General features: G+C 67.9%; 59 protein-coding genes and 1 pseudogene (1 of these 60 cut by a window edge). 34 read left to right on the top strand and 26 right to left on the bottom strand.

Annotated elements, in window-relative coordinates; all coding sequences use genetic code 11:
• Positions 1-3475 (top strand): multifunctional oxoglutarate decarboxylase/oxoglutarate dehydrogenase thiamine pyrophosphate-binding subunit/dihydrolipoyllysine-residue succinyltransferase subunit (locus ON33_RS22835; protein ID WP_051152665.1); only part of this gene is annotated, 3475 nt, incomplete at its 5' end.
• Between the two features lie 349 nt (positions 3476-3824).
• Here ON33_RS22835 and ON33_RS44060 read toward each other — a convergent pair.
• Positions 3825-3950, bottom strand: a complete 126-nt coding sequence (locus ON33_RS44060) for a hypothetical protein (RefSeq protein WP_281033231.1) — start codon at positions 3948-3950, stop codon at positions 3825-3827.
• A gap of 252 nt (positions 3951-4202) precedes the next feature.
• Between ON33_RS44060 and ON33_RS22845 the strand changes: the two genes are divergently transcribed.
• Positions 4203-4889 (top strand): PadR family transcriptional regulator, encoded by a 687-nt coding sequence (locus ON33_RS22845; protein WP_051152666.1) that lies wholly within the window; start codon positions 4203-4205, stop codon positions 4887-4889.
• Positions 4890-4902: 13 nt separating this feature from the next.
• Positions 4903-6402: a DHA2 family efflux MFS transporter permease subunit gene (locus ON33_RS22850; protein WP_040861109.1), complete on the top strand. Its 1500-nt coding sequence runs from the start codon at positions 4903-4905 to the stop codon at positions 6400-6402.
• 69 nt (positions 6403-6471) lie between these two features.
• Here the strand turns inward: ON33_RS22850 and ON33_RS22855 are convergent, their stop codons facing one another.
• The 3 genes from ON33_RS22855 to ON33_RS22865 form a co-directional block, all read right to left on the bottom strand.
• Positions 6472-8040, bottom strand: a complete 1569-nt coding sequence (locus tag ON33_RS22855) for a molybdopterin-dependent oxidoreductase (protein ID WP_040861110.1) — start codon at positions 8038-8040, stop codon at positions 6472-6474.
• A 239-nt stretch (positions 8041-8279) separates the two neighbouring features.
• Entirely contained in the window at positions 8280-8708 is a 429-nt protein-coding gene (locus ON33_RS22860) for a VOC family protein (RefSeq protein ID WP_040861111.1), read from the bottom strand.
• A gap of 124 nt (positions 8709-8832) precedes the next feature.
• Complete coding sequence (locus ON33_RS22865) at positions 8833-9393, bottom strand: CGNR zinc finger domain-containing protein (RefSeq protein ID WP_040861112.1); 561 nt, start codon at positions 9391-9393, stop codon at positions 8833-8835.
• Positions 9394-9481: 88 nt separating this feature from the next.
• Here ON33_RS22865 and ON33_RS22870 point away from each other — a divergent pair, with 88 nt between their 5' ends.
• Positions 9482-10384 carry an alpha/beta fold hydrolase gene (locus ON33_RS22870; protein ID WP_245550670.1) on the top strand — a complete coding sequence of 301 codons (903 nt, stop codon included), beginning with the start codon at positions 9482-9484 and terminating at the stop codon, positions 10382-10384.
• A gap of 99 nt (positions 10385-10483) precedes the next feature.
• Here ON33_RS22870 and ON33_RS22875 read toward each other — a convergent pair whose 3' ends face one another.
• The 4 genes from ON33_RS22875 to ON33_RS22890 all read right to left on the bottom strand — a co-directional run bounded on the left by ON33_RS22875 (position 10484) and on the right by ON33_RS22890 (position 15713).
• Complete coding sequence (locus ON33_RS22875; protein ID WP_040861113.1) at positions 10484-12280, bottom strand: AMP-dependent synthetase/ligase; 1797 nt, start codon at positions 12278-12280, stop codon at positions 10484-10486.
• Positions 12281-12392: 112 nt separating this feature from the next.
• Positions 12393-13307, bottom strand: coding sequence for an alpha/beta hydrolase (locus ON33_RS22880; RefSeq protein ID WP_040861114.1), 915 nt, complete (start codon positions 13305-13307; stop codon positions 12393-12395).
• A gap of 27 nt (positions 13308-13334) precedes the next feature.
• Entirely contained in the window at positions 13335-14165 is an 831-nt protein-coding gene (locus ON33_RS22885) for an SDR family NAD(P)-dependent oxidoreductase (RefSeq protein ID WP_040861115.1), read from the bottom strand.
• A gap of 27 nt (positions 14166-14192) precedes the next feature.
• Entirely contained in the window at positions 14193-15713 is a 1521-nt protein-coding gene (locus tag ON33_RS22890; protein ID WP_040861116.1) for a flavin-containing monooxygenase, read from the bottom strand.
• Between the two features lie 107 nt (positions 15714-15820).
• Here ON33_RS22890 and ON33_RS22895 point away from each other — a divergent pair, with 107 nt between their 5' ends.
• The gene (locus ON33_RS22895; RefSeq protein ID WP_040861204.1) at positions 15821-16447 is read left to right on the top strand and encodes a TetR/AcrR family transcriptional regulator; all 627 of its coding nucleotides are present in this window, start codon (positions 15821-15823) and stop codon (positions 16445-16447) included.
• Positions 16448-16470: 23 nt separating this feature from the next.
• Here the strand turns inward: ON33_RS22895 and ON33_RS41510 are convergent, their stop codons facing one another.
• The 3 genes from ON33_RS41510 to ON33_RS22905 all read right to left on the bottom strand — a co-directional run bounded on the left by ON33_RS41510 (position 16471) and on the right by ON33_RS22905 (position 18599).
• Positions 16471-16623, bottom strand: a complete 153-nt coding sequence (locus ON33_RS41510) for a hypothetical protein (RefSeq protein ID WP_157184679.1) — start codon at positions 16621-16623, stop codon at positions 16471-16473.
• A gap of 120 nt (positions 16624-16743) precedes the next feature.
• Positions 16744-17403, bottom strand: coding sequence for a Crp/Fnr family transcriptional regulator (locus ON33_RS22900; protein ID WP_051152668.1), 660 nt, complete (start codon positions 17401-17403; stop codon positions 16744-16746).
• Between the two features lie 227 nt (positions 17404-17630).
• Positions 17631-18599 (bottom strand): glycine betaine ABC transporter substrate-binding protein, encoded by a 969-nt coding sequence (locus ON33_RS22905; protein WP_245550671.1) that lies wholly within the window; start codon positions 18597-18599, stop codon positions 17631-17633.
• Positions 18600-18852: 253 nt separating this feature from the next.
• On the opposite strand from ON33_RS22905, the gene ON33_RS22910 reads away from it, so the two are divergent.
• The 8 genes from ON33_RS22910 to ON33_RS38445 all read left to right on the top strand — a co-directional run bounded on the left by ON33_RS22910 (position 18853) and on the right by ON33_RS38445 (position 25393).
• Positions 18853-19842 carry an ABC transporter substrate-binding protein gene (locus ON33_RS22910; RefSeq protein ID WP_444543764.1) on the top strand — a complete coding sequence of 330 codons (990 nt, stop codon included), beginning with the start codon at positions 18853-18855 and terminating at the stop codon, positions 19840-19842.
• Between the two features lie 15 nt (positions 19843-19857).
• Positions 19858-21003 (top strand): ABC transporter ATP-binding protein, encoded by a 1146-nt coding sequence (locus ON33_RS22915; RefSeq protein WP_040861117.1) that lies wholly within the window; start codon positions 19858-19860, stop codon positions 21001-21003.
• Positions 21000-21641, top strand: coding sequence for an ABC transporter permease (locus ON33_RS22920; RefSeq protein ID WP_040861118.1), 642 nt, complete (start codon positions 21000-21002; stop codon positions 21639-21641). Before ON33_RS22915 ends, ON33_RS22920 begins: the two co-directional genes overlap by 4 nt.
• On the top strand, positions 21638-22354 hold the full coding sequence (locus ON33_RS22925) for an ABC transporter permease (protein ID WP_040861119.1): 717 nt from the start codon (positions 21638-21640) through the stop codon (positions 22352-22354). The genes ON33_RS22920 and ON33_RS22925 overlap by 4 nt, the downstream gene beginning before the upstream one ends.
• Positions 22355-22416: 62 nt before the next feature.
• The gene (locus tag ON33_RS22930) at positions 22417-22839 is read left to right on the top strand and encodes a CBS domain-containing protein (protein WP_245550672.1); all 423 of its coding nucleotides are present in this window, start codon (positions 22417-22419) and stop codon (positions 22837-22839) included.
• Positions 22840-22896: 57 nt separating this feature from the next.
• Positions 22897-23568, top strand: a complete 672-nt coding sequence (locus ON33_RS22935) for a response regulator transcription factor (RefSeq protein WP_040861120.1) — start codon at positions 22897-22899, stop codon at positions 23566-23568.
• Complete coding sequence (locus ON33_RS22940; protein ID WP_040861121.1) at positions 23565-24944, top strand: sensor histidine kinase; 1380 nt, start codon at positions 23565-23567, stop codon at positions 24942-24944. Before ON33_RS22935 ends, ON33_RS22940 begins: the two co-directional genes overlap by 4 nt.
• 116 nt (positions 24945-25060) lie before the next feature.
• Positions 25061-25393, top strand: coding sequence for a hemophore-related protein (locus tag ON33_RS38445; RefSeq protein WP_051152670.1), 333 nt, complete (start codon positions 25061-25063; stop codon positions 25391-25393).
• A 500-nt stretch (positions 25394-25893) separates the two neighbouring features.
• On the opposite strand, the gene ON33_RS22950 is transcribed toward ON33_RS38445, so the two are convergent.
• Complete coding sequence (locus ON33_RS22950) at positions 25894-26106, bottom strand: DUF397 domain-containing protein (RefSeq protein ID WP_040861122.1); 213 nt, start codon at positions 26104-26106, stop codon at positions 25894-25896.
• The gene (locus tag ON33_RS22955; RefSeq protein WP_040861123.1) at positions 26103-26981 is read right to left on the bottom strand and encodes a helix-turn-helix domain-containing protein; all 879 of its coding nucleotides are present in this window, start codon (positions 26979-26981) and stop codon (positions 26103-26105) included. Before ON33_RS22955 ends, ON33_RS22950 begins: the two co-directional genes overlap by 4 nt.
• On the opposite strand from ON33_RS22955, the gene ON33_RS41515 reads away from it, so the two are divergent.
• From ON33_RS41515 to ON33_RS22990, 7 genes are all read left to right on the top strand, one after another.
• Entirely contained in the window at positions 26980-27384 is a 405-nt protein-coding gene (locus tag ON33_RS41515; RefSeq protein WP_157184680.1) for a hypothetical protein, read from the top strand. The genes ON33_RS22955 and ON33_RS41515 overlap by 2 nt on opposite strands.
• A 643-nt stretch (positions 27385-28027) precedes the next feature.
• Positions 28028-28228, top strand: a complete 201-nt coding sequence (locus tag ON33_RS22965; RefSeq protein ID WP_040861125.1) for a hypothetical protein — start codon at positions 28028-28030, stop codon at positions 28226-28228.
• Between the two features lie 223 nt (positions 28229-28451).
• On the top strand, positions 28452-28742 hold the full coding sequence (locus ON33_RS22970; protein WP_040861126.1) for a chorismate mutase: 291 nt from the start codon (positions 28452-28454) through the stop codon (positions 28740-28742).
• Between the two features lie 156 nt (positions 28743-28898).
• On the top strand, positions 28899-29441 hold the full coding sequence (locus ON33_RS22975) for a YceI family protein (protein WP_040861210.1): 543 nt from the start codon (positions 28899-28901) through the stop codon (positions 29439-29441).
• A 45-nt stretch (positions 29442-29486) separates the two neighbouring features.
• Positions 29487-30422: an alpha/beta fold hydrolase gene (locus ON33_RS22980; RefSeq protein WP_083869214.1), complete on the top strand. Its 936-nt coding sequence runs from the start codon at positions 29487-29489 to the stop codon at positions 30420-30422.
• A 72-nt stretch (positions 30423-30494) separates the two neighbouring features.
• Positions 30495-31433, top strand: a complete 939-nt coding sequence (gene sigJ / locus ON33_RS22985; RefSeq protein ID WP_040861128.1) for an RNA polymerase sigma factor SigJ — start codon at positions 30495-30497, stop codon at positions 31431-31433.
• 217 nt (positions 31434-31650) lie between these two features.
• The gene (locus tag ON33_RS22990) at positions 31651-32490 is read left to right on the top strand and encodes an alpha/beta fold hydrolase (protein WP_040861129.1); all 840 of its coding nucleotides are present in this window, start codon (positions 31651-31653) and stop codon (positions 32488-32490) included.
• Here the strand turns inward: ON33_RS22990 and ON33_RS42535 are convergent.
• The 3 genes from ON33_RS42535 to ON33_RS23005 all read right to left on the bottom strand — a co-directional run bounded on the left by ON33_RS42535 (position 32487) and on the right by ON33_RS23005 (position 34092).
• Positions 32487-32732, bottom strand: a complete 246-nt coding sequence (locus ON33_RS42535) for a hypothetical protein (protein WP_040861130.1) — start codon at positions 32730-32732, stop codon at positions 32487-32489. The genes ON33_RS22990 and ON33_RS42535 overlap by 4 nt on opposite strands.
• A 235-nt stretch (positions 32733-32967) precedes the next feature.
• Positions 32968-33189, bottom strand: a complete 222-nt coding sequence (locus ON33_RS23000) for an EF-hand domain-containing protein (RefSeq protein WP_040861131.1) — start codon at positions 33187-33189, stop codon at positions 32968-32970.
• 504 nt (positions 33190-33693) lie between these two features.
• Complete coding sequence (locus ON33_RS23005) at positions 33694-34092, bottom strand: VOC family protein (protein WP_040861132.1); 399 nt, start codon at positions 34090-34092, stop codon at positions 33694-33696.
• 95 nt (positions 34093-34187) lie between these two features.
• Here ON33_RS23005 and ON33_RS23010 point away from each other — a divergent pair, with 95 nt between their 5' ends.
• Positions 34188-35174, top strand: a complete 987-nt coding sequence (locus tag ON33_RS23010) for a helix-turn-helix transcriptional regulator (RefSeq protein ID WP_040861211.1) — start codon at positions 34188-34190, stop codon at positions 35172-35174.
• A 360-nt stretch (positions 35175-35534) separates the two neighbouring features.
• Here ON33_RS23010 and ON33_RS23015 read toward each other — a convergent pair whose 3' ends face one another.
• Both ON33_RS23015 and ON33_RS41525 read right to left on the bottom strand, forming a co-directional pair.
• Positions 35535-36014 carry an HIT family protein gene (locus tag ON33_RS23015; protein WP_218001496.1) on the bottom strand — a complete coding sequence of 160 codons (480 nt, stop codon included), beginning with the start codon at positions 36012-36014 and terminating at the stop codon, positions 35535-35537.
• 105 nt (positions 36015-36119) lie between these two features.
• Positions 36120-36263, bottom strand: a complete 144-nt coding sequence (locus ON33_RS41525; protein WP_157184681.1) for a hypothetical protein — start codon at positions 36261-36263, stop codon at positions 36120-36122.
• A 98-nt stretch (positions 36264-36361) separates the two neighbouring features.
• On the opposite strand from ON33_RS41525, the gene ON33_RS23020 reads away from it, so the two are divergent.
• Both ON33_RS23020 and ON33_RS43510 read left to right on the top strand, forming a co-directional pair.
• Positions 36362-36796, top strand: coding sequence for a VOC family protein (locus ON33_RS23020; RefSeq protein WP_040861134.1), 435 nt, complete (start codon positions 36362-36364; stop codon positions 36794-36796).
• A gap of 146 nt (positions 36797-36942) precedes the next feature.
• Positions 36943-37125: pseudogene (locus ON33_RS43510) on the top strand (type 1 glutamine amidotransferase domain-containing protein); the annotation flags it as partial.
• 41 nt (positions 37126-37166) lie between these two features.
• On the opposite strand, the gene ON33_RS23025 reads toward ON33_RS43510, so the two are convergent.
• Together ON33_RS23025 and ON33_RS23030 are read right to left on the bottom strand one after the other, a co-directional pair.
• Positions 37167-37826, bottom strand: coding sequence for a response regulator (locus ON33_RS23025; RefSeq protein ID WP_040861135.1), 660 nt, complete (start codon positions 37824-37826; stop codon positions 37167-37169).
• Positions 37823-38983: a sensor histidine kinase gene (locus ON33_RS23030; protein WP_040861136.1), complete on the bottom strand. Its 1161-nt coding sequence runs from the start codon at positions 38981-38983 to the stop codon at positions 37823-37825. The genes ON33_RS23025 and ON33_RS23030 overlap by 4 nt, the downstream gene beginning before the upstream one ends.
• Positions 38984-39123: 140 nt before the next feature.
• Here ON33_RS23030 and ON33_RS23035 point away from each other — a divergent pair, with 140 nt between their 5' ends.
• Positions 39124-40005, top strand: a complete 882-nt coding sequence (locus tag ON33_RS23035; protein ID WP_245550673.1) for a sterol desaturase family protein — start codon at positions 39124-39126, stop codon at positions 40003-40005.
• Positions 40006-40066: 61 nt separating this feature from the next.
• Here ON33_RS23035 and ON33_RS23040 read toward each other — a convergent pair whose 3' ends face one another.
• From ON33_RS23040 to ON33_RS23050, 3 genes are all read right to left on the bottom strand, one after another.
• Positions 40067-41284, bottom strand: coding sequence for an NAD(P)-dependent malic enzyme (locus ON33_RS23040; RefSeq protein ID WP_040861137.1), 1218 nt, complete (start codon positions 41282-41284; stop codon positions 40067-40069).
• Positions 41285-41801: 517 nt separating this feature from the next.
• Positions 41802-43358 (bottom strand): FAD-dependent oxidoreductase, encoded by a 1557-nt coding sequence (locus tag ON33_RS23045; protein WP_040861138.1) that lies wholly within the window; start codon positions 43356-43358, stop codon positions 41802-41804.
• Positions 43359-43672: 314 nt separating this feature from the next.
• Entirely contained in the window at positions 43673-44527 is an 855-nt protein-coding gene (locus ON33_RS23050; RefSeq protein ID WP_040861213.1) for a PHP domain-containing protein, read from the bottom strand.
• A 71-nt stretch (positions 44528-44598) separates the two neighbouring features.
• Between ON33_RS23050 and corA the strand changes: the two genes are divergently transcribed.
• Complete coding sequence (corA, locus tag ON33_RS23055; protein WP_040861214.1) at positions 44599-45666, top strand: magnesium/cobalt transporter CorA; 1068 nt, start codon at positions 44599-44601, stop codon at positions 45664-45666.
• 159 nt (positions 45667-45825) lie between these two features.
• On the top strand, positions 45826-47397 hold the full coding sequence (locus ON33_RS23060; RefSeq protein ID WP_245550674.1) for an alpha/beta fold hydrolase: 1572 nt from the start codon (positions 45826-45828) through the stop codon (positions 47395-47397).
• Here the strand turns inward: ON33_RS23060 and ON33_RS23065 are convergent.
• From ON33_RS23065 to ON33_RS23075, 3 genes are read right to left on the bottom strand one after another with little or no spacing between them, the layout of a single operon-like run.
• Positions 47394-47969, bottom strand: coding sequence for a suppressor of fused domain protein (locus ON33_RS23065; RefSeq protein ID WP_040861139.1), 576 nt, complete (start codon positions 47967-47969; stop codon positions 47394-47396). The genes ON33_RS23060 and ON33_RS23065 overlap by 4 nt on opposite strands.
• A 4-nt stretch (positions 47970-47973) precedes the next feature.
• Positions 47974-48465: a YflT domain-containing protein gene (locus ON33_RS23070; protein WP_040861140.1), complete on the bottom strand. Its 492-nt coding sequence runs from the start codon at positions 48463-48465 to the stop codon at positions 47974-47976.
• A 12-nt stretch (positions 48466-48477) separates the two neighbouring features.
• Positions 48478-49434, bottom strand: coding sequence for an HpcH/HpaI aldolase/citrate lyase family protein (locus tag ON33_RS23075; protein ID WP_040861141.1), 957 nt, complete (start codon positions 49432-49434; stop codon positions 48478-48480).
• A gap of 61 nt (positions 49435-49495) precedes the next feature.
• On the opposite strand from ON33_RS23075, the gene ON33_RS23080 reads away from it, so the two are divergent.
• The 8 genes from ON33_RS23080 to ON33_RS39895 form a co-directional block, all read left to right on the top strand.
• Complete coding sequence (locus ON33_RS23080; protein WP_040861142.1) at positions 49496-50821, top strand: magnesium transporter MgtE N-terminal domain-containing protein; 1326 nt, start codon at positions 49496-49498, stop codon at positions 50819-50821.
• Positions 50818-51405 carry a DUF1003 domain-containing protein gene (locus tag ON33_RS23085; protein ID WP_040861143.1) on the top strand — a complete coding sequence of 196 codons (588 nt, stop codon included), beginning with the start codon at positions 50818-50820 and terminating at the stop codon, positions 51403-51405. The genes ON33_RS23080 and ON33_RS23085 overlap by 4 nt, the downstream gene beginning before the upstream one ends.
• Before the next feature lie 131 nt (positions 51406-51536).
• Positions 51537-53021, top strand: a complete 1485-nt coding sequence (locus ON33_RS23090; protein WP_040861144.1) for a lytic transglycosylase domain-containing protein — start codon at positions 51537-51539, stop codon at positions 53019-53021.
• 176 nt (positions 53022-53197) lie between these two features.
• Complete coding sequence (locus ON33_RS23095; protein ID WP_040861216.1) at positions 53198-54070, top strand: lytic transglycosylase domain-containing protein; 873 nt, start codon at positions 53198-53200, stop codon at positions 54068-54070.
• Positions 54071-54161: 91 nt separating this feature from the next.
• The gene (locus ON33_RS23100) at positions 54162-55298 is read left to right on the top strand and encodes an Mrp/NBP35 family ATP-binding protein (protein ID WP_040861145.1); all 1137 of its coding nucleotides are present in this window, start codon (positions 54162-54164) and stop codon (positions 55296-55298) included.
• A 158-nt stretch (positions 55299-55456) separates the two neighbouring features.
• Positions 55457-55909, top strand: a complete 453-nt coding sequence (locus tag ON33_RS39890; protein ID WP_083869217.1) for a DivIVA domain-containing protein — start codon at positions 55457-55459, stop codon at positions 55907-55909.
• Positions 55906-56490, top strand: coding sequence for a DNA-3-methyladenine glycosylase I (locus ON33_RS23110; protein WP_281033232.1), 585 nt, complete (start codon positions 55906-55908; stop codon positions 56488-56490). Before ON33_RS39890 ends, ON33_RS23110 begins: the two co-directional genes overlap by 4 nt.
• A gap of 165 nt (positions 56491-56655) precedes the next feature.
• On the top strand, positions 56656-56680 hold the beginning of the coding sequence (locus tag ON33_RS39895) for a DUF3117 domain-containing protein (RefSeq protein ID WP_083869218.1). Its footprint extends 143 nt past the window's final position; 25 of the gene's 168 nt are visible here — the first part of the coding sequence; the start codon lies at positions 56656-56658; its stop codon lies off the right edge, out of view.

The following is a 56680-nucleotide window of genomic DNA, read 5'->3' on the forward strand; positions in this document are numbered from 1 at the left end:
ACAGGTGCGCGCCCCGCAGACCACCCCGGCCCCGACCTCGAACGCGGCCCCGACCTCCGGTGGCGCCAAGCCGTCCGCCGAGGACGAGACCAAGGTGCTGCGCGGACCCGCCGCGGCGGTCGTGAAGAACATGTCGGCCTCGCTGGCCGTCCCCACCGCTACCTCGGTGCGCGCCATCCCGGCGAAGCTGATGATCGACAACCGGCTGGTCATCAACAACCACCTGGCCCGCACCCGCGGTGGCAAGATCTCCTTCACCCACCTGCTGGGTTACGCCATCGTGCAGGGCATCAAGGCCTTCCCGAACATGAACCGGCACTTCGCCGAGGTCGACGGGAAGCCGAACGCGGTCACCCCCGCGCACACCAATCTCGGTCTGGCCATCGACCTTCCGGGCAAGGACGGCAGCCGTGCGCTGGCGGTCGCGGCCATCAAGAACGCCGAGGGCATGACCTTCGCGCAGTTCCACAGCGCGTACGAGGACGTCGTGCGCCGCGCCCGTGACGGCAAGCTGACCAACGACGACTTCGCCGGTGTCACCATCTCGCTGACCAACCCCGGCACCATCGGCACCAATCACTCGGTGCCGCGACTCATGCAGGGGCAGGGCGCGATCATCGGCGCCGGCGCCATGGAGTACCCGGCCGAGTTCCAGGGCATGAGCGATCAGCAACTCGCCGAAATGGGTATCGGCAAGCTGATGACGCTGACCTCCACCTACGACCACCGCATCATCCAGGGCGCGGAGTCCGGCGACTTCCTGCGGACCGTCCACAACCTGCTGATCTCCGACGAGTTCTACGACGAGATCTTCCACGGCATGGGTGTCCCCTATGAGCCGGTCCGCTGGCGCAAGGACATTCAGGAACGCGGCATCGACAAGTCGACCCGCGTGCAGGAGATGATCAACGCCTACCGCAGCCGCGGCCACCTGATGGCCGACACCGACCCGCTGCGGCTGGTGAAGGACAAGTTCCGCTCGCATCCCGACCTGGATGTCACCCAGCACGGCCTGACCCTGTGGGACCTGGACCGCGAATTCAATGTCGCGGGCTTCCACGGGCAGGAGCGCATGAAGCTGCGCGACGTGCTGTCCATCCTGCGCGACGCCTACGCCCGCCACGTGGGTGTGGAGTACACCCACATCCTGGATCCCGAGCAGCTCAAGTGGATTCAGGAGCGCGTGGAGCAGAAGCACGCGAAACCCACTGTGGCCGAGCAGAAGTACATCATGTCCCGGCTCAACGCGGCCGAGGCGTTCGAGACCTTCCTGCAGACCAAGTACGTGGGCCAGAAGCGGTTCTCGCTGGAAGGCGCCGAGTCGGTCATCCCGATGATGGACGCCGTCATCGACCAGTGCGCCGAGTACGCCCTCGACGAGGTCATCATCGGTATGCCGCACCGCGGCCGCCTGAACGTGCTGGCCAATATCGTCGGCAAGCCCTACTCGAAGATCTTCACCGAGTTCGAGGGCAACATGAACCCGGCCGCCACCCACGGCTCCGGCGACGTGAAGTACCACCTCGGCGCGCGCGGCACCTACCTGCAGATGTTCGGCGACAACGAGATCGAGGTCTCGCTGACCGCCAACCCCTCGCACCTCGAGGCCGTCGACCCGGTGCTGGAGGGTCTGGTCCGCGCCAAGCAGGACCTGCTCACCAAGGAAGACATCGTCACCAAGGGAGAAGAGGCGCGGTCGTTCTCGGTCGTGCCGCTCATGCTGCACGGTGACGCGGCCTTCGCCGGCCAGGGTGTCGTGGCCGAGACCCTGAACCTGTCGGGTCTGCGCGGCTACCGCACCGGCGGCACCGTGCACATCGTGGTGAACAACCAGATCGGCTTCACCACCGCGCCCGAGTACTCACGCTCCACCGAATACTCCACCGACATCGCGAAGTTCATCGGCGCCCCGATCTTCCACGTGAACGGCGACGACCCGGAAGCCTGCGTGTGGGTGGCCAAGCTGGCCGTCGACTACCGGCAGAAGTTCCAGCGCGATGTCGTGATCGACATGATCTGCTACCGCCGGCGCGGCCACAACGAGGGCGACGACCCGTCGATGACCCAGCCGGGCATGTACGACGTGATCGACACCAAGCGCTCGGTCCGCAAGGCGTACACCGAGAGCCTGATCGGCCGTGGCGACATCTCCATGAAGGAAGCCGAAGACGCCCTGCGGGACTACCAGGGTCAGCTGGAGCGGATCTTCAACGAGGTGCGCGAGCTGGAGAAGTTCCCGCCGGAGCCGTCGGAGTCGGTCGAGGACGAGCAGCAGCTGCCGCCGAACCTCGTGACCTCCGTGGACAAGACGGTGCTGCAGCGCATCGGCGACGCGTTCGTGAACGTGCCCGAGGGCTTCAGCGTGCACCCCCGTGTCAAGCCGGTGCTGGAGAAGCGCCGCGAGATGGCCTACGAGGGCAAGATCGACTGGGCCATGGCCGAGCTGCTGGCCTTCGGCACGCTCATCGACGAGGGCAAGGCCGTCCGCCTGACCGGTCAGGACTCCCGCCGCGGCACCTTCTCGCAGCGGCACTCGGTGATCATCGACCGCAAGAACGGCGACGAGTACACCCCGCTGCACAACATCGGGTCCAAGAACCCGGGCTGGTTCGCGGTGCACGACTCGGCGCTGTCGGAGTACGCGGCGGTCGGCTTCGAGTACGGCTACTCGCTGGGCAACCCGGACGCACTCGTGTTGTGGGAGGCGCAGTTCGGTGACTTCGTCAACGGCGCGCAGTCCATCATCGACGAGTTCATCTCCTCCGGTGAGGCCAAGTGGGGTCAGCTTTCCGAGGTCGTGCTGCTGCTGCCGCACGGTCACGAGGGCCAGGGCCCGGACCACACCTCGGGTCGTATCGAGCGCTTCCTGCAGCTGTGCGCCGAGGGTTCGATGACGGTGGCCGTCCCGTCCACCCCGTCGAACTACTTCCACCTGCTGCGCCGCCACGCCCTGGACGGCATCCGCCGCCCGCTGGTGGTCTTCACCCCGAAGTCCATGCTGCGCAACAAGGCCGTGATCTCCGAGGTCGAGGACTTCACGGACAACAAGTTCCGTACCGTGCTCGAGGAGCCCACCTACGAGTCGGGCAACGGCGACCGCTCCAAGGTCAAGCGTGTGCTGCTCACCTCCGGCAAGATCTACTACGAGCTGGTGGCCGAGAAGAACAAGCACAGCCGCGACGACGTGGCCATCGTGCGCGTCGAGCAGCTGTACCCGATTCCGAAGTTCCGCCTCAATGAGGCGCTGGAGCAGTACCCGAACGCCAGTGACCTGGCGTGGGTGCAGGAGGAGCCGGCCAACCAGGGTGCGTGGCCGTTCTTCGGCCTGAACCTGCCGGAGATCCTGCCCGCCCGCTTCGGCAAGCTGCGCCGCATCTCGCGTCGCGCCATGTCGGCCCCGTCCTCGGGTTCGTCCAAGGTGCACGCCGTGGAGCAGCAGGAGATCATCGACGAGGCGTTCTCCCCGACCGCCTGATCATCGAATCCCAGTGCGGGGCCGGAACTCTCACGAGTTCCGGCCCCGCGCCGTTTCCGGGCCTTCGCGGCAGGCAGTATTACAGAACCCGAGTGTCGCGGGCGCTGAACCGGGCTTCGTCCATTGTGACCATGGACGAGCAGAGCACGCCGATCACCGCCAGTTCATCAACCTTGCGTCGTATCTCCGGCCGAGTCCAATAGTGGGACATGACCGACTGGTCGAGCAGGTAGTGCGGGCGATCGCTGACGGGCGTCATCGGTGCTGCGCGTCAGCGGCTTCGGCGAGTTCCTCGTCGGTTAGGCATGGGTTGTTGTGGTCCATGTGCTTCAGGCGCACACGGGCGGGACTACTTCTCCTGCGCCTCCGCGTCGGACTTGGCGTCGGCCGCCCCCTTCAGGTCCCAGACCGCCATCATGGCGGCGATACCCTCGGCGGCGGTGGTGTCCTGGTTGGCGGAATCCTGATCGGACATGGCGGGTACCTCTTTCTGCTACTTCCCGAGCGAAAGTTGATGCTACCGGCCGGAATTGCTGGCCGCCTGCCGGGAAATGGCCTGCGACAAGGCATTTCACCGCAGTCGTGATGGTCGTCACAGCGCGAGGTCACCCGTGGGTCGGGGTTGCCCCGGGCATGTTCCGAGCCGTATATTCCACGTGGAATATTTGGTGCGGATCATGTCTGTGGCCGGTGTCAGTATCGAACGGTCAGGAGAACGGAGGCCCGGGTGGCGAAGAAGCAGCCGATACCAGCGCTGACGCCTTTGGCGATCGCGGTGCTCGCGCTGCTCGAAGAACGGCCGATGCACCCGTACGAGATGTATCAACTCCTGATCAACCGCCACGAGGACGAGCTGGTGAAGATCAAGCCGGGCTCGCTGTACCACACCGTCGCCCGGCTGGCCGAGCAGGAACTGGTCCTGGCCGAGGGCACCGATCGTGCCGGTAACCGGCCCGAACGCACCACCTACCGGATCCGGACCGCCGGCCGCGCGGCGCTGCGGGCTCGCATCGCGGAGATCCTGCGGCAGCCCGTGAAGGAGTATCCGATCTTTCCGGTGGCGCTGGCCGAAGCGCACAATCTGCCCGTGGCCGAAGTCGCGGCCCTGCTGCGCGAACGCATCGCCTGGATCGACGGCCGGATCACCGAACTCGAGGCACTGCGCGAGTGGGCGACCAACCGGCAGGTGCCCCGGCGGTACTGGGTCGCCATCGACTATGTGCACGACCTCGCCGTGACCGAGGCCCGCTGGCTGCGCGGCTTCATCGACGACCTGGATAGCGGCGCGCTGGAGTGGGAGAGCTTCGACCCCGAAGGCGAACGCTGCGTCCCCGAGGAAACCAGGGGCCCCGACTGGGGCGCGGGCCTCACCGCCGAGGACCTGGCCGCAGTCCGCACCAACCACCCGAGATAGGAACTCGAATCCCATGTCCACTCAACGTAATCCGTGGCTCGCGCTATACGCGCTGGTCGTCGGGTTCTTCATGATCCTGCTGGACATGACCATCGTCGCGGTGGCCAATCCGGCGATCATGAAGGACCTGAACGCCGATGTGTCCCAGGTCATCTGGGTCACCTCCGCCTACCTGCTGGCCTACGCGGTACCGCTGCTGGTCACCGGACGGCTCGGGGACCGCTTCGGCCCCAAGAACATCTACCTCGGCGGTCTCGCCGTGTTCACCCTGGCCTCGCTGTGGTGCGCCGAATCGACCAGCATCAACATGCTGATCGCGGCCCGCGCCGTGCAGGGCCTGGGCGCGGCGCTCATGACGCCGCAGACCATGGCGGTCATCACCCGTACCTTCCCGCCGGACAAGCGCGGCGCGGCCATGGGCCTGTGGGGCGGCGTGGCCGGTTTGGCCACCCTGGTCGGCCCGATCCTGGGCGGCGTTCTGGTGGACTGGCAGGGCTGGCAGTGGATCTTCTACGTGAACGTGCCGATCGGCATCGTCGCCTTCGCGCTGGCCTTCTGGCTGGTGCCGGCGCTGCCCACGCACCAGCACAAGTTCGACCTGGTCGGCGTGGTGCTCTCGGGCATCGGCATGTTCCTGCTGGTGTTCGGCATCCAGGAGGGCAACTCCCATCACTGGGACGCCTGGATCTGGGCCATGATCATCGCCGGTCTGGCGGTGCTGGGTCTGTTCATCGTGAACCAGGCCCGCAACACCGGTGAGCCGCTGGTCCCGCTGAGCCTGTTCAAGGACCGCAACTTCGCGCTGTCCAACCTGGCCATCGCGTCCATGGGTGCGACGGTGACGGGCGTGTTCGTGCCCGCCTACTTCTACCTGCAGCAGGTGCACGGCATGACGCCGACCCGCTCGGCACTGGTGTTCGCTCCGATGGCCATTCTGACCGGTGTGTTCGCGCCGATCATCGGCAAGATCTCGGACAAGGTCGCGCCGCGCGTCATCCCGACGATCGGTTTCGCGGCGTTCTCGGCGACCCTGTTCGCTTTCGCCGTCCTGATGAAGCCGGACGGGTCGATCCCGATCTTCATGATCGTGGGCGGTGTCGCGGGTATCGCGAACGCCTGCATCTGGGCGCCGCTGGCCACCACCGCAACCCACAATCTGCCGGTGCAGCAGGCCGGTGCGGGCGCGGGCGTCTACAACACCACCCGGCAGGTCGGTTCGGTGCTGGGCTCGGCCGCGATCAGCGCCCTGCTGTCGGCGCGGATCGCGGCGCAGGGTCTGCAGAGCGGGCCGATCGGTGAGGGCGGCGGCGGCAAGAGCCTGCGCGATCTGCCGGCCGTGATCCGCGATCCGCTGCTGGAGAAGATCAGCACCGCGCTGAGCCAGTCCATGTACCTGCCCGCCCTGATCCTGCTGATCGGTGTGGCCGCGTCGGCCCTGTTCATCGGGCACGGCAAGGCGGCGGGTGGCCGGAGCGACGACGATATGGCGAAGGCCGACATCGGGGCGCACTGATCCGCTGGCTATCGAAAAGCGCTGTCCGCCGGGGATTTTCCGGTGGGCAGCGCTTTTTGCGCTGCGAACTCAGCCGATGCGCACGGTGAGCGAGGGATATCCGGTCGCGCCGTCGGGCACGACATCCTGTTCCCGGTCGGTCTGGGTCTCCCCCGTGCCGTCGATGGCGCGCGCCCACACCGTGTGCACCCCGCTGCTGCCGGTGGCGTCCCAGTCGTAGGCCCACTGCACCCAGGTGTCGATGGACGGGGCCACCGCCAGCCGCGCGGGCCGCCAATCCCCTTGGTCGATACGGACTTCCACGCCGCGAATGCCGCGATGCTGCGCCCAGGCCACCCCGGCGACAGTGACCTTCCCCGGGGCGATGGTGCCGCGCCGAGGCGTGTCGATGCGGCATTCGGTCTTGATCGGGCCCTTGGCCGACCAGCCGCGCTTGGTCCAGAACGCCTCGGCGCGATCGAATCTGGTGATCTCCAGCTCGGTCACCCACTTGGTGGCCGACACGTAGCCGTAGAGGCCGGGCACCACCAGTCGCGCGGGATAGCCGTGCGCGGTGGGCAGCGGTTCGCCGTTCATGCCGACGGCCAGCATGGCGTCGCGGCCGTCCATCAGCACGGCGAGCGGGCTGCCCGCGGTGAAGCCGTCGATGCTGCGCGAGAGCACCATGTCGGCATCGGGATGCGGTCCGGCCGCGGCGATCAGCTCGTCGAGCCGGTAGCCGAGCCAGCGGGCATTGCCGATCAGATCACCGCCGACCGGATTGGACACGCAGGCCAGCGTGACCAGGCGTTCGATGGGGGTCTTGGCGGCGAGATCGGCGTAGCTCAAACGGATCTCGCGATCGACCATGCCGTGGATGCGCAGCGACCAGTCGTCCTTGCTGACCTGCGGCACGGTGAGCGCGGTGTCGATGCGATAGAAGTCGGCGTTCGGGGTGAGATACGAAGTAAGCCCGGGAATCTGGAGATCCGCGCCCGGTTCGACCGACGGCGTCGTGGTCGGCGAGGGCAGCTGGACGTCCGCCCGCTCGGCCGACACGTCGCGCGACCGCAGGCCGATGATCCGGCCCGCGACGCCACCGACCGCCGCCGCCGCTCCCGCGATCGCGATTCCGCGCACCACCTGCCGCCGCTCTACCGCCAGCTCAGCGGGTGAAAGCCGCTGCGGCTCGGCGGTTTCCGCGGCCGCGGCCGTCTCCGCGAATTCATCCAACCGGGTGATCCGCCCGATCAGGCTGCGCAGCACCAGAATTCCGGCGATCATGCCGAGAATCGATGGGAGGGCCCAGGTCCAGGCCGCATTGGGGCGGCCGAGCGCGGCAATGGTGGACAGCAGCCCGAAGATCGCGAACAGGATCGACCCGAGCGGCAGCTGCTCCCGCTCCACGATCCCGGCGACGGCGGCCAGCACCACGGCGGCCACCCCCATGCACACGAACAGCAGCACTTTGTCATTGGTGCCGACCAGGCCGATGATCCACTCGCGGAATCCGTCCGGCGTGTGGTCGACGATCCAGGCCCCGACCGCCTGCAGGGGCGTGCTGTCCGGGCTGACCAGGACGGACACCAGCTCCGCCAGGCCCAGGGTGACTCCGCCGGCGGCGATACCGCCGGCCGTCCGTAATGCGCGATCCGCCACGAAACCGACCCTACTGCGCGAGTCGGGTCGTGGACCGGGTCGGAGGATTACGGAAGCGTGACGCCGGTCCTCAGCCGGCCCGCGCCCGCAGTGCCACGGCGGCGATCCCGGCCATGACCAGCAGGCTGCCGCCCGCGACGGCGAAGGCGTGGTGCAGGCCGGTCACGCTCAGGCCGACGAAGGCGAAGAACGCGACCGCACCGGCGGCGAAACCGCGATGGCCGAATAGCGCGAGTGAATCACATCTGGGCGTTGCCGGTGTAGTTGACCATCCACGGCACCGAGAACTTGTCGGTGAGCATGCCGAACGCCTCGGCCCACTGGACCGGGCCGAAGGGCATCTCCACCTTGCCGCCCTTCGCGAGCTCGTTGAACAGGCGCTCGGCGTCGGCGGCGGAGTCGGTCTCGATTTGAACCGTGAAGCCGGGCTTGGAGTTGTCGATCTCGCTGCCGGGCGGGCAGTCGGAGACCATGAGGATATTGGTCGCGCTCAGCGGCAGCTGGGCGTTGGCGACCCGGTTCCGCACGTCCTCGGGCATGTCGGCCGGGGTCTCGCCCATATCGCTGAAGCGGGTGATGGCCGCCTCGCCACCGAAGACGGACTGGTAGAACGTGATGGCCTCTTCGGCATCGCCGTTGAACAGCAGGTACGGGTTCAAAGCGGGCATGGAGTTCCTCCTCGATCGTTTCGGGCGGGTGCGGCGGCACCCGGACAGTAGGACCGGGGAGCCACGCGAAAATCATCGGTCCCCCCGCCGGAATCTCGGGTGAACCGACGAGGAATTCGTCGAATCAGTCGGTGGCCCGGTGGCGCTGGTAGTAGCGGGCGACCCGGACCCGGTTGCCGCAGCGCTCGGGCGAGCACCACTGGCGGCGCGGATGGGCGGGCAGGAAGAGCATGACGCAGTCCTCCGCACCGCACTGCCGCAGCCGATCGATGGCCGGATCGGTGAGCAGGGTCGCGGCGGCGTCGGCCAGGTGCGCGGCCAGCCGAGCGCCCGGATCACCGAGGCGTGCCACGGTTTCGGTGACGGCATCACCGTTCCAGTCCAGGCGGCGGATGGCCGGTGCGGCCGACTGCGCTTGGGCGAGGCCGCGCAGCGCGGCGGCCGGTGGGCGGTGGCCGTGCAGCATCGCGTCGAGCGCGGCCGCGGTGTGCTCGCGGACGGCGTGAACGGCGGCCAGGTCGGCGCCGGTGAGGCGCTGCGGCGGCGGCTCGGGTAGCCGATCGGCCTCCAGGCGTAGCCAATCCGCCAGCCGTTGAGGGGTTTCCAGCAGGTCGGCGCCGGTGGGCCGGGTGTTCACCAGGTCCAGGGCGAGGGGTTCACCGATCAGCGGTTCGAGATCAGCCATGCCGCTAATGCTACCTCGAGCCGTTGACACATTAGGTCGGATCGGCGTAGAACTAATGCAACATCGCCGACAGAAAGCATGTGACACCGTGAGTACACTCCCCCGGGTCCTGAACCCGCTCCCCACCGTCCGGCACGGCCACCTCGAGGTCGAGGGCGTCGAGGTCTTCTACCGGGAGTCGGCGCCCGCCCGTGCGGACGCCCCGGTCCTGTTGCTACTGCACGGTTTTCCCACCGCGTCCCACCAGTTCCGCCGTCTCATCGACGCCCTCGGGGATCGCTACCGCCTCATCGCCCCCGACTATCCGGGATTCGGAAACACCGTCGTTCCCCCGGATTTCGACTACAGCTTCGACCGGCTGGCCGACATCACCGAGGGTTTCGTCCAGGGACTGGGCCTGACCAGCTTCGCCCTGTACATCTTCGACTTCGGCGCGCCCATCGGCCTGCGGCTGGCCACCCGGCATCCGGAGTGGATCACCGGCCTCGTCATCCAGAACGGCAATGCCTACGAGGCCGGATTGTCCGAGGCCGCACAGGGTTTCGTCGCCCTGCGCCCCGACCACGAGGGCGACGAGGACGTCATCCGCGGCCTGCTCACCCTCGAGGGCACGCGCGGCCAATACGAAACGGGCGTCCCGGACCCCGCCGTGCTCGATCCCGATGCCTGGACCCTGGACCAGCACTACCTCGATCTCCCCGGCCGCAAGGAGGCCCAGGTGGCCCTGGCCTTCGACTACAAGTCGAATGTGGCCCGCTATCCCGAATGGCAGTCGTGGCTGCGGACATTCGCCCCGCCGGCCCTCATTACGTGGGGCGCGAACGACCCCTTCTTCCCGGCCCCCGGCGCGCACGCCTACCTGACCGACCTGCCCGAGGCCGAACTCCACCTGTTCGATACGGGCCACTTCGCCCTGGAGACCCACCTATCCGGCATCGCCCCACTCATCGCCGATTTCCTCGACCGCCTACCCCTGACGCTCGGTCGCTGAGACGAGACCCCACGACGACAGACCTCACGCGGGTGCACAAAGGCAAGGGCCCGCGGAAATCCGCGGGCCCCTTGCCTTTTCGAGTTCTGATGACGCCGCTCAGGAGTTGTAGATCGCGTCCACGTCGGCCGCGTACTGCTTCATCACGACCGCGCGCTTCAGGGAGAGCTTCGGGGTGAGCTCGCCGCCCTCCTGGGTCCAGTCGACCGGGAGAATACGGACCTTCTTGATCGCCTCGGCGTGCGAGACCAGCTTGTTGGTGGCCGCGACCGCGTCATTGATCTCGCCGACCAGGGCCGGGTTCTCGATGAGGTGCTCGATCGGGGTGTCGGCCGGAATGCCGTTGCGCGCCTTCCACGCCGGCAGAGCTTCCGGGTCGAGGGTGACGAGCGCGCCGATGAAGGGCTGACCGTCACCGACCACCATGACCTGGCTGATCAGCGCGTTCTGCCGCAGCGAGTCCTCGAGCATGGCCGGGGAGACGTTCTTGCCGCCGGCGGTGACCAGGATCTCCTTCTTGCGACCGGTGATCGCGATGAAGCCCTGCTCGTCGATGGCGCCGAGGTCGCCGGTCTTGAACCAGCCGTCCGCGTCGAAGGCCTCGGCGCTGGCCTCGGGGTTGTTCCAGTAGCCGCCGAACACGACCGGGCCGCGGATGAGCAGCTCGCCGTCCTCGGCGACCTTGGCGCCGTGGCCGGGCAGCGGGCGGCCGACCGAACCGACCTTGATGAACTTGGGGGTGTTCACCGAGACGGCGGCGGTGGACTCGGTGAGGCCGTAGCCCTCGTAGATGGTGACGCCGGCGCCGCGGAAGTAGTGGCCCAGGCGCGAACCCAGCGGACCGCCACCGGAGACGGCGGACTCGCACTGACCGCCCATGGCCTCGCGCAGCTTGGAGTACACCAGCTTGTCGAACAGCATGTGCTGCAGCTTGAGCACGATGTTCGGGCCGCCGTTCTGCAGCGACTGGCTGTACTGGATGGCGATCTCGGTGGCGTAGTCGAAGATCTTGCCCTTGCCGCCGTCGTGCGCCTTCTGCTTGGCGCCGTTGAACACCTTCTCGAAGACGCGCGGCACCGAGAGGATGAAGTTCGGCTGGTACTGCCCGAACTGTTCGACCAGGGTGGACCAGTCGGCGGTGTGGGCGACGGTGACACCGGCGTCGAAGGCGGCCAGCGCGACCGCGCGGGCGAAGACGTGGGCCAGCGGCAGGAACAGCAGCGACTTGCGGCCGGGCCGCAGGAACTCGCTCATGGCGGAGCGGTCGGCGGCCGACTCGGCGAACAGGTTCGCGTGCGAGAGCATGACGCCCTTGGGCCGGCCGGTGGTGCCGGAGGTGTAGATGAGCGTAGCCGGGGAGGCGGCCTCCACCTGGGCGCGGCGCTCGTGCACCACGGCGTCGTCGAGTTCGGCGCCGCGGGCGACGAGTTCGGCGATGGCGCCCTTGTCGATCTGCAGCACCTCGCGCAGGCTGTCGAGACCGCCTTCGATCTCGGCGATGGTGGCGCGATGCTTGTCGTTCTGGACGACGGTGAGCTTGGTGGCCGAGTCCTCGAGGATCCAGCGCGCCTGCTCGGCGGAGGAGGAGTCGTAGATGGCGACGGTACAGCCGCCGGCCGCCCAGATGGCGAAGTCGAGCACGACCCACTCGTAGCTGGTCTGAGCCATGATGGCGACGCGGTCACCGAGCTCGATGCCGGCGGCAACAAGTCCCTTGGCCACGTCGGTCACGGTTTTGGCGAACTCCGCCGCCGTGACGTCGTTCCAGCCGCCCTTGCCATCCGGAATGTTGAAGACGACCAGGTTGGGGGTCTTCTCGGCATGCCGGAACGCACCGTCCGACATGTTGGCGTTCTCCGGAATGGTGTAGGTAGCCGGGACTTCGAACTCTCGCATCGCTGCCCTTCCACAGTGGGTTTACTGGCGGGTAATTTACGCCACCTTTACAGGTAACTCCCGGCGGACCGCCCGAACCTGTTCTCGGACGGTCCTTCGATAGCTTTCGCCTCTATCCTATTGACCGGGTTTGCGCAGGCCGAAGCGCCTTCCGCAGAAACTCACCGAGCTCCTGTGTCACCTGTGCGGCCGGGGCGACCAGACCCGCCTGCAACTGGGATACGTGCCAGAGTCCGCGGGTCTCGGTGAACTCGGTCGGCACGCCCGCCGCGCGCAGTTGGGCGACCAGCCGCGTGCACTGTTCGTGCAGCATTTCGTCCACATCGGCCTGGACATAGGTGGGCGGCAGCCCGCGCAGTTCGCCGAGCAGCGGCGCGTAGCCGGCGTCGGCGCCGTCGCCACCGCCCAGGTAGGCGGCCGCGCACGCCCGCGACCACGGCTTGTTGATGACCAGGTCGCGGTCGCGCGCAGGCACTTCGTTGGGGTTGCCCCACGGCGCGATCAGCCCCAGCGCCGCCGGGCTCATGGCGTGCCGGTCGCGCAGCCGTGTGGCCAGTGCGAGCGAGAGCCCGCCACCGGCCGAATCACCGGCCACCGCGATGCGGTCCGGCCGATACCCGAAGGCCACCAGTTCCAGGAAGGCCGCCTCGGCGTCCTCGAGCGCCGCCGGGAACGGATGCTCGGGGGCCAGGCGGTAGTCCAGAACCTTGACGGCGCAACCGGTTTCACGCGCCAGGAAGCCCGCCAGCCCTCGGTGGGTGGCCGGCGAGCCGACGGTGTAGCCGCCGCCGTGCAGGTACAGCACGGTGGCGCTGTCGGAGACCGGCCCGACCGTCACGTGTTCGGCCGGGCGGCCGCCGAGCTCGACACGCTCGATTTGGGTGCCTCGCGGCCCGCGCTGCGCCACCGCGCCCCAATCCATCAGCGCCCGTTGGACACTGAACGGGAGCCGGTGGTGGAGCATGATCCGGAAGACCGGATTCAGGGCTGCGCGGACGACGGGCAGGGGCAGTCTCACATCGGGCATGTCCGGATGTCCTCCACAGTCACTCTGTTACGGCAGGAAGCGCTTCTGCACCACCGCGGAGATGCGCTGGTAGTACGAGGCGGTGGTGCGCACGAACAGGTCGAGGGCCTTGGCCTCCCAGCCGATGAGCACCCGGCCGTGGCCCTTGCGGACCGCCTCGGTGATGGTCTGCGCGGCCATCTCCGGGGTGTGCAGCGCCAGCTTGCTGTCGAAGAGGCTGGCCAGGTTCTTCTGGTCGAGCCCCTCGGCGACGGTGGCGTTGCGGGCCACGGCGGTCTTGATGCCGCCGGGGTGCACGCAGGTGACCTTGACCGGGGTGCCGTTCATGAGCATTTCCTGGCGCAGCGCCTCGGTGAAGCCGCGGACCGCGAATTTGGCCGAGTTGTAGGCGCTCTGGCCGGGGATCGCGATCAGGCCGAACAGGCTGGACACGTTCACGACGTGGCCGTCACCGGATTCGATGAGGTACGGCAGGAACGCCTTGGTGCCGTTGACGACGCCCCAGAAGTCGACGTCCATGATGCGCTCGATGTCCTTGAAGGCAGTGTCGAGCACATCGCCGTGGTGGGCGATGCCGGCGTTGTTGTAGATCTGGTTGACCTTGCCGAAGTGCTTCTTCACCTCGTCGGCGTAGTGCAGTACGGCTTCGCGCTCGGCCACGTTGAGCCGGTCGGATTTGACCTGGACGCCGTACTTCTCGCAGCGTCGCACGGTTTCGGCGAGACCCTCGGCGTCGATGTCGGACAGCGCCAGGCGCGCGCCGCGCCGGGCCAGGTTCTCGGCCAGTGCCCGGCCGATGCCGGATCCCGCGCCGGTGATCACGCAGACCTTGTCCTTGAAGTAAGCATCGTTGCTCACGATTACCGCTTTCGGTTGTTGGATGGACTAGACGGCCGCTGCGACAGGCTCGGTGGTCGTGTCGTAGGCCGAGACATCGAAGTGCTCGAGCAGGCTGCGGAACCGGAAGGTGAAGTCCGGCCACAGTGTGGTGTTGTTGCCGTGCTTGTCGAGATACCAGGAGGCGCAGCCGCCGGTGCTCCACACCGCACCTTCCAGTTTGCGCTGCAGGCCGGCGTTGTATTCATCCTGGATGTCCTTGCGGACCTCGACGGTGCGCAGGCCCAGCTTGTCGAACTGCGCGATGGCGTCGGAGATGTAGTTGATCTGCGATTCCAGCATGTACACCATCGAGGTGTGCCCCAGGCCCACGTTCGGGCCGAGCATGAAGAACATGTTGGGGTAGTTGTTGATGGCCGAGCCCTTGTAACCCTGCTGGCCGATGTCGTCGAAGACCTCGGAGAGCGAGCGGCCGTCGCGGCCGGCGACGACGTCGTAGACCGGCGAGTCGGTGACGTGGAAGCCGGTGGCCACGATGATGGCGTCGACCTCGCGCTCGGTGCCGTCCTTGGTGACGATGGAGCCCGGGCGGATCTCCTTGATCCCGTCGGTCACCACGTCGACATTGTCGCGACTCAGCGCCGGGTAGTACTCGTTGGAGATCAGCATGCGCTTGCAGCCGATGCGGAAGTTCGGGGTGACCTTGCGGCGCAGCTCCGGATCGCGCACCTCGGCGAACAGCTTGGCGCGGGCGATGGCCTCGAGGCCGAGCATGGCGGGCGGGAACTTGGCCAGCCCGACCACCTGGGTCTCGCGGGCGGCGTAGATGCCCGCGCGGTACAGCGAGCGCAGCGCCGGAATGTGCTTGAGCGCGAACTTCTCCGGGGCCAGGTATTCGCGGTCGACGCGGGGCAGCAGCCAGGGCGCGGTGCGCTGGTACACGTCGAGGTGCGCGACCTTGCCGGCGATGCTGGGGACGATCTGGATGGCGGAGGCGCCGGTGCCGATGACGGCGACGCGCTTGCCGGTCAGGTCGGAGTCGTGGTTCCAGCGGGCGGAGTGGAAGATCTCGCCCTGGAAGTCGTTGATGCCCTTGATGTCCGGCAGGTTGGGCTCGCAGAGCGCGCCGACGGCGGAGACCAGGATGTCGGCGGTGAAGGGGCCCTGGCTGGTCTGGATCTCCCAGCGGGCGTCCTCGTTGTTCCAGCGGGCGCCGGTCATCTCGCAGTCGAAGATGTGATTGTCGCGCACGCCGTACTTGTCGGCGACGCCCTGGATGTAGCGCTGGATCTCGGGCTGCTTGGAGAACGAGCGCGACCACTCCGGGTTCAGTGCGAAGGAGTAGGAGTACAGCTGCGACGGCACGTCGCAGGCGGCGCCCGGGTAGGTGTTGTCGCGCCAGGTGCCGCCGACATCGCTGCCGCGCTCCAGCACGAGGTAGTCGGTGCGTCCCTGTTGGCTCAGCCGGATGGCCAGGCCCAGGCCCGAGAACCCGCTGCCGACGATGATCACGCGGGAGTGCCGGACCGGCCGGTTGCCGACAGCTTTGTCTGTAACCTTGCGACTCATGTATCCGAGCGTAGGGTCTTATTGAGCAGGAGTCAACAGTATTGACTCACGTTCAGTAAGCCATGGCAAGATGACCTAAGGTTGGACCAATGACCAAGGAGCGCGCCGTGAGCAGCAGACCGGACAGCCGGGGCAAACGCGTGCGCCTGAGCCCGGCCGAACGCCGCGAGCAGTTGATCACGCTCGGCGCCCGCATGCTGCGCGAACGCGCCCTGGAGGACATCTCCATCGGGGAGATCGCCGAACAGGCCGGCATCTCACGCGGGCTGCTGTTCCACTACTTCCCCACCAAGCAGGATTTCCACCTGGAGATCGTCCGGCACGCCAATGCCGAACTGCTGGAACGCACCTCGCCCGATCCGAGCCTGGGCCTGTTCGACATGCTGCGCGACGCGGTCGAGCGCTACATCGACTACGTCACCGAGAACCGCACGTCCTACCTGGCCCTGCTGCGCGGTCCGGCCAGTGCCAGCCCCGAACTGGTCACCCTGGTCAACGCCACCCGCATGGCCCTGGTGGACCGCATCCTCGCCGAGGCCCCCCTGCCGATCGAGGACCCCGACCGGCCCCGCCTGGGCCTGGCCGTCCGGGGCTGGATCGCCTTCGTCGAGGAGACCACCCTGACCTGGCTCCGCGAGGAACCCATCACTCGCGACGATCTGGTCGACATGCTCGTCGCCTCCCTCCCGGCCCTGGCCCTCAGCGCGGACCTGACTGCGGCACTGCAGGAATGACGCGCGCGAGCTGAAGGACGGAGCTACGGGGTTCGGTACAGCTCGTCCCGGTCCGGCCACCTCCCCGTCACGGCGGCGACCATGAGCGCGGCCGCCACCGGACTGTGGACGCGGGTCAGCGTGCAGTAGAGCTCGTCGACCGGTGTACATCCGGACGGTATTTCGGGTGCCGACATCGGTCACACCTCCCGAGGGTTTTGCCCCAGATTCACGATGGGGAGACTTTTCGAGGGTGACACGGCGCTGCTGTAAGAACGCCTGAAAAATCAGGTCTCTCAGCAGGATTTCGCGAATCCCTAATCCAATTCCGCGAATCGGCGCAGCTTTTCGAGATCGCGGATATGGACGTGCCGGTTGTAGAGGCACACCAGGCCGGCGTCCTTCATCTCCCGCATCGCCAGTCCGACCGCGTCCACCCCGGCCCCGACGAGATTGCCCAGCTCCTCGTAGGACAGTCGCACGGTGATCTCCCATCCCGCTTCGGTCCGCCGCCCGCAGGATTCGACGAACTCGACCAGCAGCCGCGCGAGCCGGATCTGCACGTGGCAGCCGCCGAAGTCCAGGCGGCGCTGGTCGGACCAGGCCAGGCGATCCGCGAGCGAGCGGCACAGCACCAGCGAGCCGTCCTGATGGGATTCCAGAAATGTCATGAATATCGATCCCGGAATCCGGTGCGCGATGGTGGCCGTGCACACCGTCGCGGTGTTGGATCGCCGCGATTCCGGCACCAGCGCGCCGAGTTCGCCGATCACGTCGCCGCTGACCCGGATCGCGAACAGCTTGCCGTCGGCCGCGGTGATCTTCACGCATGCCGACAGCGTGCGATCCCGCGAGCGCAGCAGGTACACGGTGCTGCCGGGGTCGCCCTGGCGCATGAGCACCGTGCCCGGCGGGCAGTAGGTCTGCACACCGAGTTGGAGCAGGTCCTGGCGGCTGCGCGCGCACAGCCGTTCCATGAAAGTCCCCGTGGGCCAGGGCCAATCGCCCAGATGGCCGCCGTGTGGTGGGTTCACAGTCGTGTCCGGTTCCCGTACCGCTATGGAAAAGCTGCCCCGATCCATCCACGGTAGGCGAGCGAAACCGGTTGCGACGCAGTGGACGCCGAGGTGTTACGGATTCACGACCGGACCCCGCATCGGCGGCCGGGTGCGCGGCGGGGTCGGACGGCCGGTGCGCGCGCCGGTCAGAGCGAGTGGGCGTCGAGCCAGTCGCGGGCGACGGCGGAGGGGACGGCGCCCTGGTCGCGGACCATGTGGATCATGTCGGCGAGGTCGGTGGTGCCGAGTTCGCCGGCGACGTAGTTGAGTTTGCGGAGTTGCTGGTCGGTCAGGGCGGATTTGCGGATGACGGGGAGGACCATGGCGGCGCGGAAGGCGTAGTCGGGGTCGGCCAGCGGGGCGAGGTCGGCGCCGCCGTCGGTGCGGAAGGCGGGCGGGCCGGGCAGGACGGCCAGCTGGATCTCCCCGTCGGAGAGGGCTTTTCGCAGGTCCGTGTCGTTGGCGAAGGTGACGGAGTGGGTGATCGCGCAGTGGTAGACGGTGCGCAATGGGTCCAGGACGTCGCGCTGCGGGTCGAGCGGCGCGCGCTGGGCGTCCAGGGGCGCGCCGGTGTCGATGCCGAGAGTGAGCTCGGCACAGCGTGCGCCCAGGTCCGTCAGCGAGGACGGCATGCCGTCGGGACGCGAGACGGCGGCGACCACGGTGGGCCGCAGGTCGGTGCCGTCGGCGGGATCGGAGTCGACGACGCCTTCCGGAAGCGCCTTGGACAGTGCGGCATTCACCGCGTCCGGCTTGGTGGCGGTCGCGGTGGAGTCCAGGGCGGTCAGCAGATCTCCGCTGACATCGCCGAAGAGCGCGATCCGGTCGGCGTCGAGGGCCGCGAGCAGATCCGCGCGCTGCCCGATCCGACCCTCGACGCGGGTGCGCAGTCCGGTGCGGGCCAACGCGCCCGCGTAGATCTCGGCGATCATCATCGATTCCGCCGAATCCCCCGCGCCCACGGTCAATACCGACCCGGCGTCCGAGCTGCCGCAGGCCACCGCGGCCGCCGCGACCGCGACGACCAGCAGCGCCGGCCCGAACCGGGACCGCCGTGCGAGGCGAGGCCGGGTGGCGCGACGGTCGCGCGGTGCGGAGGAGTCTGTGCCGAACACGCGCAACAGTCTGCCGCCCCACCCCTCCCCCGCGCGCAACCGACCCGCGCGTGTGAATTTCGCGCAGCTCGAGCCGGGGGTTCCGGCGCCGGAAACGCCCCGGCAGGACGGCCCGACCCTATCCGCCAAATGCGCGAAACCAACCACGGGTAGGCAACGTTCGCGGGAAGACCCGGGCAATATGGACAGTTAGGTCTGTTTCAGGGGTGGCTGCCACCCCGCCCGCGCAGGCATCCCGCTCGGAAGGACGACAGTGCACTCGCTCATCTCCACGCGCGCCGACGGCAGGCGCACCGCCCGAACCGTACTCCGAATTCTGGCCGCGTCGGTGGCGCTGGCCGCGGCCATGGCGCTGTCCGCCTGTGGCGGCTCCACGTCCAATCCGCTCGGCGGTGGCGGCGACTGCGGTGGCGACGCCACCAAGCTGACCGTCGGCTCGGCCAACTTCCCGGAATCCGAGACGGTGGCCGACGTGTACGCGGAAGCGCTGCGCGCCAATGGTTTCAGCATCGACACCAAGCTCAATATCGGCAGCCGCGAAGCCTACGTCCCGGCGCTGAAGCAGTGCGCCATCGAGCTCATCCCCGACTACACCGGCAATCTGCTGCAGTACCTGGACAAGTCGAGCACCGCCACCACTCCCGACGAGGTGAACGCCGCGCTGACCAAGGCACTCGGCGATCAGCTCGCGATCGGCGCCCCCGCACCCGGTGAGGACTCGGACGCGGTCGTGGTCACCAAGGCCACCGCCGAGAGGTGGAATCTGACCAGCATCGCCGATCTGGCCGCGCACTCGGCCGAGGTGAAACTGGCCGCGCCCGCGGAGTTCTCCGAGCGTCCCGGCGGCCTGCCCGGTCTGAAGAAGAACTACGGCCTGGACATCGCGGCCGCGAACTTCGTGCCGATCGCCGACGGCGGCGGCCCCGCGACCGTGAAGGCCCTCACCGACGGCCAGGTCATCGCCGCCGACATCTTCACCACCTCCCCCGCCATCGCCGCCGACAACCTGGTGGTGCTGACCGACCCGAAGCACAACTTCCCGCCGCAGAACGTGGTGCCGCTCTACAACACGGCCAAGAAGAGCGACAAGCTGACGAAGGTGCTTAACGCGGTCTCGGCGAAACTGACCACGGCCGAGCTCATCTCGCTCAATACCGCGGTCTCCGGCAGCAGCAAGACCGAACCGGCCGCCGCCGCCAAGCAGTGGGTGGCCGCGCAGGGGCTCGACAAGCCGATCGTCTAGGAAGGCCCGAACACGGTGTCCGACATCGAATTCACCGGCGTCAGCAAGACGTACCCGGACGGCACCACCGCCGTCCACAGCCTCGACCTGCGTATCGAATCCGGGTCGTTCACCGTGTTCGTCGGGCCGTCCGGCTGCGGCAAGACCACCTCCATGCGCATGATCAACCGTATGATCGGCCCCAGCTCGGGGACGATCACCGTTGGCGGGCAGGACATCTCGCGCGTAGACGCGGTCGAGCTGCGACTCGGCATCGGCTACGTGATCCAGAACGCGGGCCTGCTCCCGCACCGCACCGTGGTCGACAATGTGGCGACCGTGCCGGTGCTGCGCGGGCAGTCCCGCCGCGCGGCCCGCAAGGCGGCGCTCGAGGTGATGGACCGGGTCGGCCTGGATCGCGGGCTGGCGCAACGCTATCCGGCGCAATTGTCCGGCGGGCAGCAGCAGCGCGTGGGCGTGGCCCGGGCGCTGGCCGCGGACCCGCCGATCCTGCTGATGGACGAGCCGTTCAGCGCCGTCGACCCGGTGGTGCGCACCGAACTGCAGAACGAGATGCTGCGCCTGCAGGCCGAACTGCACAAGACCATCGTCTTCGTCACCCACGACATCGACGAGGCCATCAAGCTCGGCGACCACCTCGCCGTCTTCGGGCCGGGCGGCTACCTCCAGCAGCACGATGTGCCCCGGACCGTACTCGCCCAGCCCGCCACCGATTTCGTGGCCGGCTTCGTGGGCCGCGATCGCGGCTACCGGGAACTGTCCTTCCGGGCCGCCGGCGCCGTTCCGCTGCACGAACTTTCGACGATCACCCCGGAGGAGGTCCCGGACATCCGCCTGGGGAAGGGCGAATGGCGGCTGGTCATCGACCGGGCCAAGCGCCCCATGGGCTGGATCGACACCACCGGCGTGGAGGGCGTGCGCGCCGGGCACGCGCTCGCCGACAGCATGGCCGCGGGCGGCTCGCTGTTCCCGGAGGGCGGCGACCTGCGCCAGGCCCTCGACTCCGCCATCTCCTCGCCTTCGGAAATCGGTGTGGCCATTGATGCTTCCGGCGCGGCGGTGGGCGCGATCTTCGCCCGCGACGTGCTCGAGCAGCTGCACCACCAGCGCACCGCCGAGGACGCCGAACGCAACCGGGTCTTCTTCGAGGAGACCAGGTGAGATACCTGATCGATAATTTCGACGAGATCGCCGGATACGCCCGCACCCATCTGTATCTGGCGCTGCTGCCGCTGTTGCTGGGCCTGGTGATCGCGATCCCGGCGGGCGCACTGGCGCATCGGGCGCGCTGGCTGCGGCGGGTCACCACCACTGCGGCCAGCGTCGCGTACACGATTCCGTCGCTGGCGCTGTTCGTCATCATTCCGCCGCTGCTGGGCATCGGGGTGATCGATCCGCTGAATGTGGTGATCGCCCTGACCATCTACTCGGTAGCGCTGCTGATCACCGCGGTCCCGGCCGCCCTGGATTCGGTGCCCGCCGACACCCTCGACGCCGCGGACGCCATCGGCTACCCGCGCTGGCGTCGGCTGCTCACCGTCGACTTCCCGCTCGCCCTACCGGTTTTCATGGCCAACCTGCGGGTCGTGGCCGTCACCAATATCTCCATGGTGACCGTCGGCGCGCTGATCGGCGTGGGCGGGCTCGGCAAGCTGTTCACCCAGGGCTATCAGCGCGACTACCCGGACGAGATCGTCGCGGGCGTCATCGTCGTGCTGGTGCTGGCGCTGATCGTGGACCGCGCGCTGTACCTGGTGGGCCGGGTGGCGACGCCGTGGCTGAAAGGACGTGCGGCGTGAACCTTTTCGTCGATGCCTGGCATTTCCTCACCACCGGCGCGAACTGGTCCGGCCCGGCCGGCATCGGGCGGCGCATCCTCGAGCATCTCTGGTACAGCCTGCTGGCCGTGGGCCTGTCGGCGGTGATCGCGGTGCCGATCGGCCTGCTGATCGGGCACACCCGGCGCGGCTCGGCGCTCATCGTCGGCTTCGCCAATTCCATGCGCGCACTGCCGACGCTGGGCGTGCTCACCTTCGTGGTGCTGCTCATGGGCCTGGGCTTGGCCCCGCCGCTGCTGGCGTTGCTGACGGTGGGCATTCCGCCGCTGCTGGCCGGCGCGTACGCGGGTATCGCGAACGTGGACCCGATCGTGGTGGACGCCTCGCGGGCCATGGGCATGAGCGAACCCCGGGTGCTGCTGCGGGTCGAGCTGCCCAACGCCCTGCCGGTCCTGCTCAGCGGCCTGCGCGCGGCCACCCTGCAGGTGGTGGCGACCGCGACCATCGCCGCCTACGTGAATCTGGGCGGGCTGGGCCGCTACATCTTCGACGGCATCAGCCTCTACCGCTACGACAAGGTGCTGGTGGGCGCGATCCTGGTGGCCGCGCTGGCGCTGACGCTGGATGGCCTGCTGGCGTTCGTGGTGTGGCTGAGCGTGCCGGGCACGGGCCGCCTGCGCCGTCTCACGGGCCGCTTCCAGAGCTCAGACCAAGGCCAGCCAGTCCGATATTGACCTCCGGTGTGATCGGGGTCACGATGTCTCGTGGCACACCCATCCCGAGACAGGAGGTTGCAGTGAAGGCTCGCGACATCATGCACCGGAGTGCGGAATGCATCCCCGCTGATGAAACCCTGGATCGCGCCGCACAGCTGATGCGCAACATGGACGTCGGCGCACTTCCCATCTGCGACGGTGACGCGTTGATCGGAATGCTCACCGACCGCGACATCGTCGTGCACTGCATCGCCATGGGCCACGACCCGAGCCGGGTCCGGGCCGGTGATCTGGCTCAGGGCCGCGTGTGGTCGGTGGACGTCGACACCGATCTGAGCACCGTCCTCGACGTCATGGAACAGAACCAGATCAAGCGCATGCCGGTGCTCAATATGCGCAAGGGCAACCAGCTGGTCGGCATGATCTGTGAATCCGACCTGGCCAAGAACATCGACGACAAGCAGCTGGCCGAATTCATCACTGCCATCGCGATCCCGCACTGACCCCGGAAGCGTCCCGGTTCGCAGCGGATTCACAGCCACAGGCCGGAGAATTGCCGCGTGCAACCGGGACGCATTCTTGTCATCGAAGACGCCGAGGCCATTCGGGCCGCGGTGGGAGCCGGTCTGTCCGCCGGCGGGCACGAAGTGCTCACCCGCGCGGACGGCCGCCTGCTGGAACAGGACCTGGCCCAGTTCCGGCCCGATGTGGTCGTCCTCGACGTGATGCTGCCCGGCCGCGACGGTTTCGCCCTGCTGGAATCGGTGCGGGCGCGCTCGGCGGCGGGCGTGGTCATGCTCACCGCCCGCGACGGCGTCGAGGACCGGGTACGCGGGCTGCGCGCCGGATCCGACGACTACGTGGTGAAGCCGTTCGACCTCATCGAATTGGTGGCGCGGGTGGACGCGCTGCTGCGGCGGATGGGAAAACTCCAGAGCCGCATCATGATCGGCGACCTCGAGGTGGATGTGGACGCCGGGAGCGCGCGGCGGGCCGGGAGCGAACTCACCCTCACCGCCACCGAGTTCAAGCTGCTGGCGTACCTGGCCGCACAGCGGGACCGGGTGGTCACCAAGACCCAGATCCTCACCGCCGTCTGGGGATACGAGGACTACGACCCCAATCTGGTCGAGGTGCACGTGAGCGCGCTGCGCCGCAAGCTCGAGGAACACGGTGAACGGGTGGTGCACACCGTGCGCGGGCTCGGCTACACGCTGCGGGTGCCGCGGTGAGAACGGTCTCGCTGCGTGTCCGCGTAACCCTCACGGCCGCACTGGTTTCCGGCATCGTGCTGGTCCTGGTCGCGTTGAGCGTGCACACGCTGTTCGGGCTGGTGGTGACCCGCAGCGAGAACACGGTGCTCACCGACCGCGCCCAGCTGGCCAGACAGCTCGCGCAGGAGGGGGTTTCGCCGGAGAACCTGATCGCCCGGGTCGACACGCATTCGGTGCGGGTCCGGCTGGTGCTGCCCGACGGGCACACCTACGGCAGCCTCGACCACCGGCTCGCGGAGGACAGCACCACCAAGACCCGCGTCATCAAACTCGCCGGGCCGGGCACCCTCAACGACGGCCGGCTCATCCTCCAGGTGGACACCCCACTGATCGCCCGGGTGCAGTCCCGGCTGGGATTTCTGCTGATCCTGGCCACCACCGGCGCCATCGCGGTGATCTCCCTCGGACTCTGGTTCGGGGTGCGGCGGGCGCTCGCGCCGCTGGACGCCATGACGCGGCTGGCCCGCGATATCGCACACGGGCACCTCGGCCGCCGTCTCGAACCCTCCCGCACCGACACCGAATTGGGCCGCACCGCAGCCGCTTTCGACGAGATGCTGGACGCGCTGGAGGGCGCGCTGCGCAATACCGCCGCCGCCGAGGCTCGTGCCCGCGCCTCCGAACAGCGCATCCGGGTGTTCGTCGGCGACGCCGCGCACGAACTGCGCACCCCCATCACCGGCGTGCGCTCGCTGGCCGAGGCCGTGTTCCAGCAGCCCGCGGACACCGATCCCGAGGACCGGCAGCGCATGCTGCTGCTCCTGGTCCGCGAGACGCAGCGGGCGGGCCGCCTGGTCGACGACCTGCTGGACCTGGCCCGTATCGACGCCGGCCTGCACCTGCGGCTCGAACCGGTCGACCTGCACACGCTGACCGCCACGCACCTGGATCGCATGCGAATGCTGCACCCGCACACCGAATTCCGGCTCACCGGTGCGGCCGTCACCGTGCCCGCGGATCCCGAGCGGATCACTCAGATCCTCACCAACCTGTTCACCAATGCCTGCCAGGCCATGAAGGACCACGGCAGCGTGACCGTCGACCTGCGCGAGCACGACGGCGTCGTGGACCTCGTCGTCACCGACTCCGGCCCCGGCATTCCGGCCACGGATCGCGAACGGATCTTCGACCGGCTGGTCCGTCTCGACTCCGCCCGCGACACTCGCCCCGACGGCTCCGGCCTGGGCCTGGCCATCGCGCGCGGCCTGGCCCGCGCCCACGGCGGCGACCTGACCTGCGCCGACCCCACACCTGGCGCAACCGGAGCGGTCTTCGTCCTCCGGCTGCCGCGCGGTGCCGGACCGACTCACCCGTCATTGCCCGAACGCGCCTGAAGATCACCGCCTGAGCGCGGCTGAAGATCACCTGAAGATGGCCGGCCGATTCAGGCCGCCTTCAGCTTGCCGGGGCAGATTCGGTGGGGAACCGAACCCACGAACCTGGAGTGAGAATGAAACGCACCCTTGCCGCGGTCCTCGCCGGGGCCGCCGGAGCGGCCGCCATCGCCCTGGCCGTGCCCGGCACCGCCTCCGCCGACACCCCGCAGTGCGGCCCCCAGGCCGCCGCCGCGGCCCACGCGGACGCCGCCCCCAAGGTGGCCGCCTACCTGGCGCAGCACCCGGACGTGGCCGCCGAGATCGCCAAGGTGAAGGCCCTGCCCAAGGACCAGCGCCGCGCCGAACTGAAGGCGTGGCGTCAGGCCAACCCGCAGGAGGCGCAGGACCTGAAGGCGGCCCGCCAGGCCGTCATCGACTATCACCAGGCCTGCGGCCGGCACAAGTAAGCCCGCACCACCGCGCATCCATGTCCCGCGAGCGCCCGCCACCGAGCCTCATCCCTCGCCTGCTCGGCCGCCGGGCGACTGCCCTCGCGAGTCGTGAGGCGCGGGCCCTGACCGGAGGGCGCCGATCCCTGGGATCGGCACCCTCCGGTCGCGTTTCGGGAGTTCCGCGGGGCGGCAGCCTGTCTCACACCGGGCGGCTACTGGACGTCGAGGTGGAAGGGATGTCGCCATCACCGGGCCCGCTTCGGATGCGGCCGCATCGCGGGCCGTTGATGCGCGGCAGGCCGGGCGGCAACGCCAGCACATCGATGGGCCGTGGCGGTGTGCTGGGCTGTTCCCCGCCCGAACCCGTACCCATCCCCCGCCGCCCTCCACGATGTGGTCTCGATTTTCATCGACGACCATGAAGCGTGCGGCCGGCACGAATAGGCGACCACCGAGTGCTGGCCCGGTCGAAATGTACTGAACCCGTCCGCGTTTCAGCAACGCCGCCCGATCGGTCAGGCGCGGCCCAGGTCGAACTTCCCCGTCCTGACCGCGCCGACGAAAGCATCCCACTGACCGGCGGTGAAAACGTGCGCCGGCCCGGCGGGATTCTTCGAGTCACGGACACCGACCCTGCCCCCGGCAAGGAATGCGGCCTCGACGCACTCCTTGCCGCCGCCCGACTTGCTGCTCTTGAACCAAAGCGCTTCGCGTAGTTCGTCGTTCACAGATACTCCCTTACTGCCTCACGCACCAGTTGCCTGCTGCTCATCTCGTCCAACGCTGCTCGCTGGAGAGTCCGGAAGGCGGATGCGTAGCTTTCGACGATGTCCGACTTCTCCGTGTACATGTCCGTCGAGAACCCCTCTCCGTACACAGTCGGCGGCTCGGCCGGATCGCCTCGATTGTCGAGCTTCGACTCGAGGATCACGAATGGACCGGTCTGACGACCCGTCGGCATTCCCGCGGAGAACGGGAGGACCCGGACGGAGACGTTGGGCCGGGTGCTGGCTGTGGCGAGATACTCAAGCTGGTTTGCCATTACCTTCGGCCCTCCAATGACTCTGCGCAAGACAGTTTCCCCGAGAATGACAGTGAACTGGATCGGGTTGACGTCACGGGTGATCGCGCGCTGCCGTCGGGCCTTCAACTCGAGTCTGCCGGCGAGCTTGCCCTCGTCGTCATCGGGATACGCGTCGCTGGTCAGGACCCGCGCGTAGGGGCGAGTCTGGAGCAGGCCGGGGACGAGGTCCGGCTGGAAGGACGTCACGATGCGGGCGTTGTATTCCATATCGACATACAGCCGGAAGTCTTCGGGGATAACCGAACCGAACTCGTGATACCAGCTCTTGACCGCCGCTTGCTGCGCCATCGCTCGTAGGGTGACCGCCCAGTGGTCGTCGACCTCGTACAGACTGATCAGCTTGTCGAGGTCGTGTATGCGAATCTTGGCCGTTTCACCGACCTCGATCCGCTGGAGAGTGCTTGTGCCCCACTCCATGACCTTCGCCGCCTGACTCAGCGTCAACTTCGCCGCCTCCCGCGCTTCGCGCAGGTACCGCCCCAGCTGGCGGCGTGTGAGGGTACTCGTGTTCTCGGGCATGGGTTTTCCCGTTCTGATGCCGTCGCAGTTCCCAGATTTCGCGGGCCTTGATTTCAGGATCGAGAAAATCGTCCCACCGACTTCGGGACGCGCGCTGGGGAAACAGGAAACTCGATCTGGTTTTCCAGTTTTCAGTTTTCATGCCGCAGGAACAGGGGTGAGCTTCGACGTAGACCACCCCGCTGCCGAGAGGACTCAGATGGTCATCTACCCGCCAACAGTCGAAGGATGGGTCGCGGACGGTTGCCACAACAGCCGCATCTGGCCCGTCAGTCGCCAACGTGCCGAAGGGATCCTGACAATCCACGGCACCTGCGAGCCGCCGTGTCCGCGCGCGGCGAGCGCCCGCAAGTATCTGGAGGAGGTGCGAGCCGATGCCCACATGCGCAGGCATGACCGGTGAGAGTCCAGTGGAGCGGCAGGCATGGCTGTACCGGGAGCTCTACGGTCTGCCCTGTCGGGTGTCCGGTGCCCAAATCACCCTGTCCGCCAGCGATGTCTGCGCGATCGAGGCGCCGTGCGCCCTGGCGGCGCTGATCGACGATGAGCTGTTCTGGAGCAAGAAGGTCACGCCGATCCTGAACGCCGGCACCGGCAGCCCCACCTTGATCCTCCTGGCCGCTCCCACCCCAGTCGACCCGACCCCCTGTGCCGCCACCCTCCGCCGCCGCGCGCAGTGCGAGTTCCTTCCGCCGGGAAGACAAATCACCCTCCCCGCTCCCCGCCCATCCACGACCTCACCCACCCTTCCCACTCCCCGCCCATCCGGGGCCACACCCACCCTCCCGGCTTCCCTCCCATCCGGGGCCATACCCGTCCTCCCCGAGCCCCTCCCATCCGTAACCTCGCCCACCCTCCCGGCTCCCTTCCCATCCGGGGCGACACCCGCCCTCCCCGCGCCCCTCGCTCCCGCCGACTCAGATCCTCACTGGTTCAGGTACCCCCAGTGCGAGACCCTCCAGCCCCTCACCGCGGTCCTGCGAGCGATCCGCATCGTCCTCCGCGATCTCCCTCGCACCTACCCCACCTAGCCAAGGGAGCACCCCATGATCACCGAGATCGTCACCACCACAGCCACTCTCATCTCTGTCGCCTGGTACCTCACCCAGGCCGCCCGCCGGAAACTCCCCCACACCCCGCACCACCACTCGGTCGCCGCGATCCAAGCCCGCCTCGAAGGCGAGAAGCGCATAGCCGCAGCCTCCAAACATGAGGCCGCCCGCTTGACGACCGCACTGACCTGCTGAACGCCGCACCCAAGCTACCTGCGGCTCAGTGAGTTTCATTTGCGCGATGACCTGAACGGTGTGGTTTGATACCGGAGTGATGTTGATGGCGCAGTCGTGGTGGTGGCCGGAGTTCCGGCGGCCCTGACCTGCGCATGCGTATCGGCCGCCGCGTGCGGCAGCCGATACGTCATCCCCACCCGGCTGGTGCACCGGCGGCCTCGAATCGAAAGGATCGAGGCCCATGTCCCTCGAGGAAGTCCGCCACCGAATCGACGAAATCGACGCCCGAATCGTCGAGCTCCTGGGCGCCCGCCAACAACTGGTCCTCCGCGCCGCAACCTTCAAACGCAACGAACACGAGGTCCGCGCCCCAGCCCGCCGAACCCAAATGATGATCCGCCTGCACGACCTGGCCATCCAGCACGCAGTGGAACCAACCCTGGTCGAGCAGGTCTACACAACCCTGATCGACGGCTTCATCGAGCTGGAACAACACCAACACCGCATCCTCACCGAGTCAGAACACCCATGACCTCCGCACGAACTCGTACAACCGACAGAGGCGGGCCCTGGTCAACCGTCGTAGTTGAAACCGAGTCAGGGCTGTGTCCTGCGTCACGTGGTGTTATCCCACAGCCGTGGGCGGTGTCCCGTTGGCATGCCCGAACACAACAACATTCGCCCCACTGTGACGACCGCGATCGAGCCCGGTGAACTGACCGGAGACTACGTCCTCGATACCGCCCACACTCGGATCGGGTTCATCGCCCGGCACACGATGTCCACCCGGGTGCGCGGGAGCTTCGGCGAGTTCGAGGGCAGCGCGCACCTGGACGGCGACCGCCGGTCGAAGTCGAACGCCCAGCTCACGATTCGGGCGCAGAGCCTCGACACCCGCAACAAGCGGCGCGACGATCTGGTGGCGAAGAAGTTCCTCGGCGCCGACGATCACCCGACGATCACCTTCACGCTGACCCGGGTGGAGCAGACCGGCGAGACAACCCTCAGGGCCACCGGCGAACTGACGATCCGCGGCGTCACCGCACCGGTCACCGTGGACTTCGAATCGATTGTCGCGGAAGGAGATGCGCGCGGCGCGGTCCGGCTCGGCCTGACCGGCAGCACCATTGTCAACCGCAAGGACTGGGGCGTGCACTGGAGGGCGGCCGCCGGCATGGTCAGCCCGAAGGTCACGCTGGAGTTCGATGTGGTCGCGGTGCGCCGGTCCTGAGCAGCGAAAATGCCTGTCCGCCAGAGCAAGACAAGGAGGAAGTGAATGACGGCCGATAGGGTGCCACGGCGTGAACGCCGGCGGTGGTGGGTATTCGTGGCGGTGCCGGTCCTGCTGATGATCGGCATGGCGGCGCCCGCCCGGGCCGACCAGGGCGCGGACCCGCCGCCCGGCGAATGGCTGTATGCCGACACCCCGTCGGCGCGGTTCCATTATCGGAAAGCGGGCGAAGGACCGCCGGTCATCCTGCTGCCGGGCGGGACCCTGTGGTCCTACACCTACCGCGACATCATCCCGGCGCTCGCCGCCGACCACACCGTCTATGCCGTCGATCCGCCCGGCACCGGGTACACCACACTGCACGATCCCGACTTCGGATACGACGTGCACGCCATGACGGATGCGTTGCGCCAGTTCGTATCCGCAATCGGGTTGACGAAAGCATCCATCCTGGCGCATTCGCTGAACGGTTCCGTCGCAGTGGATTTCGCGGCACGGTATCCGGAACAGGTGGATCGGCTGGCACTGCTCGCGCCACTGGTCCTCGACACCCGGCTCAACGCGAGTATGCAACTGATGCGGCAGCCGGTCATCGGCGAACTGGCCACGTCGGTGATGACCAGGGGCATCTATCGAGCGAGCCTGCGAGACGCGTACGCGCACCCCGAGGTACTCACCGAGGACCTGACCGACACGTACTGGGCCCCTCTCAGCCGTCCGGAGAATCGGACCGCCATGTGGAAGCAGCCCCGGCATCTCGATCTGGCGGCCGTGCAGCGGGAGGCGAGCGACGTCCGCGCGGACACGCTGATCCTGTGGGGTGAGAACGACCATGTCGTCGACCCGTCCCAGGCCCGGCCGCTCGCGCGCCTGATCCCGACGTCGAGGCTGCGGATCGTCTCCGGCGCCGGGCACAATCTCCACGAGGACGATCCGGCCACGATCACCGCCGAACTCACCGCCTTCTTCGGCCCGCATTAGCCTCCGGCCGAGAATGAGGCTCGAGGTGATGTGTGTCGTGCGGTGTTATGTCATGGGAGTGGCCGGTGTCCTATGGGCATGAATGATCACAGCGGCACCACCGACCACGCCGAGCGGTTCACCTTGCTGCGACCGCTGCTGTTCACGATCGCCTACGAAATCCTGGGCTCCGCAACCGAATCCGATGATGTGCTCCAGGACAGCTACCTGCGGTGGTCTCGGGTGGATCTCACGATCGTGCGGGATACCAAATCGTATCTGGCACAACTGGTGACCAGACAGGCCCTCAATGCGGCACGAGCCGGTTCCCGCCGCCGCGAGGAATACGTCGGCCCGTGGCTACCCGAGCCGCTGCTGATCAGCGAACAGGATGCGGCGGCCGATATGGTGCTCGCCGAATCGGTATCGATGGGGATGCTCGTGCTGCTCGAGACGCTCACCCCCGATGAGCGCGCGATCTTCGTTCTGCACGAGGTATTCGGCTTCGCCTACGACGAAATAGGCTCGGCGATAGGCAAATCCGCGACCGCGGTACGCCAGATGGCCTACCGTGCGCGTGCCCACATCCAAGCACGGCGCAACCGATTCGGGCCCGTCGACTCCGCCCGGACCGCCGATCTCACCGAACGGTTCCTGACCGCGGCGGCCACCGGCGACCTGTCCGGACTGCTGGCGCTGCTCGCACCCGATGTCGCCTTCACCACCGACAGCGGAGGCAAAGTCACCGCGGCGAGCCAGCGAGCCCTCGGAGCGCAGGATGTTGCCACCATTGTGATCGATGTCTTCCGCATGATCGGGCGGGTGCCCGGCCTGCGACTCGAGTCGGTGACCTACAACCACACCCCCGCGATCGCCATCTACGACGGCGATCGCCAGGAAGCCGCCTGCCTGATCGAGAGCGCCGAAGGCAAGATCTCCAACCTCTACATCATCCGAAACCCCGACAAACTCGCGACCCTCACAGTCCCGCGCACCATCACGCGCAACGACCCTGACGCCGGTCTCGAGTAGCCGCTACCCGAATGGTCCGAGGCGGCCCAGCGCGGACCTGCGGAAGATCAATGGGTGAGCGTCGCTCGGCCGCCGGCGCACGCTTGCGCCGAGTCCGGGGCGATCGCGGGAGTGTGGACACGATGTCGGCTACACCGATGACTTTCGGGTGAATCCATCGTCGATACCTCTGGGTAAACCGACAGACAGGAGTCCAGCTATGACGAGACCGTTGGGCATGACCTCGGTGCGGGCGAACGGTGTGGATCTCGGCATCGAAAGCTTCGGCCGCGAGGACGATCCGCTGGTCCTGCTGGCCGGCGGCACAACGATGTTGTCCTGGCCCGACGCGCTGTGCGAGCGGCTCGCGTCGGGCGGGCGGCGCGTGGTCCGCTACGACCTGCGCGACTCCGGCGCGTCGACGACCCTCGACCCGGAGAATCCGGCCTACGATCTGCGGGATCTCGTCGCTGACGCGGCCGCGCTGGTCGAGGTGCTCGGTGCCGGAACCGCCCATCTCGGTGGCGTCGGCGTCGGCGGCATGGTCGCTCAGGTCGCCGCATTGGACCACCCGGACGTGTTCTCCGCACTGACCCTCGTCGGCACCCGGCCGGTGGCGCCGGGCCCGGCCGACGCGGACCTGCCCGACCACGACCTCGCGGTGATGGGCGCGCTGTTCTCCCGCCCGCTGCCGGACTGGACCGACCGGGACGCTGTCGCGGCGTTCGCCGCCTCGGGAGCCGAGCCGATGGGCAACGATCCGGAGGACGCGCGGTCGACGGCGGCCCGAATCTGGGGCCGGACGCCATCGAGCGATCCCGCGGTGCACCAGGCGAACCAGCTCGGGATGGTGTTCTCCCGGATCGACTGCGCCCCGCGCTGGCGGGACCGACTCGGCGAACTCGACATACCCACGCTCGTGGTGCACGGTCGCGCCGACCCGTTCTTCCCGGTCGGCAACGGCGAGATCCTCGCCGCCGAAATCCCCGGGGCGCGACTGCTCGTCCTCGACGACATGGGTACCGCTCTGCGCCGCACCGCAGCCGACCAGGTCGCTGCCGCCATGCTCGCCCTCTAACCGCCCGGCCGGGAGGCATCCCGAGCCGGCGGCACGTACCAAACGCCGTGCAGCGTGCGTTCAATCCGAGCTGGTACCTGCTCGGAGCCGGGGCGGTTTGCCGAGGCGCGCCAAGATGACACCGCGGCGCGCTGTTCGGGTCGGTGATGTCCGGTCGGTGCGTCGGCTTCCGCGCGGAACGCGAAGATGGCTTCGCCCATGTTCTCCTCGAAGTTGAGGTCTTCGCTGGGTTCGACGATCACGATGTTGTCCCTGGGCGAGTCGTAAATGAACTGGCCCTGACCGACGCTTAAGGCTTCCGTGGCCGGTCGGGGTGCTCCCAGCTCGAGCCATCTCCGGCGTGTTCGTATCAGCTTTGGAGCGCCGCGCGGGATGGTCTGCATGGAGGGGCTGAAGTCGCGGTACAGGCTGTCGGATTTGCGGCACTGGCCGCCACTGCCCGATCGGGCGGTGGCGGCCAGTGCAATGCAGGGACGATCAGTAGCTGATCAGTTCCTTGTAGCGCAGGAACTCCTCAAAGGAGATCTGCCCATCCTCGGAGACGCGGTCTTGCTGAAGATGGCGCCCGATGATGTCCCCCGCGTTCCGACCCTGGGCCATTCCCCAGTTCATTGCTTCATCGAAGGAGATGAAGCCGTCGTGATCTGCGTCGATCTGGTCGAATTCACGCCGGGTGACGTTGATCTGCTGCTGGTCCATGCTCGTCTCCTTTACCGGTTGGTTACCGCTGAACAGTCACACCTTCGGTCGTTGTCGAGCCAGCGAATAGCGTACGCGGAAAGTTTGCTGATATGCCAGGATTGGCGAGAAATCGAAACGAACCGAACCACGGGGGCTCGACGTCTCCACAGCACGAGGTGAAGCCCCACCGCGGCAGGGGCCACCTGACCCCGATCAGTCGTTCGGAAAACAACGTTCTCGACATCGGACCCGCACGGGCCGAGGCCCTGATCGTGACTCGTAGACAGGTTCCCCGCCTGCGACCGAACCTGCGACGACCCGGACATGGGTGTGCCCGCAGGCACTCTGGGCATCAGGCACGGGTGGATTCCGCCATCGCGCGCCCGCCGGGCTCGTGGCCGCGGCGGGCGTCGAGCCCGCGTGGAGTGTGCCCGCACCCACGCCGTGCATCCGCTGATGCGGCGGACCGCGCTGTCCGGACCGGCCGGTGCGCGAGGATCAGCAGCGCCGACGGAGGCCGCGTCAGTGCCCGAACTTCTCCTTCGCGGCCGGGGTAACCGGGGTGAAGAAGTTGACGAGATTGCCGTCGGGGTCGCGGACGAGCAGGGAGCGGTTGCCCCACGGCATCGTGGTGGGCCGCTTGACGACGTCGGTGACCAGGTCGGTGAGGTTCGCGAACACCTGGTCTACGTCGTCGACCAAGAACTCGAGGATCACGCTGCGATTGTCGGCAGCGGAAGTGGCGCCCGGTGTGAACATTTCGATGGTGCGGGTGCCCGACAGGGCGATAGTGGCGCGGGAGGTCCGGAGTTCCGCGAAATCGTCGGTGGGCCACGCGGCGGTGAGTCCGGTCGCCTTCTCGTAGAACTCGGCCAGGCGTGCCACGTTCGCGGTGATGATCCGGATCGAGATGAACTCCATGATGTGTTCCCTTTGTCTCGCTGAGCAGGTGCTTTCCCGAGGCTAGAACTAATAGAGGACAGAATCGGTCCAGTATTCGCGCTAGCGTGGGCACTGTGAACAGACCGACAGTCCGGGTGCTCGCCCTACTCGAATTGCTGCAGTCGGGCGGCACCCGGACGATGGCGGAGCTGGCCGACCAGCTCGGCGTCGACACGCGGACTGTGCGCCGATACATCGCTCACTTGATCGACCTCGAGGTGCCCGTCGAATCGGTGCGTGGACGGTACGGCGGCTACCGTCTCGGCACCGGTTACCGCCTGCCGCCGCTCATGTTCAGCGACGACGAGGCACTGGCCGTGCTCATGGGATTGATTGCCCTGCAACGCACCGGATCGGCGGCGACCGCCACAGCCGGCGACACTGCCGCGGCCAAGATCCGGCGAGTACTACCGACACGCCTCGCCAACCGGCTCGCCGCCGTCGTCGAGTCGCTGTCCTTCACCGAACCTGCCGGCACTTCCGCCACCCCCGATGCCTCGACGCTGCTCGCTGTCACAGATGCCATCCGCCACCACCGCCCTCTGGCCATCCGATACACCGACCGCCAAGACCGCCACACTCAACGCGTCTTTCACGCACGCGCGGTCGTCGTGCACAGCGGCCACTGGTACGTGACGGGCACCGACCCCGGCGCCGGGCAGGACCGGACACTACGGCTCGACCGCATCATCGATGCCAGAATCCTGCCTGGATCATTCGAACCCGTCGAGGACCCCGATCCGGCGCAATCCCTGCTCGCCGGATTCGCCACCGCCGCTTACCGATACAACGTGGCCCTGCGCATCCACGCAACGATCGACCAGATCCGCCACAAACTTCCCGCCGGCATCGCCACCATGACAGACGACGACCCGACACCGGACTCGAACCCATCCGACGAACGCTGGCATCGAGTCGTCATCCACTCCGAACGGCTCGACTGGATCCCGCCGATATTGGCCACACTCGACCGTCCGTTCACCATCGAGCAGCCTGCCGAACTCCGTACGCTCGTTACAGAATTCGCAGACCGCTTCACCGCCCGCGCCCACCAGGCCTGACAACCGCCCGCCCTCCGCAACTCGCCCCTCATCCTCCGTCCTGCACATCGCCGTCGGCCACGATGATCTTGGTGCGCCGGCGTCGCGTACTTGTCGCAAGCTCCGTCAACGAGGGAATCAGTGAACGCCGGATGTTGCTCTGGACCAGGCGGAAAGCGCGGACCCTCGGAAGGTCAAATGTCCGAGTCGATCTGACACTGTTCGAGCACTAGCTGATGCCGAGATGCGAAAGGCGGTGCAATCTCGCGCCTTCGGCTGCAAACACTCGTACTTCGCCAATTCCTCAGCGATCGTGCGAGGTTAGACCGTCGACCTCAGCATCGACACCCGCGCACAATCCTGCCGCAGGACGCTCTCCGGTCAGCGGACCACCTGGACTTCGCCCACCACAAAATGAACAGCAAGACGTTCGCACAGTGCGGCCAGCGTGGTTTCGTCGATACGCGGACCGTTGTCCCAGGAGTCGATGTCGAACCAGGACACCGTGTCCGGAGTTCCGGCGGGGCGGACGAACACGTGCTGATGGAAGTGCGCGACACTTCGGCCGGTGATCGCGGAGAACACGAACTCTGGGGACAGCTCGCTGCGCAGCGCGTGGGCGGCCCGGCGGATCGCCCACCCGATCGCGGCCCCCTCGACATCGCTCAGATCGGCCAAAGTCGGTACATGACGCAGGGTTTCGACGAACAAATAGCCGGGCATCGGCGAACCCTCGGACAGCGGGCGGTGCGTCACCACCACCAAATCATCCGCATAGATCACTGGGCCGACCAAACGGCCGATGCCACGATGCTTGTCACAGATCAGACACTCGCTCCCCACTCCCGCGACAGTACCCAAGAACCGGAGTACCGGGAGTGTCGGATTATCGGTGCCAGAACGATATTCAGGCCGATTCCGGGGCGACGGGATCATGGCGCGGGGTGGCGCGAGATGTGGTGGTTATCAGGCGAACTCGATGATGGTGCCGTTCTCGATCGAAACCCTTGCGGCCTCGAAGAGCAGGACCCAGGTCTCCAACTCCCGGTGTAGCGAGAGCGAATCGCCGTCGGAGATCCACCTCCCGGTAAATGCGGTCGATCTCGCCACAGGCTCATTCATACCGCAGAGAGCAGGGACCGATGCGAGGCGGCGCGGGCTGAGCGGCGCGTCGGGGAGATGACGGGGCTTGGATCTATGCTGGAGCGATGGGGTCGGTCAAGCAGGTCCAGGTCACCTTCGATTGTGCGGAACCTGAACGGGTCGCTCGGTTCTGGTGCGAGGTGTTGGGGTATGTCGTGCCGCCTCCGCCGGCCGGGTTCGGCAGCTGGGGTGAGTTCGATCGCGCGTTGCCGGCTGAGCGGCAAGGTTCGGCGTTCGCGTGCGTCGATCCCTCGGGTGCAGGTCCTCGACTGTTCTTTCAGCGAGTGCCCGAAGGCAAAGTGGTCAAGAACAGGGTGCATCTCGATGTTCGGGTCGGAACCGGGCTCGTGGGGGAAGAGCGGCTGGCCGCGCTCGAGGCCGAAGGTGCGCGATTGGTTGCGCTCGGTGCGGTACGGGTGCGGCTACTGACCGCCGATGGCTTCAACGAATCGTGCCTCGTGATGCAGGACGTCGAGGGCAACGAGTTCTGTCTCGACTGACCGGCCGTGCACTGAGCCCTCGCGCTCGGTCACGGCGGGTGGGCGCACACCGAGTCGACTGAATGCGCACGAAACGACGAGAAGAACCGGAGCCGTACCACCTGCTCACGAAGAACGGCCGGGCATGACCAAGCATCGTCGGCCACGGCATCATCGCCTCCGTCTGTCACGGCCACTGCGGCCTGCTCGACACCGAACTCTCCTACGGCTCCTACCGTGTAGCCGGGCTGCCGTTCGTCTCCTACGCGGTAGTCGACCGCAACCTCGTCACCGGCCAGAACCCCGGTTCAGCCAAGGAGACGGCGAAGAAGATCGCCGCCCTCTGGTGAGCGCGGCGAACCTCACCCAGTAGGGACGCACGGCGACGTCGTCAGTGCGAACGATCGACGCGGGCGAGGCCGTGCTGATGGGCGTAGACGACCGCGTGGATGCGGTCGCGCACACCGAGTTTGGCGAGGACTCGGGAGACGTGGGTCTTGACCGTCTCCTCACCGACGCCCAGGGCCGCGGCGATCTCGCTGTTACTACGGGCATCGGCGACCAACAGGAGAACCTCACGCTCGCGGGCGGTGAGCTGGGCCAGCTCCGGCGGTTCCACCGGTGGGGCGATACCTGTTAGCAGCCGGGTGGCCAGTCGGCGCGTCATGGACGGGTCGATGACGGCGTCTCCGCGCACCGCCACGCGGATGGCGGCCACGAGTTCTTCTGGCGGAAGGCTTTTCAGTAGAAACCCGCTGGCACCGGCCGACAGCGCGCGGTGCAGGTTGGCCTCGCTGTCGTAGGTGGTGAGCACCAGGACCCGGGTGCGGCCCGCCGCGACGATAGCGGCGGTGGCGGCCAGGCCGTCCAGTTTCGGCATGCGCACGTCCAGGATCGCCACGTCGGGGTGGGTGCGGGCGGCCGCCTCGATGGCGGCGCGGCCGTCGCCGACCTCGGCCACACACTCCAGGTCGGGGTGCGCGTCCACCACCGCGCGCAGGCCCGAACGGAACACCGTGTGATCGTCGGCGATCAGGATGGTGATGCTCATGCGGCTCCGATCGGCACGGAAACCCGGATGACCCAGCGGGTTCCGGACGGGTCGGCACCGTAGGCGACGGTGCCGTCGAACAGTTCGACCCGGCGGCGGATTCCGTCCAGGCCGCGATGCACTCCAGCAGTGGTCTCCAGGGCCGCAATGGGATTGGTCTCGCACAGCTCCACCGCGCCCGGGAGATAACCGATCTCCAGCGCGGCCGGATCACGGCCGTGCCGCAGGGCATTGGTCAGCAGTTCCTGGACGACCCGGTAGAGCATGACGTCCAGCGACTCCGGCAGCAACGGCGGCTCGCCCGAAACCGTCACGTGCACAGTCAATCCGGCGTCCCGCACCCGGCACAGCAGGTCCTCGATATCGGCCAGCCCGGGCTGCCGCTCCCCCTCGTCGTCGCGGCCGTGCAGCAGATCCAGCTGTCGGCGCAGATCCACCATCGCGGCCCGGCTGCTCGACTCCACCGCCTTCACCGACCGCGCCGCCGCCTCGGTATCGGTGCGGGACAACGCCATTCGCGCCACCCCGGCATGAATCCCGATGGCGCTCACATGATGCGAGATCACGTCGTGCAGATCCCGGGCGATCGCCTCGCGCTCATCGGCCAGCGCCCGATCCAGCGCCGCCCGCTGCTCCTGCTGCCGCAGCCGCTCCCGCTGCTCCAACTCCGCGATATAGGCCCCGCGCGCCGCGGTGTACCGGCCCACCAGCCACGGCACCACACCCGCGCCCAGCGCGAAACTCACCATCCGGATCGGATTGTTCGTCCCCGGAAGGGCCGCCACCACATTCACCGTCAACGAGCCGCCCGCCAGCATCAACATCGTCAGCACCGAGGCGAGCCCGCTCAACCACGCGCCCGCCTGATACCCCGCCACCAGGAACCCGACATCGAAAACCCTTGCGGTGATGCCGTAATGGTGCGCGAACAACGCCACCGACACCTTCACCACCACCTGCGCCACCGCGACCGCGGCCGCCGTCGACGCCGGAGCCGCCAGCGCCAGATCCGCGGCCACCGTCGCCACCGTGAGAATCGTGGCCAGCACCGGCGCCAGCCCGAAGGCCCCGCACATCACCATCTGGGCGCCGTCCAGGATCGCCGCCGCGGCGGCCACCAACAGCGACTGCCGAGCCAGCGACCTGGTCACATCCATGGCCGCACGCTACCCCGGAGACCGGCCATCCCCCGTGTGGGGGACGCGGAATCCCCCATCGGCGCGACGATTCGCGCACGCCGCCGAACTAGCGTCGAACCCATGCCAGCAACCCGACCGCCCCGCCGAGGAGCACGCCCGTGAATGCCGACCTGTTCATCTACGCCCTGCCGGCGTTCGCGTTGCTCATGGTGATCGAATGGATCGACAACCGGCGCGACCCCGACCGCCCGGCCAACGGCATCGACCGCCGCGACACCACCTCCAACATCGCCACCTTCGTTCTCGGCCGCGTCGCCAAACCGCTTCTGGCGCAGGTGATCCCGTTCTCCGGCGTGGTGCTGGCGGCGCATTTCACCCCACTGCACCTGTCACCGGAGCACTGGTGGGTGTGGGTGCTGGGCCTGATCGTCACCGATTTCTGCTACTACTGGGCGCATCGCGCCGACCATCGGGTGCGGCTGCTGTGGACCTCGCACAGCGTCCACCACTCCAGCCGGTTCTTCAACTTCTCCACCGCCATCCGGCTGCCCTGGGCGCACCCGGCCGCCAATATCGTGCGCGGCCTGTGCTGGGTCCCAGCGGCGCTGCTCGGCTTCCCGGCCTGGATGGTGTTCGCCCTGCAGTCGCTGGGCCTGCTCTACCAGTTCCCCATCCACACCCAGCGCGTCAAAACCCTGTGGCGGCCCCTGGAATTCGTGTTCAACACCCCGGCCCACCACCGCGTCCACCACGGCTCCAACCAGCCGTACCTGGACACCAATTACGGCGGGATCCTCATCCTCTGGGATCGCCTGTTCGGCAGCTTCGCGGCGGAAACCGAACCGATTCGCTACGGGTTGACCAAGGACATCAATACCGACAATCCGATCAAGGTCAATTACACCGAGTTGGTGGATCTCGTCCGTGATGTCCGGACTGCCCGTACCTGGCGCGGGCGTCTGGGATATATCTTCGGCCCGCCCGGCTGGCACGAGAATGCCGCCATCCCCGACCGCGAAAAGATCACGGCCACGGTCTAGTCCAATAAGAAAAGGGCGCCCGTTCTACGACGGAGCGCCCTTTTGTTTGCTCAGCGAGTGGCTACGCCACACCCTCCGCGCGAGCCGCGTTGCCCACGGCCTCGGCGACGGCCGGGGCGACGCGCGGGTCCAGCGGGCTCGGGATGATCCGATCCACGGACAGCTCACCGGCGACCACATTGAAGATCGCGTCGGCCGCGGCCACCTTCATGCCCTCGGTGATCCGGCGAGCGCCGGCATCCAGCGCGCCCTTGAAGACGCCCGGGAAGGCCAGCACATTGTTGATCTGGTTGGGGAAGTCGCTGCGGCCGGTGGCCACGATGGCCGCGTACTTCTTGGCCACCTCGGGGTGGATCTCCGGGTTCGGGTTCGACATGGCGAACACGATGGCCTCGGGAGCCATCGACGCGATGAACGCCTCGGCGATGGTGCCCGCCGACAGGCCCAGGAACACGTCCGCGCCCGCGAGCGCCTCGGCCGGACCACCGGTGACGTTGCGCGGGTTGGTGCGCTTCGCCAGCTCGGCCTTGACCTCGTTGAGGTCGGTGCGGTCCTGGCTCACGATGCCCTTGGAGTCGAGCACGATGATGTCGGAAACGCCCGCGGCCAGCAGGATGTCGGTGCACGCGACACCGGCCGCGCCGGCGCCGGACACCACGACCTTCAGACCGGACATGTCGCGGCCCTGCACCGCGGCCGCACCCTTGAGGGCGGCCAGCACCACGATGGCGGTGCCGTGCTGGTCGTCGTGCATGACCGGGCAGTCGAGGGCCTCGATGACGCGCTTCTCGATCTCGAAGCAGCGCGGCGCGGAGATGTCCTCCAGGTTGACCGCGCCGAAGCTCGGGCGCAGGCGGATCAGGGTCTCGACGATCTCGTCGGGGTCCTTGGTGTCGAGCACCAGCGGGATGGAATCCAGGCCGGCGAACTTCTTGAACAGCGCCGCCTTGCCCTCCATCACCGGCAGCGAGGCGCGGGCGCCGATGTCGCCCAGGCCCAGCACGGCAGTGCCGTCGGACACGACCACGACCAAGCGCTCGGCCCAGGTGTAGGTCTTGGCGAGGGACTCGTCCTCGGCGATGCCGAGGCACACCTTCGCCACGCCCGGGGTGTAGGCGATGGACAGGTCGCGCTGGGTCTCCAGCGGGGAGGTGAGTTCGACCGAGAGCTTGCCGCCAAGGTGCCCGGCGAAAATTTCTTCGTTGGTGATGTCGGACAGGTTCGCCCCATTGGACGCGGGGGCCTCGGTGGCATTCACTGCTTCAGTCACGGGTGACACGATTTCACTCCTGATCGGTTCGGACTCAACCGTTGGACGGTTACCGTTCGGTAATAGCGGAATTTGTGGTTTCGGTGCTCATATACCTTTTGCCGCAGCCGCGTTCAGCGACGTCGACACCACTTCCGGGCCACTTCGTGGAAACCTCGCCACCTCATCGTGGCGACTCGTACAAAGTATTACGGCATTGCGTGAAGTGTGTCGCGGCAGCGCAGATCGTCGAGCGAGAACCGGAGGGGTGTGTCCGGGCGATACAGCCGGGGTGACCTCGTGTGAACCCGCGAGTCGGGGTTCGTGATCACCGAGTGTCCCGGGCCGGGCGGTGGCTGCGGCCGGGATCGGCCCATTCTGCCAGTCGCTGCGACGGCCTGCCAAATCGCCCCCGGGTCCGTCGCGTCGCCTCACCATCGTTGAAGGGTAAGGCAGCCGAATCACGCCGAGATGAACAGAAACTCGCTGGTCGGAGACTGAACTCGGAGAACTGTCACAACACGGTCGCGACGGCGGCTGTGAGCTGTCAAGCGGGGGTCGCATCCACGGCTGTGAGGTCCGGCCGGACCCATACCCGATCGAGTCCTCCCGAGAGCAACCGTACTCGCCAGTCACTTCCGGCTCCCGGGTGGTCCGTGCGCCGATGCATGCCGCGGGTCTCGGTGCGGGCCAGCGCCGAGTACTTGGTCCAGCGGGCCACGGCCAGCAGTGCGGCGGCTTGCCGGGCGGGCAGGCGGTCGGGACCTTTTCCGCCGAGCGCCAATTCGACACCGGGCCACATACCGTCCAGTTCACCGATGCTGTCGCGCAGGCTGCCGTCACTGCGCCAGTAGCTGCGCCGCAGCGGCAGCGTGTGCTCCTGGACCAGGCCGACCACCGCCCGCGGATCGATCCGCGCCTTGTCCCCCAGGCCCACACCGGGCACCGGGCGCGCCTTGCCGAGCTTGCGACGGTCCGTGGCGAACCCGGCCGCGCCCGCACCCGCCCACACCCCCGACGAGATGGCCCACGCGCCGTTCTGGCCGCCGAACCCGCTGACCGCGCCGGTGATGGGCTCCCGGGTGGTGACATCGCCCGCGCCGTAGAGGCCGGGAACCGTGGTCGCGCAATCGGGTCCGACCAGCCGCAACCCGCCGGTGCCGCGCACCGTCCCCTCCAGCACCGCGCACAGCGGCACCTGACCGGTCAGGCTCGGCCCGTACCGGCGCAGCTCCGCGCGCACCGCCTCCGGTAGTTCGTCCAGCGCGGCGTAGACCCGCCGTCCGTCGGCGATGGCCGCGAAAGCCTGTGCGCGCGAACCACATCCCTGCCCCCACAGCACCGCACGGGACTCGTCGTAGAGGGTCGCGAAGTGCATGACCTGGTCGGAGGCGAACACGGCGGCCACCGGGCGACCGCCCAGCAGCCGCGAATCGGCCACCGGGGCCAGCGAATACGCGTTGGAGAACTCCATGCCGGACAGTTCGGCCCCGGCCTCCGCCCCCATCAGCAGCCCGTCCCCGGTGTCCACATCGGTGCCCGCGCCCCCGGAGAGGAAGGCGCAGCCGCCGGTGGCGAGCACTACCGCGCGCGCCCGGACGGTCCAGGCGCGGAACTCGCCGGACCGAGTCACACCCGCCGCGCCCGATACGACGCCGTCACCATTGGTGATGAGCTGAAGGGCGGGATGGTGGTCGAGGATGCGCACCCCCGCGATCACCATGCTGCGCCGCAGCCGGCCCAGATACTTCGCACCGTCGAGGTAGACCCGGGCCGGGCGTTCGGCGTGTTCACCGCGGAAGCGGAAGCCACCCGTCACCAGTTGACCGATACGCCGATGGGTCTCCTCCAGCACCCGATACATCCATTCCGGATCCCCCAGCCCGCCGCCGTGCGCGAAGTTCTGCCGCACCGCGTCCTCCCGGGCCGGACCGGACGGGATGTTCCAGAGCGTGACCCCGCCGCGCGCAGTGGGGCCGCTGGCGCCGCAGCGGGCCTTGTCGGCGACCAATACCCGCGCACCCGCGGCGGCAGCAGCCAGCGCGGCCCAGGCGCCGGCCGGACCGCCTCCCAGCACCAGCACATCGGCGTCGAATTCGGTCATAACGACAAATGTTCGACCACAGTTCATGTAGTCGCAACCGTTATGCGTATCTCAATTCCACCACTGCACCCAGAGCAGATATCCAGCTACCGAAAAAACGACCGAACATCCGAAAAAAGCCGCAAAACCCCGATGCCTATCCGCATAAATTTGGGCGGCCAGCACCCCCGCCGCCGCGGCCACATGCCACGTCACAGCCGTCCATCCGGGGCCCGGGAAACCACGCCGAGCACCGATGATCGCGGTGGTGGCGACCGTGGCCGCGAGCACGAGAATGCCCCCCGCGACCATTCCGCTCAGGCCCCGGACCACCCTCATGCGGTGATCACCGGGACCCCGCTCGCTTTGCCCACGATTTCCTCGAATTGCGTTGGGTCAGTGGTGAATTCGCCGAGCCGAATGGTCTTGTTGGCGCCGTGGTAATCCGACGAGCCGGTCGTCAGCAAGCCCAGTTCCGCGGCCAGCCCGCGCAACACCTCACGATCCTCGGCGCTGTGGTCCGGGTGATCGAGTTCCAGACCACCCAGCCCGAACTCGGTCAGCTCCCGAATGTGGTCGAGGGCCAGCAGCCGCCCGCGCTTGCGCGCCCGGGCATGGGCCACCACGCTCACGCCACCCGCCGAGGCCACCATCTCGACCGCTCGCCGCAACGGCGTGTCGGCCTTCTCGACGTAGTACCGGCCGTGGGGAGCCAGCAGCTCCTTGAACGCGGCGTCCACCGACGGCACCACCCCGGCCCGCACCAGCGCCCGCGCCAGATGCGGACGACCCGCCGACGGACCCACCGACGCCATCACCTCCTCCGGATCGATCGGCAGACCGTCCGCGGCCATCTGCTCGGCCATCGCCCGCAGCCGCACCACCCGCTCGGCACGCAACCGCTCCCGCTCCTGCGCGAAGGATTCGTCGGCCGGATCGAACAGGTACGCCAGCAGGTGCACCGGCACCGGATAGCCGTCCTCCCCCAACCCCACACACGACATCTCCATACCCCGGATCAGCGTCAAACCCGGAGGTAGCGCGGCGGCTGCCGCAGCCCAGCCGGAGGTGGTGTCATGGTCGGTCAGAGCCACCACGTCGAGCCCGGCGGCCGCCGCGTTCGCGATCAGTTCGGCCGGGGTGTCCGTGCCGTCCGACGCGTTGGAATGGGTGTGGAGATCGATACGCACGCCGTCTATATTGCCTGCGCCGCCCACGATCGCCCGGGGGCGGGACGATTAGCATCGTCGATGTGTCCTCGATGCCCCCGCTGCCCTCCTTCCACTGGCCCGGGTGGTCCGGCGAGCGACCACACCCCGCCGAGCCGGTCCGGCACGGCACGATCGTCGACTGTGCGGTGTATGTCGACGGTCAACGGCTCTGGGATCAGTGCACCTACAAGAACGCCCTCACCGAGGTGCGCGAACGCCGCGACGGCTTCGTCTGGCTGGGACTGCTGGAACCCGGCAGGGACCTGATGGCCGACGTGGCCGAGACCTTCGGCCTGCACTCGCTGGCCGCCGAGGACGCCGTGCAGGCGCATCAGCGGCCCAAACTCGAACGCTACGACGACATCCTGTTCCTGGTGCTGCGCACCGTCCAATACCTCGAGCACGAGCTCAATAGCGTCGCCGAGATCGTGGACACCGGCGAGATCATGGTCTTCGCCGGACCGGACTTCGTCATCACCGTCCGCCACGGCGACCACAGCGGACTGGCCGGCGTGCGAAAAGCCTTGGAGGCCGAACCCAGTCAGCTGTCGCTCGGATCCAGCTCGGTGCTGCACGCGGTCGCCGACCATGTCGTGGACTCCTACATGGCGGTCACCGCCGCCATCGAGGAAGACGTCGACGCCATGGAGGAAGAGGTCTTCACCCCCGCCAACAAGCTCCAGATCGAAGCCATCTACCAGCTCAAACGCGAAGTGGTGGAACTGCGCCGGGCGGTGAAGCCGCTGCAGTTGCCATTGCAGGTGCTCACCCACGACACCACGCTGCCGCTGCCCAAGGAGATCCGCCGCTATCTGCGCGACGTCACCGACCATCACACCGCGGTCACCGAGCAGATCATCGACTTCAACGAATCCCTCAGCGCCCTCATCAATGCCGCGCTGGCCAAGGTGAGCGTCCAGCAGAACACCGACATGCGCAAGATCTCGGCGTACGCCGCCATGGCCGCCGTGCCGACCATGATCGCGGGCATCTACGGCATGAACTTCGAATTCATGCCCGAGCTCGAGGAGCACTACGCCTATCCGATCGTGATCGGCGTGATGGTGTTGCTGTGCGCGGTCCTCTACGTGAACTTCCACCGCAACAAGTGGCTGTGAGCAACGCGCACAGGTGACGTGACCACCCCGCCCCACCAGCGGCGTTGCCGAGCGTCTCGCACCGATGGCCGAATTGTTGCTATGAATTCGGCTGTGGTCATGACGAGGAATCCATCGGCACGACGTCGGATGGCTTGGTGGGCAGCGATATTCGGCCTCATGCTGGCGACCCCGGTTCCGGTGTCGGCGGACCCGGCGACCGGCTCCTACGTCGACGCCCTCGCCGATGCCGCACCGACACCGGCGCTGAACTGGACCGACTGCGAATCCGGATTCTCCTGTGCGACAGCGCGAGTGCCCCTCGACTACGCGCACCCACAGGACAGAGCCATCGATCTCGCGGTGATCAAACTCCCCGCCACCGATCCGGCCCACCGGATCGGCACCCTGTTCGTCAACTTCGGCGGCCCCGGCCGGTCCGGGGTGTCCCGGTTGCGGGAGCGTGCCCACTGGTCGTGGCTGTTCTCCGACGCCCTGCGCGCCCGCTTCGATCTGGTCTCCTGGGATACCCGCGGCGCCGCGAACAGCGCACCGGTGCACTGTTTTCCGGACGCGACCACGCAGCAGATCTTCTTCGCCACCTATCCCCCGATGCCCGGCACACCCGAGACGGAACCGCCGTTCTTCGCCGCCGCCAAGACCCTCGCGGACGCCTGCGCCGAACGGGCCGCGGATCTGCTGCCCTACCTGTCTACCGAGAACACCGCCCGGGATCTCGACCTGCTGCGCCGGGCCGTCGGCGACGACAAGCTGACCTACCACGGGATTTCGTACGGCACCTATCTGGGCGCGTTGTACGCCAACATGTTTCCCGGCCGCGTCCGCGGTCTGGTGCTGGACGGCTCGATGGACTTCCGCGGCAACGCCTCCGGAATCGACGCGCAGGCCGCCGACCTGCCCATCGACACCCGCCAGGACGTCGCGACCGGCATCGCGGCCAGCTTCGACGCCATGCTCGACGCCTGCGTGGCGGCCGGGAACTCCTGCGCCTTCTCCGCGGGCGACCCCCGCGAGAAGTGGCAGCGGATCCTCGAACGCGTACGGCGCGAACCGATCTCGTGGGACGGCAAACGCTACGACTACGGCACCGTGGTGGCCGCGGCGGGCCAGCTGGCCAATCCGGCGAGCTGGCCGCAACTCGCCGCCACCCTGCAACTTCTCTACGATCTGCGCGATACCCCGTATCTGCCGACCGATGTGCTCGCCGAGACCGCGACCCTGATGCGGCAGGTGGCCGACATCGGCTCCGGCAGTGCGGCGGGCCCGGGCGGCACCGGCGCCAACACCTACGACGACAACTACACCGAGGCCTTCCACGGCGTCCAGTGCGCCGACAGCCGGGTGCCGCGCGACGAACACCGCTACAGCGCCCTCGCGCTCAGCGAGGACCAGCGGGTGCCCGTCTTCGGCCGCCTCGGCGTCCTGGACGCGTTGACCTGCGCCTACTGGCCGGAGAACGCCGTGCGACCCTATTCCGGCCCATGGAATCGGCCGACCGCCCCGATCCTGGTGATCAACAGCCGCAACGACCCCGCGACGCCGCTGGCCGGAGCCGCCGCCGGCGCGGCGGAACTGGCGGACGCGCGGCTACTGGTGGTCGAGGGCACCGGGCACAGCAGCATGTACGTGCACAGCACCTGTTCGGAGGCCGCGAAGCGCGAATACCTCACCACGGGAACGCTTCCGGCCACCGGCGCGACCTGTCCGATCGACGGCAATCCGTTCGGTTAGAGCGACGCCGCGGCCCGGGCGGGATCGCGAACATCGATTCCCGCCTCGGCCCACGCGTCGCGCAGCGCGGCCGCGCCGCGAATCCGCACCCACGCGGCCTCCGTCGCCGTAATCGGCTCCACCGTCAGGAACCGCACGGGCTCAGCGGGTTCCGGCAGCGTCACCTCGGGGATGTCGCTGGCGCCCAGCAGCACCGCGGTGAACGGCGCGTTGGTCCACAACGGTTCTCCCAGATCGAGCAGCGCATCGGCCTGCAGCACAACACCTTCCACCGCGGGCGTCGCCACCAGCACGCCCAGCGTGCGGGTCAGCCCCGAGCCCGCGCCCGCGCCGCCGCGCAGCGTGAGCACCAGCTCCGCGCGCGGACCGCGCACCGGATCGGCCAGCGCCGCCGCCGGATCCGTCATCGGATGCCGGGAGCCGCCCAGCGTGGTGTAGTGCACGAACTCGCCGTCCGGGACGCGCAGGATGTCGATGGGCTCCAGACCCAGGAACGTCACCGACGCCGCGTCCGCGGAGTCCACCCCGAAATGACCGAGCACCGCGGCCCGGACCTGATCCAGTACCTCCATGGATCTAGATGGCCAGCCTGGCGAGCATGTCGCGCGCCTGCTCGGCCGTCTTCGGGTCGCACAGCACGTCGTAGCGGCCGGCCACCAGCTGCATGGTGGAGGCGAAGTCACGCTGGCCCCGGGTCGCCGCGTACGGGATGGACGCGGAGATGAGACCGAAGATGATGCCGCCGACCAGACCGACTACCAGCGGGCCGACGGCCCCGCCGGAGGTGAACATGCTCAGCAGCAGGCCCAGGAACAGGCCCAGCCAGGCGCCCGACACCATGCCGCCGCCGATCACCTTGCCCCAGGTCAACCGGTACAGCACCCGCTCGACCTGCATGAGGTCCACACCGACGATCGTCACGCCCTCGACCGGGAACTGGTTGTCGGCCAAATAGTCGACCGCCCGCTGCGCCTCCGCGTAGGTTGGGTAGGAGCCGATCGGCCAGCCCGAAGGCGGCGTCGGCAGGCCCGGACGGCCCCGGCTCGCATTCCCCATGGGATTCGTCATGACTCCATCATGCTATTTCGCATCCACGGCCGCAGGAGCGAAACACGTGGTTCGCGCCATTCCGGCGGCCCTGCCTTTATCAGCGATCACCTGAGCCATTTTGGCGCTGGCCTCGTCGATCATCTCGTCACCGAGCATCACCGCGCCCCGCGCGCCACCGTCGGCGGAGGTGTGAAAGGCATAGGCGTCGAGGATCTCCTCGGCCCGGTCGTAGTCGGCCTGGCGCGGGCTGAAGATCTCGTTGCAGGCGGTGATCTGATCCGGGTGCAGCACCCACTTGCCATCGAAACCCAGTGCGGCCGTGCGGGATGCGTTGCGGCGGAAGCCGTCGATGTCGCGAACCGCCAGATAGGGGCCGTCGATGGCCTGCAGGCCGTGGGCGCGCGCCGCCAGCAGGATCGTCATATAGATGTGGTGGTAGGCGTCGCCCGGCTCGTAGCCCTCGGGCTGCTCGCCCACCACCAGGGTGCGCATATTGATCGAGGCCATGAAGTCAGCGGGCCCGAAGACCAGGGTCTGCACCCGTGGGCTCGCGGTCGCGATGGCGTCGATATTGCGCAGCCCGAGCGCGTTCTCGATCTGCGGTTCGATCCCGATCCGGCCGACCGGCAGTCCGTTGGCCTTCTCCAGCTGGGTCAGCAGCAGGTCCAGGGCCTGCACCTGGCCGGCGTCGGTGACCTTGGGCAGCAGAATGGCGTCCAGCTCCGAGCCCGCGCCCTCCACCACGGTGATGACGTCGGCGTAGGTGTACTCGGTGGTCCAATCGTTGACCCGCACAACGCGAATCTGTGTGCCCCAGCCGCCGGAGTTGAGCGCGGCCACGATGTTCGCCCGCGCGGCCGCCTTCGCCGCCGGCGCGACCGCGTCCTCGAGGTCCAGGAACACCTCGTCGGCGGCCAGTCCCTTGGCCTTCTCGATCATGCGCGGGTTGCTGCCGGGGACGGCGAGGACCGATCGGCGCGATGTCATGGCTCACTCCTTCACGTGGCGCGACATTTCGGACGCGTTTGACCCACTAGCCTTACCAAACATGGCAGCGACGAAGGTTTTCGCCGCCCGGTTGGCGGGCTTGGTGGTACTGGGACCGGATGGCGAGTCTATCGGCCGCCTCCGCGACATCGTGATCTCGATACGCTATGACCGCCAGCAGCCCAGGGTGCTGGGCGTGCTCGTCGAACTACCCACCCGCAAGCGCATTTTCGTGCCCATGCTCCGGGTCCAGGCCATCGAGCCCGGCGCGCTCACCCTCACCACCGGGACGATCAGCGTGCGCCGCTTCGAGCAGCGGCCCGGCGAGTTGCTGGCCATCGCGCAGATTCTCGACTCCACCGTCCGCGTCGCCGATCCCGAGCTGCCGCAGCTGGCGACCGTCGACGTGGTGGTGGTCGACCTGGGCATCGAGCAGGGCCGCACCCGCGACTGGGTGGTCTCCCGGGTCGCCGTGCGCGAACGCCGCCGGCTGGGCGTGGGTTTCGGCCGGCGCGGCGCGGTACACGTCGTCGACTGGGCGCAGGTGCGCGGCCTCACCCAGACCGAGCTGAACCTGCCCGGCCAGGACGTCACCCAGCTGCTCGGCCAGTTCGAGGGCATGCGGCCCGCCGACGTCGCCCATATGCTGCGCGAACTGCCGCTCAAGCGCCGCATCGAGGTGGCGGCCGCCTTCGACGACGAGCGCCTCGCCGACGTGGTCCAGGAGCTGCCCGAGAACGATCAGGTGGAACTGCTCGAGCAGCTCGGTGTGGAACGCGCCGCCGACCTGCTCGAGGCCATGGACCCCGACGACGCCGCCGACCTGCTGGGCGAACTGCCCGCCGGCGAGGCGGAATCGCTGCTGGCGCTGATGGATCCGGAGGACTCCGAACCGGTCCGCCGCCTGCTCGAGCACGCGCCCTACACCGCCGGTGGTCTGATGACCCCGGACGCGGTGGTCCTCACCGCCTCCACCACCGTGGCCGAGGCGCTCGCGCGCATCCGCGACCCCGAGCTCACCCCGGCGCTGGCCTCCATGGCCTTCGTGGTGCGCCCGCCCACCGCCACCCCGACCGGCCGCTACCTGGGCTGCGTGCACTTCCAGCAGCTGCTGCGGGAACCGCCCGCGAACCTCGTCGGCGGCATCGTCGACACCGATCTGGTGCAGCTGCGCCCCGAGGCCCCGCTCACCGCCGTGACCCGATATTTCGCCACCTACAACCTGGTGTGCGGACCGGTGGTGGACGCGGAGAATCATCTCTTGGGAGCCGTCACCGTCGATGACGTGCTCGACCACCTGCTACCCGAGGACTGGCGCGAGCAGGACGAAGACCACCACGATGCGCACGGCATGCCCGTGATCGAAGGGACGGGAGGCCGCGCATGAGCGAACGGCTCGAGAAGCTCAGCGCCCGCCAGCGTTTGGAGACCCCGGTCGAGAGCCGCTTCCGCGGATTCGACTGGGATGCCGAGGCGATGGCGCGCACCAGTGAGAAGGTGGCCCGCTTCCTGGGCACCGGCCGTTATCTGGCGATCCAGACCGTGATCGTCGTGGTGTGGATCCTGCTCAATGTCTTCGCGCTGCGACTGCAGTGGGATCCGTATCCGTTCATCCTGCTGAACCTCGCGTTCTCCACCCAGGCCGCCTACGCCGCGCCGCTGATCCTGCTGGCGCAGAACCGGCAGGACAATCGCGACCGGGTCTCGCTGGAGGAGGACCGGTCACGAGCGGCCCAGACGAAGGCCGACACCGAATTCCTGGCGCGCGAACTCGCCGCCCTGCGACTGGCCGTGGGCGAGGTCGCTACGCGCGACTACGTGCGCCGGGAGCTGGACGACATCAAGGAATTCCTGGTCAGACTGGAGAAGCTGACCGTCGGCGACGAGATCGCGAAGGTCAAGAAAACAAAGAAGAGTACCGATCGTAAGCCTGATGAGGTCGCAATTTCGGCACAAAAAGATGGCGACTGACCCCTGAAGTTGTTCCGTACCAGCTGACTGATGGGTAACCTGGATCACGTTGTTCCGAGCGACCGACCCAGACACTGCCCTGGCATGAGTGTCAGCACGGGCCCCGGCCGCACGACTGAGGGGATTGTGTGGTGGCGAAGCGAATTTCTGCTCCGGTGACAGCGTCGGCACTTCTGATAGCGGGCCTGGTCACCGCCGGTTCCGCCACCAACACGACCGTCCACACCGAGGCTCCACAGGCCGCGCCGGACGCACTGCTGGCGGCCGCCTCCGCGCGCAACGCGAGCGTGAGCACTCCCGCCGATACCCCCTCGGACCAGACCGTGGGCCTGGTTCCGGCGGCTCCGGAGCCTCCCCGCAAACTCAGCGCAATGACCCCGCCCGCCGACGGCTCACCCCTGTTCGGCGGCACCGTGCCGCTGCGGGACATCGCACTGCCCGGCGGCAGTGGCGTACTGGGCATTCCGGAGATCGTGCTGGCTGCCTACCGCAATGCCGAACTGGCGCTGCAATCTTCCGACCCGAACTGCCATCTGCCCTGGTACCTGCTGGCCGGCATCGGCCGCATCGAGTCCAATCACGCCAACAACGGCCGCACCGACGCCGCGGGCACCACGGTCTCCCCGATCTACGGCCCGGCCCTGGACGGGACGCTGCCCGGCAACGAGATCATCAAGGCCTCGGACGGCAGCTTCGTGCGGGCTATCGGCCCCATGCAGTTCCTGCCCAGCACCTGGTCGGTGTATGCCGCAAATGGAAAGGGCAGCGGGACACCGGATCCCAACAATGTCTTCGACGCGGCACTGGCGGCGGGCAAGTACCTGTGCTCGGGCGGCATGGACCTGGCGGATCCGCAACAGCAGCTCCGGGCCGTGCTGCGCTACAACAATTCGGTGTCCTACGCGGCCAACGTGCTCAGCTGGGCCAACGCGTACAAGACCGGCGGCGCTCCGCAGCAGGTGAGCATCTCGCCGGATCTGGTGCCCAACAACTACGTTCCGGTCAACGGCCCGGATATCTCGGTGGCCTCCACCACGATTCCGGCCAGCGAGTCGCCCGACGCCACGCAGCAGACCACCACCACGCCGTCGCCGACCCAGGTGATGATCACCATCCCGGGCCTGCCGCCGATCCCGTGCGGCATCTTCTGCCCCGCCCCGGTGGCGCCCGCGAATCCCTGTGAGCAGGTGACGGTTCCGGCGCAGCAGCAGCCAGATCAGAAGGCCGACAAGGTCCCCGGCGACCCGGCGGCCGACACCAAACCCGGGGACGACACCAAACCCGGGGACGAAGCCAAGCCGCAGGACGGCAAGCCGAACGAGCAGCAGTTCGGGCCCGACGGCCGGCCGATCGTCAAGGATCAGCCCGCGGTCACCACCTGCAACACGCAGCCGGGTCAGCAGAATCAGAAGCCGCAGGATCAGCCGCAGCAGGCCGTCCAGCAACCGCAGGATCAGCAAACGGCCACGCCGTCCAAGACGCCCGCGCCCGAGCCGGCGACCCCGGCCGACACTGACCCGGACACCACCACGACCACCACTCCGGCGCCCGGTATCACGCTGCCCTTCGGCATCACGATTCCGTTGCCGGCGCCGGCTCCCGCACCCGTCCCGTAACGATTGCGCGATTCGCGAGTTCCGTGGCGCCGCCCCGGAACTCGTGTCTGACTTGCGATTCCTTCAAAATTCGAGAGTTGATCACGAAGGGGTAACAAGAAGGTCTCGGATACGGTAACGTGGCATCCATTGCATCACCCCGGTATCAGCCGATGGCAATGGAGGGTCACCACACAGTGGGTCGTCACCGCAAACCCCCGGTCCCGAAAGTTCGCCGTGGATCGGTCATCGCATTGACCGGGCTCGTGCCCGCCGGACTGGCCACAGTTACCGGAGCCGGCGACGGGAACATCGCCGACAAGATCGCCGCTACCTTCCAGCACCAGCTGTCGAGCGACAGCGAGGAACAGCTACCCAGCCCCGAGGCGGCCGCACTCCCGCCGGCCGCCGCCCCGGAGCCGCTGCTGCACGAGGCCAAACAGGTTGCGCCCGTTGGCCCTCCGGAAGTGAAGGCCGTCGCCCAGCCGGACGGCCGGGTGCCGTCGGCACGCCCCGCCGGGCCGCTCGGTATGCCGGGCGTCGCAAAGGACGCGTACGAGAACGCGGAACGCGTTCTGGCCGTGGAGAATCCCACCTGCAATATGCCGTGGAACCTGCTGGCCGGCATCGGACGGGTCGAATCCACCCACGGCTACGGCAAGATCGACGACAACGGCTATCCGCTGCAGTCGGTCTACGGACCCGTCCTGGACGGAAGTCTCTACGGCAACAATGTGATTGCGACCGCCGACGGCGGCGACCTGGACGGCTTGTCCGGCAGCTACCGCCGCGCTGTGGGCCCCATGCAGTTCCTGCCCGAGACCTGGCGCAAGTACGCGGCCGACGGCAACGGCGACGGCGTCGCCGATCCGCAGAACGTGTACGACGCCGCGCTCACCGCCGGCAAGTACCTCTGCTCGGGCGGCCTCGACATGCGTGATCCGGGCCAGCAGACCCGGGCCATCCTGCGCTACAACAACTCCATGGCCTACGTCGCGAACGTGATGGCGTGGGAGACCGCCTACGGCTCCGGGGTCAACCCGTCGCCCGCCGCGCTGCCCCGCATCTAGACCACGCTCCTGACCACGCCGCATACACCCGCCCCCGGTATAAGCGGAGGGCGAAAACGGCACGGCCGAGACCGCTCCTAGACTTGGGCCCATGCCAGTGGTTACGGAATCGGATGTGCGGGGCGCGCTCGCGAAGGTGAACGACCCGGAGATCCGGAAGCCGATCACCGAGCTGGGCATGGTGAAGAGCGTCGAGGTCGGCGCGGATAGCAGTGTCCACGTTGTGATCTACCTGACGACATCGGCCTGCCCGATGAAATCCGCCATCCAGGAACGGGTCACGAAGGCCGTGGCCGACGTGGCCGGGGTCGGCGCCATCACGGTCGACCTGGATGTCATGAACGACGAGCAGCGCACCGAGCTGCGCCGCAAGCTGCGCGGCGACGCCGCCGAACCGGTCATCCCGTTCGCCCAGCCCGGCTCGCTCACCCGCGTCTACGCGGTTGCCTCCGGTAAAGGCGGGGTCGGGAAATCCTCGGTCACGGTCAATCTCGCCGCCGCCATGGCCGCCAAGGGCCTCTCGGTGGGTGTGCTCGACGCCGACATCTACGGCCACAGCGTGCCGCGCATGCTGGGCACCGACCAGCGGCCCACCCAGGTCGAGCGGATGATCATGCCGCCCATCGCGCACGACGTGAAGGTCATCTCGATCTCCATGTTCACCCAGGGCAACACGCCCGTGGTGTGGCGCGGCCCGATGCTGCACCGTGCGCTGCAGCAGTTCCTGGCCGACGTCTTCTGGGGCGACCTGGACATCCTGCTGCTGGACCTGCCGCCGGGCACCGGCGACGTGGCCATCTCGCTGGCCCAGCTCATCCCGAACGCGGAGATCCTGGTCGTGACGACCCCGCAGCTGGCCGCCGCCGAGGTAGCCGAGCGCGCGGGCTCCATCGCCCTGCAGACCCGGCAGCGCATCGCCGGTGTCATCGAGAACATGTCCTGGCTGGATCTGCCCGACGGCAGCCGCATGGAGCTCTACGGCGCCGGCGGCGGTCAGACCGTGGCGGACAACCTGACGCGCGCCATCGGGGCGAACGTCCCCCTGCTGGGCCAGATTCCGATCGAGCAGCAGCTGCGCGAGGCCGGCGACGAGGGCACCCCGATCGTGCTGCGCGCCCCCGAGAGCCCCTCGGGCAAGGCCCTGCTCGACATCGCCGACAAGCTGGCGGTGCGCCGCCGCGGCCTGGCGGGCATGTCGCTGTCCATCGACACCACCCGCCACCTGTAGCAGTCCACGATCAGGGAGCCCTCGGCACGCGATTCGCCCGAATCCGCGCCGGGGGCTCCCCGACTTTGTTCTCCCTTTGGGAGAGTGCGGAATTCGACGGCGGGTTTCCGCCAGGGGTACGGGCGGACGGGGGTGCGGGCGGGCCCTAAGCTCGGGGCATGCTCACGATGCTGCTGTACGTGCTGATCGTCGGATTGGTCGCCGCGCTGCTGTTCCTGGTGGCCAGTGCGATCTTCGGACGATCGGAGGAGCTCGGGCCGCTGCCGGAGGGGACGACCGTCACCGCGCTGCCCGCGGCCGGCATCAGCGGCTGCGATGTGCGGGCGCTGCGCTTCCAGCAGGTGTTCCGCGGATACAAGGCCGGCGAGGTGGACTGGGCCCTGACCCGGCTCGCCGCCCGCATCGACGAACTCGAGGGCGAGCTCGCCCGCGTGAACGGCGGGGAGTCCGCGTCGGAGGCGACCGCCGAGCCCGGTGCGCAGCCGGGGTCGGGTGAGCCGCCTGCGCCGCGGCGGATCGCGGACTCGGACGGCGAGGTCGCCGTGCCGCGGGTGCTCCCGGCCGAAACCGCGGTCCCGGCCGAAAACGGCGAAAAGCCAGGTGCGCGGTGACCGCGGACATCGGGCCGGACGCGAGTACCGACGGACTGATTCGATGCGGATGGTCGGAGGGTTCCCAGCTTTATCGGGATTACCACGATCAGGAGTGGGGACGCCCACTGCACGGCGATGACGCGCTATTCGAGCGAATGTGCCTCGAGGCGTTTCAGTCGGGGTTGGCGTGGATCACGATTTTGCGCAAGCGGCCCGCCTTCCGGACCGCATTCGAGGGCTTCGCGATCGAACGGGTGGCGGGGTTCGGGGACGCCGATGTGGAACGCCTCATGGCGGATCCAGGCATTGTTCGCAACCGAGCCAAAATACTGGCCAGCGTCCACAATGCGCGGGTTGCCCGCGATCTCGGCGAGAGCCTGGACGCGCTGCTCTGGTCCTATGCGCCGACCCCGCGGAAGCGGCCGCGGAGCATGTCCGATGTACCCGCTGTCACAACCGAAAGCACCGCTCTCGCAAAAGAACTCAAGCGGCGCGGGTTCAAATTCGTGGGACCCACGACGGCGTACGCACTCATGCAGGCGACGGGGATGGTAGACGATCACATCGCCGATTGCTGGGTGAATGTGAGTACTCGCTGAACGCCACGACGGTCGGTTTTTGGAACTCAGGTACCCGCCTCGATCCGCGATAGGGAAGAATGGGCATGGTGTAGCCCGCCACATGCCGGCGGGCTGCCTGGTTGGTGACAACTGGAGTTCCATGAAAGTGCGCAGCAGACCGCGCAGATCTGGAGGGAGCAGAGGATGGCGGCCATGAAGCCCCGCACCG

It is taken from the genome of Nocardia niigatensis NBRC 100131 (genome assembly GCF_000308655.1).
GTDB classification, from domain to species: Bacteria; Actinomycetota; Actinomycetes; order Mycobacteriales; family Mycobacteriaceae; genus Nocardia; species Nocardia niigatensis.

What these genes read in the sequence shown, in the direction of transcription:
- ON33_RS22990 (WP_040861129.1), top strand. Translation starts at nt 31,651, where the DNA reads ATGACCTCGGTGCGGGCGAACGGTGTGGATCTCGGCATCGAAAGCTTC.
- ON33_RS23085 (WP_040861143.1), top strand. Translation starts at nt 50,818, where the DNA reads ATGAGCGAACGGCTCGAGAAGCTCAGCGCCCGCCAGCGTTTGGAGACC.
- ON33_RS23025 (WP_040861135.1), bottom strand. Translation starts at nt 37,826, where the DNA reads ATGAGCATCACCATCCTGATCGCCGACGATCACACGGTGTTCCGTTCG.
- ON33_RS23100 (WP_040861145.1), top strand. Translation starts at nt 54,162, where the DNA reads ATGCCAGTGGTTACGGAATCGGATGTGCGGGGCGCGCTCGCGAAGGTG.
- ON33_RS23080 (WP_040861142.1), top strand. Translation starts at nt 49,496, where the DNA reads ATGGCAGCGACGAAGGTTTTCGCCGCCCGGTTGGCGGGCTTGGTGGTA.
- ON33_RS22865 (WP_040861112.1), bottom strand. Translation starts at nt 9,393, where the DNA reads ATGGCTGATCTCGAACCGCTGATCGGTGAACCCCTCGCCCTGGACCTG.
- ON33_RS23030 (WP_040861136.1), bottom strand. Translation starts at nt 38,983, where the DNA reads ATGGATGTGACCAGGTCGCTGGCTCGGCAGTCGCTGTTGGTGGCCGCC.
- ON33_RS23070 (WP_040861140.1), bottom strand. Translation starts at nt 48,465, where the DNA reads ATGACGAATCCCATGGGGAATGCGAGCCGGGGCCGTCCGGGCCTGCCG.
- ON33_RS23060 (WP_245550674.1), top strand. Translation starts at nt 45,826, where the DNA reads ATGCTGGCGACCCCGGTTCCGGTGTCGGCGGACCCGGCGACCGGCTCC.
- ON33_RS23065 (WP_040861139.1), bottom strand. Translation starts at nt 47,969, where the DNA reads ATGGAGGTACTGGATCAGGTCCGGGCCGCGGTGCTCGGTCATTTCGGG.
- ON33_RS22970 (WP_040861126.1), top strand. Translation starts at nt 28,452, where the DNA reads ATGTCCCTCGAGGAAGTCCGCCACCGAATCGACGAAATCGACGCCCGA.
- ON33_RS23000 (WP_040861131.1), bottom strand. Translation starts at nt 33,189, where the DNA reads ATGGACCAGCAGCAGATCAACGTCACCCGGCGTGAATTCGACCAGATC.
- ON33_RS22900 (WP_051152668.1), bottom strand. Translation starts at nt 17,403, where the DNA reads ATGGAACGGCTGTGCGCGCGCAGCCGCCAGGACCTGCTCCAACTCGGT.
- ON33_RS23020 (WP_040861134.1), top strand. Translation starts at nt 36,362, where the DNA reads ATGGGGTCGGTCAAGCAGGTCCAGGTCACCTTCGATTGTGCGGAACCT.
- ON33_RS22965 (WP_040861125.1), top strand. Translation starts at nt 28,028, where the DNA reads ATGATCACCGAGATCGTCACCACCACAGCCACTCTCATCTCTGTCGCC.
- ON33_RS22880 (WP_040861114.1), bottom strand. Translation starts at nt 13,307, where the DNA reads ATGCCCGATGTGAGACTGCCCCTGCCCGTCGTCCGCGCAGCCCTGAAT.
- ON33_RS41515 (WP_157184680.1), top strand. Translation starts at nt 26,980, where the DNA reads ATGGGTTTTCCCGTTCTGATGCCGTCGCAGTTCCCAGATTTCGCGGGC.
- ON33_RS23005 (WP_040861132.1), bottom strand. Translation starts at nt 34,092, where the DNA reads ATGGAGTTCATCTCGATCCGGATCATCACCGCGAACGTGGCACGCCTG.
- ON33_RS22875 (WP_040861113.1), bottom strand. Translation starts at nt 12,280, where the DNA reads ATGCGAGAGTTCGAAGTCCCGGCTACCTACACCATTCCGGAGAACGCC.
- ON33_RS23045 (WP_040861138.1), bottom strand. Translation starts at nt 43,358, where the DNA reads ATGACCGAATTCGACGCCGATGTGCTGGTGCTGGGAGGCGGTCCGGCC.
- ON33_RS22980 (WP_083869214.1), top strand. Translation starts at nt 29,487, where the DNA reads ATGACGGCCGATAGGGTGCCACGGCGTGAACGCCGGCGGTGGTGGGTA.
- ON33_RS22890 (WP_040861116.1), bottom strand. Translation starts at nt 15,713, where the DNA reads ATGAGTCGCAAGGTTACAGACAAAGCTGTCGGCAACCGGCCGGTCCGG.
- ON33_RS39890 (WP_083869217.1), top strand. Translation starts at nt 55,457, where the DNA reads ATGCTCACGATGCTGCTGTACGTGCTGATCGTCGGATTGGTCGCCGCG.
- ON33_RS23075 (WP_040861141.1), bottom strand. Translation starts at nt 49,434, where the DNA reads ATGACATCGCGCCGATCGGTCCTCGCCGTCCCCGGCAGCAACCCGCGC.
- ON33_RS22860 (WP_040861111.1), bottom strand. Translation starts at nt 8,708, where the DNA reads ATGCCCGCTTTGAACCCGTACCTGCTGTTCAACGGCGATGCCGAAGAG.
- ON33_RS22850 (WP_040861109.1), top strand. Translation starts at nt 4,903, where the DNA reads ATGTCCACTCAACGTAATCCGTGGCTCGCGCTATACGCGCTGGTCGTC.
- ON33_RS44060 (WP_281033231.1), bottom strand. Translation starts at nt 3,950, where the DNA reads ATGTCCGATCAGGATTCCGCCAACCAGGACACCACCGCCGCCGAGGGT.
- sigJ (WP_040861128.1), top strand. Translation starts at nt 30,495, where the DNA reads ATGGGCATGAATGATCACAGCGGCACCACCGACCACGCCGAGCGGTTC.
- ON33_RS22955 (WP_040861123.1), bottom strand. Translation starts at nt 26,981, where the DNA reads ATGCCCGAGAACACGAGTACCCTCACACGCCGCCAGCTGGGGCGGTAC.
- ON33_RS41510 (WP_157184679.1), bottom strand. Translation starts at nt 16,623, where the DNA reads ATGTCGGCACCCGAAATACCGTCCGGATGTACACCGGTCGACGAGCTC.
- corA (WP_040861214.1), top strand. Translation starts at nt 44,599, where the DNA reads ATGCCCCCGCTGCCCTCCTTCCACTGGCCCGGGTGGTCCGGCGAGCGA.
- ON33_RS38445 (WP_051152670.1), top strand. Translation starts at nt 25,061, where the DNA reads ATGAAACGCACCCTTGCCGCGGTCCTCGCCGGGGCCGCCGGAGCGGCC.